Source organism: Microbacterium sp. SD291, assembly GCF_017355365.1.
Classification (GTDB): Bacteria; Actinomycetota; Actinomycetes; order Actinomycetales; family Microbacteriaceae; genus Microbacterium.
The window spans coordinates 1-54573 of the sequence record NZ_JADIJR010000019.1; the positions used below are offsets into that span (position 1 = coordinate 1).

At 69.5% G+C, this 54573-nt stretch carries 59 protein-coding genes and 1 pseudogene (1 of these 60 only partly in view); 33 read left to right on the plus strand and 27 right to left on the minus strand.

Annotated features, from left to right (window positions below; all coding sequences use genetic code 11):
• Positions 1-345 precede the first annotated feature (345 nt).
• The 7 genes from IPV10_RS11355 (at position 346) to IPV10_RS11385 (ending at position 6079) form a co-directional block, all read left to right on the plus strand.
• On the plus strand, positions 346-1788 hold the full coding sequence (locus IPV10_RS11355; protein WP_207483904.1) for an NAD(P)/FAD-dependent oxidoreductase: 1443 nt from the start codon (positions 346-348) through the stop codon (positions 1786-1788).
• Positions 1789-1949: 161 nt separating this feature from the next.
• Positions 1950-2252 (plus strand): DUF427 domain-containing protein, encoded by a 303-nt coding sequence (locus IPV10_RS11360; RefSeq protein WP_207483906.1) that lies wholly within the window; start codon positions 1950-1952, stop codon positions 2250-2252.
• A 43-nt stretch (positions 2253-2295) separates the two neighbouring features.
• Positions 2296-3192 carry an ABC transporter ATP-binding protein gene (locus IPV10_RS11365; protein ID WP_242684903.1) on the plus strand — a complete coding sequence of 299 codons (897 nt, stop codon included), beginning with the start codon at positions 2296-2298 and terminating at the stop codon, positions 3190-3192.
• A complete protein-coding gene (locus tag IPV10_RS11370; RefSeq protein WP_207483908.1) occupies positions 3189-3869 on the plus strand; it encodes an ABC transporter permease in 681 nt (226 codons plus the stop codon). Before IPV10_RS11365 ends, IPV10_RS11370 begins: the two co-directional genes overlap by 4 nt.
• The gene (locus IPV10_RS11375) at positions 3866-4594 is read left to right on the plus strand and encodes an ABC transporter permease (RefSeq protein WP_207483910.1); all 729 of its coding nucleotides are present in this window, start codon (positions 3866-3868) and stop codon (positions 4592-4594) included. Before IPV10_RS11370 ends, IPV10_RS11375 begins: the two co-directional genes overlap by 4 nt.
• A gap of 105 nt (positions 4595-4699) precedes the next feature.
• Positions 4700-5617: an ABC transporter substrate-binding protein gene (locus IPV10_RS11380; protein WP_207483912.1), complete on the plus strand. Its 918-nt coding sequence runs from the start codon at positions 4700-4702 to the stop codon at positions 5615-5617.
• A gap of 162 nt (positions 5618-5779) precedes the next feature.
• A complete protein-coding gene (locus IPV10_RS11385) occupies positions 5780-6079 on the plus strand; it encodes a chorismate mutase (protein ID WP_207483914.1) in 300 nt (99 codons plus the stop codon).
• A 17-nt stretch (positions 6080-6096) separates the two neighbouring features.
• Here IPV10_RS11385 and IPV10_RS11390 read toward each other — a convergent pair whose 3' ends face one another.
• From IPV10_RS11390 to IPV10_RS11415, 6 genes and pseudogenes are all read right to left on the minus strand, one after another.
• Entirely contained in the window at positions 6097-6879 is a 783-nt protein-coding gene (locus IPV10_RS11390) for a hypothetical protein (protein ID WP_207483916.1), read from the minus strand.
• A gap of 107 nt (positions 6880-6986) precedes the next feature.
• On the minus strand, positions 6987-7901 hold the full coding sequence (locus IPV10_RS11395; RefSeq protein WP_207483918.1) for a carbohydrate ABC transporter permease: 915 nt from the start codon (positions 7899-7901) through the stop codon (positions 6987-6989).
• A complete protein-coding gene (locus tag IPV10_RS11400) occupies positions 7898-8917 on the minus strand; it encodes a sugar ABC transporter permease (protein WP_307861114.1) in 1020 nt (339 codons plus the stop codon). The genes IPV10_RS11395 and IPV10_RS11400 overlap by 4 nt, the downstream gene beginning before the upstream one ends.
• Entirely contained in the window at positions 8914-10332 is a 1419-nt protein-coding gene (gene ngcE, locus IPV10_RS11405; RefSeq protein ID WP_207483920.1) for an N-acetylglucosamine/diacetylchitobiose ABC transporter substrate-binding protein, read from the minus strand. Before ngcE ends, IPV10_RS11400 begins: the two co-directional genes overlap by 4 nt.
• Positions 10333-10640: 308 nt before the next feature.
• Positions 10641-11000 (minus strand): annotated as a pseudogene (locus IPV10_RS17050) (SIS domain-containing protein); the annotation flags it as partial.
• On the minus strand, positions 10997-11695 hold the full coding sequence (locus IPV10_RS11415) for a MurR/RpiR family transcriptional regulator (protein WP_207483922.1): 699 nt from the start codon (positions 11693-11695) through the stop codon (positions 10997-10999). The pseudogene IPV10_RS17050 and the gene IPV10_RS11415, both read right to left, overlap by 4 nt.
• Positions 11696-11906: 211 nt before the next feature.
• Between IPV10_RS11415 and IPV10_RS11420 the strand changes: the two genes are divergently transcribed.
• Positions 11907-12686 carry a DeoR/GlpR family DNA-binding transcription regulator gene (locus tag IPV10_RS11420; RefSeq protein WP_207483924.1) on the plus strand — a complete coding sequence of 260 codons (780 nt, stop codon included), beginning with the start codon at positions 11907-11909 and terminating at the stop codon, positions 12684-12686.
• Between the two features lie 9 nt (positions 12687-12695).
• Here IPV10_RS11420 and IPV10_RS11425 read toward each other — a convergent pair whose 3' ends face one another.
• From IPV10_RS11425 to IPV10_RS11450, 6 genes are all read right to left on the minus strand, one after another.
• Entirely contained in the window at positions 12696-13496 is an 801-nt protein-coding gene (locus IPV10_RS11425; RefSeq protein ID WP_207483926.1) for a MerR family transcriptional regulator, read from the minus strand.
• A 63-nt stretch (positions 13497-13559) separates the two neighbouring features.
• The gene (locus tag IPV10_RS11430) at positions 13560-14246 is read right to left on the minus strand and encodes a hypothetical protein (RefSeq protein WP_207483928.1); all 687 of its coding nucleotides are present in this window, start codon (positions 14244-14246) and stop codon (positions 13560-13562) included.
• Positions 14246-15148, minus strand: a complete 903-nt coding sequence (locus IPV10_RS11435) for an ABC transporter ATP-binding protein (RefSeq protein WP_207483930.1) — start codon at positions 15146-15148, stop codon at positions 14246-14248. Before IPV10_RS11435 ends, IPV10_RS11430 begins: the two co-directional genes overlap by 1 nt.
• Positions 15145-15531 carry a GntR family transcriptional regulator gene (locus tag IPV10_RS11440; RefSeq protein WP_207483932.1) on the minus strand — a complete coding sequence of 129 codons (387 nt, stop codon included), beginning with the start codon at positions 15529-15531 and terminating at the stop codon, positions 15145-15147. Before IPV10_RS11440 ends, IPV10_RS11435 begins: the two co-directional genes overlap by 4 nt.
• Before the next feature lie 147 nt (positions 15532-15678).
• Entirely contained in the window at positions 15679-16299 is a 621-nt protein-coding gene (locus IPV10_RS11445; protein WP_207483934.1) for a bifunctional 4-hydroxy-2-oxoglutarate aldolase/2-dehydro-3-deoxy-phosphogluconate aldolase, read from the minus strand.
• On the minus strand, positions 16296-17231 hold the full coding sequence (locus IPV10_RS11450; RefSeq protein ID WP_207483936.1) for a sugar kinase: 936 nt from the start codon (positions 17229-17231) through the stop codon (positions 16296-16298). The genes IPV10_RS11445 and IPV10_RS11450 overlap by 4 nt, the downstream gene beginning before the upstream one ends.
• Before the next feature lie 106 nt (positions 17232-17337).
• Here IPV10_RS11450 and IPV10_RS11455 point away from each other — a divergent pair, with 106 nt between their 5' ends.
• The 8 genes from IPV10_RS11455 (at position 17338) to IPV10_RS11490 (ending at position 26284) form a co-directional block, all read left to right on the plus strand.
• Positions 17338-18621, plus strand: a complete 1284-nt coding sequence (locus tag IPV10_RS11455) for an alanine racemase (protein ID WP_207483938.1) — start codon at positions 17338-17340, stop codon at positions 18619-18621.
• Between the two features lie 9 nt (positions 18622-18630).
• The gene (locus IPV10_RS11460; RefSeq protein WP_207483940.1) at positions 18631-19362 is read left to right on the plus strand and encodes an IclR family transcriptional regulator; all 732 of its coding nucleotides are present in this window, start codon (positions 18631-18633) and stop codon (positions 19360-19362) included.
• A 26-nt stretch (positions 19363-19388) separates the two neighbouring features.
• Entirely contained in the window at positions 19389-20588 is a 1200-nt protein-coding gene (locus IPV10_RS11465; RefSeq protein WP_207483942.1) for a class I SAM-dependent methyltransferase, read from the plus strand.
• 301 nt (positions 20589-20889) lie between these two features.
• Positions 20890-22212, plus strand: coding sequence for a glycine betaine/L-proline ABC transporter ATP-binding protein (locus tag IPV10_RS11470; RefSeq protein WP_207483944.1), 1323 nt, complete (start codon positions 20890-20892; stop codon positions 22210-22212).
• Positions 22212-23168, plus strand: coding sequence for a proline/glycine betaine ABC transporter permease (locus IPV10_RS11475; protein WP_207483946.1), 957 nt, complete (start codon positions 22212-22214; stop codon positions 23166-23168). Before IPV10_RS11470 ends, IPV10_RS11475 begins: the two co-directional genes overlap by 1 nt.
• 64 nt (positions 23169-23232) lie before the next feature.
• Positions 23233-24153 carry a glycine betaine ABC transporter substrate-binding protein gene (locus tag IPV10_RS11480; protein ID WP_207483948.1) on the plus strand — a complete coding sequence of 307 codons (921 nt, stop codon included), beginning with the start codon at positions 23233-23235 and terminating at the stop codon, positions 24151-24153.
• Positions 24154-24248: 95 nt separating this feature from the next.
• Entirely contained in the window at positions 24249-24632 is a 384-nt protein-coding gene (locus tag IPV10_RS11485; RefSeq protein WP_207483950.1) for a RidA family protein, read from the plus strand.
• Between the two features lie 140 nt (positions 24633-24772).
• Positions 24773-26284, plus strand: a complete 1512-nt coding sequence (locus IPV10_RS11490; RefSeq protein ID WP_207483952.1) for a lipase maturation factor family protein — start codon at positions 24773-24775, stop codon at positions 26282-26284.
• A gap of 118 nt (positions 26285-26402) precedes the next feature.
• On the opposite strand, the gene IPV10_RS11495 is transcribed toward IPV10_RS11490, so the two are convergent.
• Genes IPV10_RS11495 through IPV10_RS11510 form a run of 4 tightly spaced genes read right to left on the minus strand, consistent with a single transcriptional unit; the run spans position 26403 to position 28724 of the window.
• Positions 26403-27170, minus strand: a complete 768-nt coding sequence (locus tag IPV10_RS11495; protein WP_207483954.1) for an ABC transporter permease — start codon at positions 27168-27170, stop codon at positions 26403-26405.
• On the minus strand, positions 27167-28015 hold the full coding sequence (locus IPV10_RS11500) for an ABC transporter ATP-binding protein (protein ID WP_207483956.1): 849 nt from the start codon (positions 28013-28015) through the stop codon (positions 27167-27169). Before IPV10_RS11500 ends, IPV10_RS11495 begins: the two co-directional genes overlap by 4 nt.
• Positions 28012-28383 carry a DUF1048 domain-containing protein gene (locus IPV10_RS11505; protein WP_207483958.1) on the minus strand — a complete coding sequence of 124 codons (372 nt, stop codon included), beginning with the start codon at positions 28381-28383 and terminating at the stop codon, positions 28012-28014. Before IPV10_RS11505 ends, IPV10_RS11500 begins: the two co-directional genes overlap by 4 nt.
• Before the next feature lie 2 nt (positions 28384-28385).
• Positions 28386-28724 carry a PadR family transcriptional regulator gene (locus IPV10_RS11510; protein WP_207483960.1) on the minus strand — a complete coding sequence of 113 codons (339 nt, stop codon included), beginning with the start codon at positions 28722-28724 and terminating at the stop codon, positions 28386-28388.
• Between the two features lie 151 nt (positions 28725-28875).
• On the opposite strand from IPV10_RS11510, the gene IPV10_RS11515 reads away from it, so the two are divergent.
• The 3 genes from IPV10_RS11515 to IPV10_RS11525 all read left to right on the plus strand — a co-directional run bounded on the left by IPV10_RS11515 (position 28876) and on the right by IPV10_RS11525 (position 30692).
• Positions 28876-29283 (plus strand): DUF6153 family protein, encoded by a 408-nt coding sequence (locus IPV10_RS11515; protein ID WP_207483962.1) that lies wholly within the window; start codon positions 28876-28878, stop codon positions 29281-29283.
• Between the two features lie 66 nt (positions 29284-29349).
• Positions 29350-29949, plus strand: coding sequence for a DUF305 domain-containing protein (locus IPV10_RS11520; RefSeq protein ID WP_207483964.1), 600 nt, complete (start codon positions 29350-29352; stop codon positions 29947-29949).
• A 170-nt stretch (positions 29950-30119) separates the two neighbouring features.
• On the plus strand, positions 30120-30692 hold the full coding sequence (locus tag IPV10_RS11525) for a dihydrofolate reductase family protein (protein ID WP_207483966.1): 573 nt from the start codon (positions 30120-30122) through the stop codon (positions 30690-30692).
• On the opposite strand, the gene IPV10_RS11530 is transcribed toward IPV10_RS11525, so the two are convergent.
• Entirely contained in the window at positions 30689-31609 is a 921-nt protein-coding gene (locus tag IPV10_RS11530; protein WP_207483968.1) for a Gfo/Idh/MocA family protein, read from the minus strand. The two genes, IPV10_RS11525 and IPV10_RS11530, sit on opposite strands and share 4 nt — an antisense overlap.
• A 29-nt stretch (positions 31610-31638) precedes the next feature.
• The gene (locus IPV10_RS11535; RefSeq protein ID WP_207483970.1) at positions 31639-32640 is read right to left on the minus strand and encodes a magnesium and cobalt transport protein CorA; all 1002 of its coding nucleotides are present in this window, start codon (positions 32638-32640) and stop codon (positions 31639-31641) included.
• 292 nt (positions 32641-32932) lie between these two features.
• On the opposite strand from IPV10_RS11535, the gene IPV10_RS11540 reads away from it, so the two are divergent.
• Positions 32933-33412 carry a hotdog fold domain-containing protein gene (locus tag IPV10_RS11540; RefSeq protein ID WP_207483972.1) on the plus strand — a complete coding sequence of 160 codons (480 nt, stop codon included), beginning with the start codon at positions 32933-32935 and terminating at the stop codon, positions 33410-33412.
• Positions 33413-33434: 22 nt separating this feature from the next.
• Here the strand turns inward: IPV10_RS11540 and IPV10_RS11545 are convergent, their stop codons facing one another.
• Positions 33435-34172: a hypothetical protein gene (locus tag IPV10_RS11545; protein WP_207483974.1), complete on the minus strand. Its 738-nt coding sequence runs from the start codon at positions 34170-34172 to the stop codon at positions 33435-33437.
• A 37-nt stretch (positions 34173-34209) separates the two neighbouring features.
• Positions 34210-35448 carry a D-mannonate dehydratase ManD gene (manD, locus tag IPV10_RS11550; RefSeq protein WP_207483976.1) on the minus strand — a complete coding sequence of 413 codons (1239 nt, stop codon included), beginning with the start codon at positions 35446-35448 and terminating at the stop codon, positions 34210-34212.
• A gap of 113 nt (positions 35449-35561) precedes the next feature.
• Between manD and IPV10_RS11555 the strand changes: the two genes are divergently transcribed.
• The 7 genes from IPV10_RS11555 (at position 35562) to IPV10_RS11585 (ending at position 42060) form a co-directional block, all read left to right on the plus strand.
• Complete coding sequence (locus IPV10_RS11555) at positions 35562-36281, plus strand: GntR family transcriptional regulator (RefSeq protein ID WP_207483978.1); 720 nt, start codon at positions 35562-35564, stop codon at positions 36279-36281.
• 234 nt (positions 36282-36515) lie between these two features.
• A complete protein-coding gene (locus IPV10_RS11560; RefSeq protein WP_242684905.1) occupies positions 36516-37259 on the plus strand; it encodes a TetR/AcrR family transcriptional regulator in 744 nt (247 codons plus the stop codon).
• A 97-nt stretch (positions 37260-37356) separates the two neighbouring features.
• Positions 37357-38406, plus strand: a complete 1050-nt coding sequence (gene gnd / locus IPV10_RS11565; protein WP_207483980.1) for a phosphogluconate dehydrogenase (NAD(+)-dependent, decarboxylating) — start codon at positions 37357-37359, stop codon at positions 38404-38406.
• 108 nt (positions 38407-38514) lie between these two features.
• A complete protein-coding gene (locus IPV10_RS11570) occupies positions 38515-39063 on the plus strand; it encodes a hypothetical protein (RefSeq protein ID WP_207483982.1) in 549 nt (182 codons plus the stop codon).
• A 150-nt stretch (positions 39064-39213) separates the two neighbouring features.
• Positions 39214-39891: a response regulator transcription factor gene (locus IPV10_RS11575; protein ID WP_207483984.1), complete on the plus strand. Its 678-nt coding sequence runs from the start codon at positions 39214-39216 to the stop codon at positions 39889-39891.
• 1 nt (position 39892) lies between these two features.
• Positions 39893-41203: a cell wall metabolism sensor histidine kinase WalK gene (locus IPV10_RS11580; RefSeq protein WP_207483986.1), complete on the plus strand. Its 1311-nt coding sequence runs from the start codon at positions 39893-39895 to the stop codon at positions 41201-41203.
• 56 nt (positions 41204-41259) lie between these two features.
• Positions 41260-42060: a hypothetical protein gene (locus tag IPV10_RS11585; RefSeq protein WP_207483988.1), complete on the plus strand. Its 801-nt coding sequence runs from the start codon at positions 41260-41262 to the stop codon at positions 42058-42060.
• Between the two features lie 112 nt (positions 42061-42172).
• Here IPV10_RS11585 and IPV10_RS11590 read toward each other — a convergent pair whose 3' ends face one another.
• Both IPV10_RS11590 and IPV10_RS11595 read right to left on the minus strand, forming a co-directional pair.
• Positions 42173-42523: a TraR/DksA C4-type zinc finger protein gene (locus IPV10_RS11590; RefSeq protein ID WP_207483991.1), complete on the minus strand. Its 351-nt coding sequence runs from the start codon at positions 42521-42523 to the stop codon at positions 42173-42175.
• Between the two features lie 75 nt (positions 42524-42598).
• Positions 42599-43324 (minus strand): DUF2786 domain-containing protein, encoded by a 726-nt coding sequence (locus tag IPV10_RS11595; protein WP_207483993.1) that lies wholly within the window; start codon positions 43322-43324, stop codon positions 42599-42601.
• Positions 43325-43572: 248 nt separating this feature from the next.
• Here IPV10_RS11595 and phnD point away from each other — a divergent pair, with 248 nt between their 5' ends.
• The 5 genes from phnD to IPV10_RS11620 are packed head-to-tail and all read left to right on the plus strand — an operon-like array spanning position 43573 to position 47692.
• Entirely contained in the window at positions 43573-44475 is a 903-nt protein-coding gene (gene phnD, locus IPV10_RS11600) for a phosphate/phosphite/phosphonate ABC transporter substrate-binding protein (protein ID WP_207483995.1), read from the plus strand.
• On the plus strand, positions 44472-45455 hold the full coding sequence (gene phnC / locus IPV10_RS11605; RefSeq protein ID WP_307861115.1) for a phosphonate ABC transporter ATP-binding protein: 984 nt from the start codon (positions 44472-44474) through the stop codon (positions 45453-45455). Before phnD ends, phnC begins: the two co-directional genes overlap by 4 nt.
• Positions 45439-46275, plus strand: coding sequence for a phosphonate ABC transporter, permease protein PhnE (phnE, locus tag IPV10_RS11610; RefSeq protein ID WP_207483997.1), 837 nt, complete (start codon positions 45439-45441; stop codon positions 46273-46275). The genes phnC and phnE overlap by 17 nt, the downstream gene beginning before the upstream one ends.
• Complete coding sequence (locus IPV10_RS11615; protein WP_207483999.1) at positions 46272-47039, plus strand: tyrosine-protein phosphatase; 768 nt, start codon at positions 46272-46274, stop codon at positions 47037-47039. Before phnE ends, IPV10_RS11615 begins: the two co-directional genes overlap by 4 nt.
• A 5-nt stretch (positions 47040-47044) precedes the next feature.
• Positions 47045-47692, plus strand: coding sequence for a TetR/AcrR family transcriptional regulator (locus IPV10_RS11620; protein WP_207484035.1), 648 nt, complete (start codon positions 47045-47047; stop codon positions 47690-47692).
• Positions 47693-47803: 111 nt separating this feature from the next.
• Here the strand turns inward: IPV10_RS11620 and IPV10_RS11625 are convergent, their stop codons facing one another.
• The 5 genes from IPV10_RS11625 to IPV10_RS11645 form a co-directional block, all read right to left on the minus strand.
• Positions 47804-48127, minus strand: coding sequence for a cupin domain-containing protein (locus IPV10_RS11625; RefSeq protein ID WP_207484001.1), 324 nt, complete (start codon positions 48125-48127; stop codon positions 47804-47806).
• A gap of 229 nt (positions 48128-48356) precedes the next feature.
• Complete coding sequence (locus tag IPV10_RS11630; protein ID WP_207484003.1) at positions 48357-50588, minus strand: esterase-like activity of phytase family protein; 2232 nt, start codon at positions 50586-50588, stop codon at positions 48357-48359.
• A gap of 221 nt (positions 50589-50809) precedes the next feature.
• On the minus strand, positions 50810-50947 hold the full coding sequence (locus tag IPV10_RS11635; protein WP_207484005.1) for a hypothetical protein: 138 nt from the start codon (positions 50945-50947) through the stop codon (positions 50810-50812).
• Positions 50947-53277 (minus strand): phosphoribosylformylglycinamidine synthase subunit PurL, encoded by a 2331-nt coding sequence (gene purL, locus IPV10_RS11640; protein WP_207484007.1) that lies wholly within the window; start codon positions 53275-53277, stop codon positions 50947-50949. Before purL ends, IPV10_RS11635 begins: the two co-directional genes overlap by 1 nt.
• Before the next feature lie 40 nt (positions 53278-53317).
• Positions 53318-54028: a class I SAM-dependent methyltransferase gene (locus IPV10_RS11645; protein WP_207484009.1), complete on the minus strand. Its 711-nt coding sequence runs from the start codon at positions 54026-54028 to the stop codon at positions 53318-53320.
• 333 nt (positions 54029-54361) lie between these two features.
• Between IPV10_RS11645 and IPV10_RS11650 the strand changes: the two genes are divergently transcribed.
• Positions 54362-54573, plus strand: the 5' portion of a protein-coding gene (locus IPV10_RS11650) for a carbohydrate binding domain-containing protein (protein WP_207484011.1). Its footprint extends 1876 nt past the window's final position; only the first 212 of its 2088 coding nucleotides appear in the window; its start codon is at positions 54362-54364; its stop codon lies off the right edge, out of view.

The following is a 54573-nucleotide window of genomic DNA, read 5'->3' on the forward strand; positions in this document are numbered from 1 at the left end:
CCGGGACCAGCCCGAGAGGGCCGTTTCCGACCCGGAATCAGCCGGATCTCCGGAGTTGTGAACAGTCCGACCGGAGCAACCGGTCGTGACCGACCCGCGGGTCTCCGGCCGCCCGCCGTCATGACTCCGGAGAAATCCACCGGAACCCGCCCCGAAGGACCGGTTCCGACCCCGAGCGAGGGCGAACCTGAGGAGTCATGAACAGAGAGACCGGAACAACCGACCCGTGACCCGACGTTGCCTTCAGCAGGAGCCGGCCTTCAGCAGAGGCCGGTCTTCGGCAAGACTGGCGAGACTGGCAGGGATGGCAGGACCGGCAGGACTGGTGGCGACGGAGAGGGCGGCATGAACACGACTGCGGATGAGGCCGGAACCGGCGAATACGATCTGATCGTCCTGGGCGGAGGGCCGGTGGGGGAGAACGTCGCCGACCGCGCCGTGCAGGGCGGGCTCACCGCGATCATCGTGGAGAGCGAGCTCGTCGGCGGCGAGTGCTCGTACTGGGCGTGCATGCCCTCGAAGGCGCTGCTCCGCTCGGCGCAGGCGCTGCGGGCGGCGCAGCATGTCGCAGGATCCGCGCAGGCCGTCACCGGCACGCTCGACGTCGCTGCCGTGTTCGCGCGCCGCGACTCGTTCACGAGCAACTGGTCCGACGACGGTCAGGTCCGCTGGCTCGAGTCCGCCGGCATCGACCTGGCCCGCGGCCACGGCCGGCTCACCGGCGAACGCGAGGTGACGGTGACGGATGCCGACGGCGCCACCCGCGTGCTCCGCGCCCGCCACGCGGTCGCGATCAGCACCGGATCGGATGCCGTCATCCCGCCCATCGACGGACTCCGCGCGGCGTCGCCCTGGACGAGCCGCGAGGCCACCAGCGCCCAGGAGCTGCCCGACTCGCTCGCGGTGATCGGCGGCGGCGTCGTCGCGGTCGAGATGGCCACCGCCTACGCCGCGCTCGGGTCGACGGTCACGCTCATCGCCCGCAGCGGCCTGCTCGGCAACATGGAGCCCTTCGCGGGCGAGCGGGTGGCCGCGGGGCTGAAGGAACTCGGGGTCGATGTCCGCACCGGTATCGGGACGACGGCCGTCCGGCGCGACGGCAGCGTGACGATCACCCTCTCGGACGCCTCCGAGGTCGTGGCATCCGAGGTGCTGGTCGCGACCGGCCGCTCCCCGCGCAGCCACGACATCGGGCTCGAGGTCGCAGGTCTCGAACCCGGCAGCTGGATCGAGACCGACGACACGCTGCGGGTGCCCGGGTCCGACTGGCTGTACGCGGTCGGCGACGTGAACGGGCGCGCGCTGCTCACCCATCAGGGCAAGTATCAGGCCCGCGCCGCCGGCGACGTGATCGCGGATCGTGCGCGCGGCCGCGACGTGCACGACGAGCCCTGGGGCCGGCATGCCGCCACCGCCGACCACGCCGCCGTTCCGCAGGTGACCTTCTCGTTCCCCGAGGTGGCGTCGGTCGGGCTCACCGAGAGCGCGGCGCGCGAGGCGGGGCACACGGTCGCCGTCGTCGACTACGACCTCGGCCGGGTCGCCGGGGCGAGCCTGTACGAAGACGGCTTCGAGGGGCAGGCGCGACTCGTGATCGACGCTGATCGCGACGTGCTGCTGGGCGCGACCTTCGTCGGCCCCGAGGTCGCCGAACTCGTGCAGACGGCGACGGTCGCCGTCGTCGGCGAGGTCCCGATCGCGCGGCTCTGGCACGCGGTCCCGGCGTACCCGACTGTCAGCGAGGTCTGGCTGAGACTGCTGGAGGCGTACGGCCGCGAATCGGCGTGAGGCGAGGGGACCATGACGCGCAGCATCCGCATCCCATCCGTTCGCCCGGCCGCTCCGAACAGGAGACGGATGCCGGGCGCATCGCGACTCGGCGCGCCGGTCCCGGCCCCGATGTCGCCGACGTCTTATACGCTCGAAACCACATCCGAGGAGGCAGGACCATGAAGGCTGTACTCGCAGGAACCGTCATCGCCGAGGCCGACGAGAGCGATCTCATCCGCATCGAGGGGAACTGGTACTTCCCGCCGGCATCCGTGACCCCCGGCACACTCGTCGACAGCCCCACGCCGTACACGTGCCCGTGGAAGGGCGTGTGCCAGTACTACTCCGTGCAGGCCGGGGGCGATCTGCACGTGGATCAGGCGTGGTCGTACCCCGACCCGTACCGCTCGGCCTTCGACCGCGTCGGCAAGGACTTCTCCGGCTACGTCGCGTTCGCGCCGGGGGTCGAAGTCGGTCCCTGACCGCGCCGTCACACTCATCGATCGACCGACTGGAGACCAGCCCATGATCGAGTTCCGCAATGTCACCAAGCGCTTTCCCGGCGGCGCGCTCGCCGTCGACGACTTCAGCCTGGTGCTGCCGTCGCGCAAGACGACCGTCTTCGTCGGATCATCCGGATGCGGCAAGACCACGCTGCTGCGGATGATCAATCGCATGGTCGAGCCCACGTCCGGCGACGTCGAGATCGACGGCGAGAGTGTGATGGCCGGCGACCCGGTGGTCCTTCGCCGCCGCATCGGCTACGTGATGCAGAACTCCGGCCTGATGCCGCACTTCACGGTGATCGACAACGTCGCCACTGTGCTGCGCCTGAACGGCGTGAAGCGCCCGGCCGCGCACGAGCGCGCCCGCGAGCTGCTCGACACCGTCGGGCTCGACCGCGGGCTCGCCGACCGCTACCCCAGTCAGCTCTCCGGCGGCCAGCAGCAGCGCGTGGGTGTCGCCCGCGGCCTCGCCGCCGACCCGAACATCCTGCTGATGGACGAGCCGTTCGGCGCGGTCGACCCCATCGTCAGGGCCGACCTGCAGCAGGAGACCATCCGGCTGCAGCGCGAGCTCGACAAGACCGTGGTCTTCGTCACCCACGACATCGACGAGGCGTTCCTGCTGGGCGACCAGGTCGTGATCCTCGACAAGGGTGCCCGCATCGTGCAGGTGGGAAGCCCGAGCGAGATCATCGAGAACCCGGCGGATGACTTCGTCTCGGCGTTCATCGGCGCAGATCGCGGCCGACGGGCCCTGCATCTCAAGCAGACTCCGCGCGGGATAGTCGTGGTCGACGCGTCCGGCCGCACGCAGGGCGCGATCGTGGGGGATGCCGGGGATGCCGCGGATGGCGCGGAGATCTCCGAGTCGGCGGGGAGCGTCGAAGGGGCCGGACCGAGGCGAGGCCTGACGTGAGCTGGGTCGTCGACAATCTCGGGCTCATCCTCGAGCTGACCGCCGCGCATCTGCGGCAGAGCGTGGTGCCGATCGTGCTCGGGTTCCTGCTGTCGCTGCCGCTCGGCTGGCTGGCCTGGCGGTACCGCCTGGTACGAGGCCCGATCATCGCGCTCACCGGCCTGCTGTACACGATCCCCTCTCTTGCGCTGCTGATCCTGCTGCCGGCGGTGCTCGGCTACTCGGCCATCAGCGAGCCGAACCTCGTGATCGCCCTCACCATCTACGCGGTCGCGATCCTCGTGCGCGCGGTCGCCGACGGGCTCGACTCCGTCGACGACGGCGTGCGGCAGGCGGCGACCGCCACCGGGTTCGGTGCGCTCAGGCGCTTCTTCGCCGTCGAGTTCCCGCTCGCGGGACCAGTGGTCCTCGCGGGGCTCCGGGTCACGGCTGTGAGCACGATCTCGCTCGCCACGGTCGGCATCCTGATCGGTGTCCGCAATCTCGGCTATCTGTTCACCGATGGACTGCAGCGCCGCATCATCGCCGAGGTGTTCGCCGGTGTCGTATCCGTGGTCGTGATCGCACTCCTCGTCGATCTGCTCCTCCTGCTCGCCGGCCGGGCACTGATGCCCTGGACGAGGGCGACCACCGTCACGGCGGCGAAGCGCACCGCGCTGGTGAGGGCTGCCGCATGAACCTCTTCGCCGAGGCGCTCGCCTGGCTGCTGTCCCCCGAGCGGTGGCAGGGCACGTACGCGCTGCCCGTGCTCTTCGGGCAGCACCTTGTCTACACCGTGATCTCCGTGCTGATCGCCGCGGCGATCGCACTGCCGGCCGGCTGGCTGATCGGCCACACCGGCCGCGGGCGCGAGATCGCCGTCGCGGTGTCTGGCGCCGCCCGCGCGATCCCGTCGTTCGGGCTGATGGTGCTGCTCGTACTGCTGCTCGGGGTGCTCCGCATCCCTGAGGCAGCGGTGGTCACGTTCGTTCTGCTCGCGATCCCGTCGCTGCTCGCGGGGGCCTACACCGGACTCGAGGCGATCGACCGGCGGACGCTGGACGCCGCGAGGGCGATGGGGATGACGGAGTGGCAGGTCTTCTGGAAGGTCGAGGTGCCGCTCGGCCTCCCGCTCCTCGTCGGCGGCCTGCGGGCGGCGCTGCTGCAGGTCATCGCGACAGTGACGATCGCGGCGTACGTGAATCTCGGCGGTCTCGGCTGGCCGATCATCCAGGGCATCCCGCTGCGCAAGTTCGACCAGGTGCTCGGCGGCGCCATCCTCGTCGCCGTCCTCGCGCTGATCGTCGATCTGCTCCTCGCACTGGCGCAGCACGCGGCCGTCCCCGCCGGCGTACGCACCCCCGCACGCCAGGGCCGCCGCGCCCGCACCGCGGCGCTGGACGCCGCACCTGCGACCGCCTGACGCGCGATTCCGAGCCCCAGCGGCCCCACAAGACCAGAACCCACAGACCAGAACCCACGACCCCAGACCAAACGAACCTCAGAATCCCAGAGAAGAGGAAGTCACATGTTCACAGCACGAAAGTCGCGACTCGCCCTCGCGGGAGGCATCGCCCTCGCCGCATCCCTCGTCCTCGGCGGCTGCGCGAGCAGCAACCCGCTCGACGCCCCGTCGGAGGAGGCGGGCGACGGCGCAGGCGACACCATCGTGATCGGCTCCCAGGCCTATTACTCGAACGAGATCATCGCCGAGATCTACGCCCAGGCGCTGGAGAACGCCGGCTTCACGGTCGAGAAGCAGTTCAGCATCGGCCAGCGCGACGCCTACATGCCGGACGTCGAGTCAGGCGCGATCGACCTCTTCCCGGAGTACACCGGCAACCTGCTCGAATACCTCGATGCGGATGCCACGGCCACGAGCCCCGACGACGTGTACGCGGCTCTGCAGGAGGCGCTGCCTGAGGGCCTCACCGCGCTCGACTACTCCGAGGCATCCGACCAGGACACCTACACGGTGCTGAAGAGCTATGCCGAGGAGCACGGGCTGACCACGATCGCCGATCTCTCGAAGGCCCCGGCGCCGGTCACGATCGGCGCGGCGCCGGAGTTCGAGCAGCGCCCGTACGGACCGGCAGCGGCCAAGGAGGTCTACGGCGTCGACCTGGCGTTCTCGGCCACCGGCCCGACGACCCTCGACTCGCTGCTCGCCGGTGAGATCCAGGTCGCCGACATCTACTCGGCCGACCCGGCGTTCCAGACCGAGGAGATCGTGGCGCTCGAGGACCCGGAGAACATCATCCTCGCCTCGAACGTCGTGCCGATCGCCTCGAGCGACATCGCGGGCGACATCGCCGACGTCATCAACGAGGTCAGCGCCAAGCTCACCGCCGAGGCGCTTGTCGCCATGAACGTGCAGAGCACGGTCGACGAGGAGTCCGCGGCCGACATCGCCAAGGCGTGGCTGGAGGAGAACGGGCTCCTCTGAGCCGGTTCACTCACACTCGGCCGAGACCCCACCCTGTCGCCGAGACCCCACCCTGCCGACGCGAGCAGAGGGGCGTGTCGGCGACAGGAGGGGGTCTCGGCAGGGGGACGCACGCGGCGTCATGCGGGGGCCCGAACGGAGAGGCTTCCGTAGAGTAGGGGCATGACAGACGCTGCGGACCCGAAGGCCGAACTCCTCCGTCTGCGCGGCAGCATCGACAACATCGACGCCGCGCTCATCTTCCTGCTCGCGGAGCGCTTCCGGGCCACGCAGCAGGTCGGCCAGCTCAAGGCGGAGCATGAGATGCCGGCATCCGATCCCGGCCGTGAGGAGCAGCAGGTCGCACGCCTGCGGGCCCTTGCCGAGCAGGCGCATCTCGACCCCGAGTTCGCCGAGAAGTGGTTCAACTTCGTCGTGGCCGAGGTCATCCGTCACCACACCGAGGCGGCCGAGGGGCGCTGAGTCACCAGAACCCGGTCTCAGCCTCCGTACTCGGCTTCGATCATGGGGAGTGTCTCGTTCGCCGCGCAGACATCGGAGATCCTGCGGTTCGTCGGGTCGGTGCTCCTGAGGAGATCCCCGGCGATGCGATCGGGGCTGCGGAGTGCGGGCACGAGCTCCTCGAACGACTCAGCGAGCGGAGACTCCGAGGCGGCGGCGAGGGCTTCGAGCTCGTCGGATGCGGCGTCGACGCGCTTGTTCCACTCGGCCTCGTCGATGTCCGCGTAGTCGGAGAAGCCGGCGTCCGCGTTGAGGATCGCGCTGTAGACGGGGCCGAACGCCTTGCAGTCCTCGTCGATCGCAGGGTCGGGGGTGAACGCGGCGGTGGAGTAACTGGGGGTGGCCTTCCAGGTGATGCCCTCGCCGACGAGCACGCCCAGCCGGTCGTCTGACCTCGCGTAGAAGGAGAACAGGAACGTCGTCGTTCCCGCACAGGTGCCGCGTCGTGTCGTGCGTCCCTGAGACGTCTCGTTGCCGAGTTCGAGAAGGTACTCGGAGCTGCCGGTGCATTCGAAATCCAGGCTGAGCGAGCGGAAGTCCCCCTCCGGGACGGCGAGCGCGACGCCCGTCGGGAAGCCGGAGCCGGTTCCGTCGAGGGGCGGTCCATCCTGCGTGAGCACGATCTCAGTCGTGACCTCGGGCGTCGACGTCGGACTCGGAGACTCTTCGCTCGCTGGCGGCGACGCAGTGCATCCGCACAGTGCGAGCACGACGACGCCGATCACGGCGCCGATGCGGAATGGACGTGCAGATGCTGCCATGGATCCCCCTCGATCATGAGATGTCTATCACGAGATCGACGCGACGACGACGAAGGGCACGGATGCCGCGGCATCCGTGCCCTTCGTTCTTCCGCGGGTGCTGGCGACTACTTCGAGGTGCCCTGCGACACCGATCCCTGCAACTGGCGCTGGAAGAAGATGTACACCAGCAGCACCGGCACGATCGTGATGATCACGGCGGCGAACAGCGCGCCCTGATCGACCTCGTACCCGGCCGCCGAGGCGAACGCGGCCATTCCCTGCGACAGCACGTACTGCTCGGCGTTCGGGTTCAACGCGACGGGCAGCAGGAACTGGTTCCACAGGCCGAGGAAGTTCAGGATGCCGACCGCGGCCAGGCCCGGCCGGGCCATCGGCAGCATCACCTGGAAGAAGGTGCGCCATTCGCTCGCGCCGTCGACGTAGGCGGCTTCCTGGATCTCGTACGGCAGCGACTTGAAGAACGAGTACAGGAAGAACACCGTGAACGGCAGGGCGAACGCCACGTACGTGACGATCAGCCCCGGCAGGGTGCCGAGCAGGCCGATCCCCTGCAGGATGAAGAACAGCGGCACGATCGCGAGGAACACCGGGAAGGTGAGCCCGGCGAGCATCAGGTAGTAGATCACCCGGCTGCCCGGCACCGAGAAGCGCGCGAGCACGTAGGCGCACATGGCGCCGAGCAGCATCACCAGGAACAGCGAGACGCCCACCACGATGATCGTGTTCAGGAACATCTGACCGAAGTTGTGCTTCGTCCAGGCGTTGATGTAGTTCGTGAAGTCCCACGACGACGGCAGGGTGAACGGCGAGCTGAAGATCTCGGCGGTGGACTTGAACGAGCTGAACAGCGTCCACAGCAGCGGCAGGATCACGACGATCGACCAGATCGCCAGCACCACGTGCGAGATGGTGGCGACGACCTTGTCACCGCCCGTCGACCGGATCTTGCGGATCTGCCGGGTGTCGGTGCGGGCGCGCTTCGGATCGATGGAGATCAGCGTCTGCGTCTTGTCGCTCATGAGTGTCCTCCGTCGTCCTTGCCGCCGGTGAACCTGTTCACGAGGAACACCACCGCGGCGAACAGCAGAGTGATCACGGCGAGCACGACGCCCATGGCGCTGGCCAGCCCGAACTGGCTCTTCTCGAAAGCGGTGCGGTACAGGTACTGCGACATCACCAGAGTGGTGTTGCCGGGGCCGCCCGTGGCGTTCAGCGCCGCCATGTAGACGAACGCGTCGAGCGCGAGGATGCCGATGTAGATGTAGGCGGTCTGCACGTTGTCGCGGATCAGCGGGAGCGTGATCGAGATAGTGGTGCGGAACCGGCCGGCGCCGTCGATGCGCGCGGCCTCGTAGGTCTCCGCCGGGATGCCCTTGATCGCGGCGATGAAGAGCACCATGTAGAAGCCGACCATGCCCCACACGATCACGAAGATCGAGGCGCCCATCGCGGTGCGCTCGTCGCCGAGCCACGCGAAGCCGGCCACGTCGAGGCCGAGAGCATCGAGGAGGCCGTTCAGCAGGCCCTCGGGGGAGTAGATCAGCGCCCAGAGGATGCCGATCACGATCGCCGGGATCACGTACGGGAAGAACGACACGACCCGGTAGAAGCTCGATCCGGACAGACCCCGCACCTGCCCGCTGCTCGGGCCGCCCACGGTGATCATGCTCGCGAACACGAGCGCGATCGACAGCGTGATCAGAGGCACGAGGATCGCGAGCGTGATGTTGTTGCCGATGGCCTGGAGGAACGTCGAATCGGAGAACAGCCGGCCGAAGTTCTTGAGCCCGACGAAGTCCATCTCCGGTGTGAAGCCGGTCCAGTTCGTCATCGAGTAGTACACCGCCTGCACGAACGGCGAGATCACGAAGATCATGAAGATCGCCACCGGCAGGACGAGGAACACCAGCAGGAACGAGACGTAGTCGAAGGTCAGCGGGCGCTGCCCGAGACGGGGCGGCCTGCGCCGCCCCGTCGGGGTAGTGATGACACCGGCGGTGTTCGTCGCCGAGTCAAGACCTGGAACAGTTGTCACTTGATCTCGATCTTGTTGACGGAGTCGTCGTTGCGGACCTTGTCGGTCAGGTCCTGGAGCTGCTTCGTGATCGTCGCCACGTCCATCTTGCCGTCGAGGAACGAGTTCCAGATCGGCAGCTGGTCGCTGTTCATGCCGTACAGGTTGAACGACTTGATCGTGAAGACGTTGTCGCCGGCCGTCGCGAGGAGCGTGCCCTGCGACTGCAGAGCGGTCGATCCGAAGCCGTCCGCCGGAACCGTGTCCTTGACGATCGTCGGAGCGAGCTTCGCCTTCGCGAACGCCGTGGCCGACTCCTTCGAGAGCATGGTGCGCAGCAGCTCCTTGCCGCCGGCCGGGTTCTTCGCCTTGGACGGGACGACGAACGGCTCGCCGGCCTCCGCGCGCATGGTGCCTGCGGGCGTCGTCTGGCTGCCGTCGAGCGGAAGCTCGGCGATGCCCATCATCGCGAAGCCGTCGGCAGTCTGCGACTTCATCTCGTTCTCGATCCACGAGCCCGACGGGTAGAGCAGTGCTTCCTGCTTGCTGCTCCACTGGGCCTGAGCCTCCGTGAACTGCGTGCCCGAGCCGCCCGGCTTGACGTAGCCCGAGGCGATCAGGTCGTGGAAGATCGTCAGGATGTCCTGGATGACCGGGTGCGACCAGCATCCCTCTTCGAGGTTCTCGAGCGGCAGGCGCACGTCGTCGCCGCCCTGGATGACCGCGGAGTCGACCACCATCGTCTGGTAGTAGGTCGCGGCCTCCTTGCCCCAGAGGAACAGGAACTTGCCCTGCTCCTTCGCGGACTCGCCGAGGGCCTTGAGGTCCTGCCAGCTCGTCGGGAGGTCCCAGCCGTTCTGCTCGAACAGGCTCGAGGAGTACCAGATGCCGTATACGGTCATGACGTAGTTCAGCGCGACGAACTTGCCGTCGAACGTGCCGGGGGCCTCGACGCCGCCGAAGAGCGTGTCGCGGATCTTCTCGCCCTCGAGGTTCTCGGCGTCGAGCACCTCGGTGAGGTCCTCGAGCTGGTCGATGATCGTGTTCCAGCCGATCGAGTTCGCCCCGGAGTTGTCGATCAGGTCCGGCGGGTTGCCTCCGACGAAGCGCGGCTGCAGTTCGGTGGCGATCTTCGTCGAGGGTGAGACCTTGACGGTCACGCCCTCCAGGCCCTTGCTCTTCTCCATGAGCTTGGCGGAGTTCTCGACGTAGTCGACGCCGTAGCCGCCGTTGAAGATGACCGCGTCGACCTTCGTGTTGGCGGCGACGCCGAACGGGTTGTCCGCCGTGACCTCGCCCTTCGGGCCGGCGCTGCCTCCACCGCCGCCAGGTGCAGCGCAGGACGCGAGGGACATGCCGAACGGCAGCAGCAGCGCCGTCGCGGCCGCGCCGCGCAGCAGGTTGCGGCGGCTGATGGACGTGTCGTTGAGTTCCATCTTCGTACCTTTCGTAGTGGTGTTTCGGGTTGTCGGGCCGACTCCTCGCGGAGCCGGCCTGGGTGATCAGGGATCCGGTGCGACGCGCTCAGCCTCCCCGCCTGATGCGGCCGCGGTAGTGGTCCTCCAGGACGGAGTTGTGCTCGTCGCCGCCCGGAATGTTGGCAGAGATGTACATGGGGGGCGTCTCTCCCCGATCGGCGATCGTGCGCGCCACGCCGAGCGTGAGCAGCTGGGCGATGTACGCCGCGGTGCCCGCGTTCCTTCGCCCAGAGCGCCGTGCCCACGATCGAGCCGTTCACGCCCGAGTTCGAGGCGATCATGAAGATGTCGTCCGTGCTCACGGTGACCGTCGCCATGAGCTCGTCGACCATCCACGGTTCGCGCTCCAGCGAGCCGCTGAGCACCTCGACGTCGCGGTCGCCGTGCAGCACGAGGTCGCGGAGCGCGAAGCGGTTGGTCGGGATGAGCCCGCCGGCGCGGCCGGAGATCTCCATCGCGAAGGCCTCGGAGTGCCCCGTGCCGAAGGCGTGGATCACGCCGCCCGCGTCGAGGGCTGCAACCAGCATCCCGATCGCGGTGTCGAGCGAGCCGGACTCGGCGTCCGCGGTGAGGCGGGCAAGACGGTCGTGCGTCTCGCGGAAGAGATCAGAGGGTGTCGCGCTCATGCGCTGACCTCCTGTGCGTCGGAGGGATGCGGCGTGCGGGGCCGGCGGTGCGCTGATACCGCCATCGCGGTGGCGGCGAGGCGCGTCGCCGCCCGATCGAACATCTGCTGCGCGATGAGCAGGTAGAGCAGGTCGATCACGAACAGCTGCGCATGCTTCACCGACATGTCGTCGGGGCGCAGGTAGCCGACCGGTGCCGCGGTGGTGATCGAGAGGTCGGCGACATCCGCGATCCAGCTCTCGCCGTCGTGCGTGATCGCCACGGTGAGCGCGCCGACGGCGCCGGCCTGCGAGAGCATCTGCACGGTCTCATCGGTCTGCCCGGTGCTGGAGACCCCGATCGCCACGGATGCCTCATCCTGCAGGACGGCGCTCGCGAGGCCGTCGTGCACGTCGGACCACGCGTGCGAGCTGATGCCGATGCGGTGCAGCCGGCGCTGGAACTCGTCGGCGATCCCCGCACTGCCGCCGAGGCCGTAGATGTCCACGTGACTGCTCGTGGCGATCGCGCGCGCGGCCTGTCCGACGGCGTCGAGGTCGATCCCGTCCTTCGTGGTCTCGAGTCCCCGGACGTGCACGTCGAGCAGGGTGCGCAGCACCTTCTCGGGCGAATCGGTCGGCGCGAACTCGGCGCCGATGTCCGTCAGCCAGGTCCGGTCGGCGCCGCCGCGACCCAGTTCGGTCGCGATCGCCACTCGTGGCCCGTCACAGGATGGTGTGTGGTCGCGCGGGCGTGGTCCGTGGCCGCGCGGGCGTGCTCGCCTGTAGCAGGTCGCAGAATCGCGGCGATGTCGCAGGGATCTCGCCGTTTCCTGCGACACGAGGGGGAATCTGCGACGCGGTGCGGACGGGCAGGCACATCGCGCGGAGGGACAGGGACGTGGCGCGGGCGGGCAGGATGGACACATGAAGCGCGCCGCCCGCCTGAACGCGATACTCGACCTGCTCGCCGCGAGCGGAGAGGTGACGGTGGACGACCTCGTCGAGCGGTTCGGCGCGTCCGCCGCGACCACCCGGCGCGACCTCGACTCGCTTGCCGAGCAGCGGCTCCTCACGCGCACGCACGGCGGCGCGGTCGCGCAGGCCGTCGCCTACGAGCTGCCCATCCGCTACAAGAGCCACCTCCGCACGCACGAGAAGGAGAGCATCGCCCAGGCGGCTGCGGCCCTCGTGACACCGCGGATGGTCGTCGGGCTCTCCGGCGGCACCACCACCACGGCCCTGGCCGCAGCACTCGCCGCGAGGGACGACCTCGCCTCGGGCGGCGGCATCACGGTCGTCACGAACGCCGTGAACATCGCCGCGCAGCTCGCCACCCGCCCCGACATCAAGGTCGTGGTCACCGGCGGCGTGATCCACTCGCGCAGTTACGAGCTGGTCGGCCCGTTCGTCGAGCAGCTGCTGCGCGGAGTGAGCCTGGACATCGCGTTCATCGGCGTCAACGGGATGGATGCCGAATCCGGCGCGACCACGCAGGACGAGCGCGAGGCGGCCGTCAACCGGATCATGGCCGAACGGGCCCGCCGTGCCGTGGTCGTGACCGACTCGAGCAAGCTCGGCGTGCGCGCCTTCGCGGCGGTGGGCGGTGCCGAGCTGTTCCCGACGGTGCTCACGGATGCGGGGGCGGATGCCGCGGTCGTCGAGGCGCTGCGCGGCGCAGGCTACGACGTGGTCTTCGCCGGCTGAGCCAGGGCGTCAGGCTCGGGTGACGGGCTGCTGCAGCTCCGTGACCCAGTCGGACTGGTCGTCGGAGACGGCCCGCACGTACAGCTCGCGGCAGGGGCCGTCCGGCACGTAGCCGCGGGCGAGGATCTCGGCGTGCACGGCATCCCAGCTCTCCCTGATGCCGTCCATCGCACCGAGGTGCACGCCGCAGATCGCCACGTCGACGGCCGGGAGGTCGACGAGCTCGAATCCGGACGCGCGCTCCCCGCCGTACGCGTATCCGGCGGTGATCTCCATCTCGTCGTCGAGCTGACGGTACTGCGCGATCGGCGTCGCGAGGGCGCCGCACTCGTCGCCCAGCGCGGATTCGATCTGCTCGAACAGGGGCCCGACCGACGTGCCGACTTCGGCAGGCGGGACGGATGCCGTGCACGCGGCGAGCCGCACGGCGGGGAGGGGCTTCTCGATGATCTCGATGGTCGACATGCGGTTCTGGCTCTCTATGAGGTGGAGCCGCCGTTCCACGTCGATGAGACGAGCGGTGGCGATCCGGTGATCCTCTTCGACCTCGGCCCGGCGCGCGCGCAGCAGCGCGGCGATCCGGCCGGCGTCGATCCCCTGCTCGAGGATCAGCGCGATGTCGTCGAGGCCGAAGCCGAGCTGCCGCAGCGCGACGATCCGGTGCAGCCTCTCCAGCTGCGACGGATCGTACGAGCGGTAGCCGCTGGACTCGTCCACGTGGGCGGGCACGAGCAGGCCGGCGGTGTCCCAATGCCGCAGCATCCGATGGGTCACCTGGCCGATCTGCGCGAAGGCTCCGATGGACAACATGTCTCCGTTATCCCGCCTTCCACTGTGTCAGGGTCAAGTCTCGCGGATGCCGCGGTTCGCCCACTACGGCTTCGCCCTCCGGAAGGCGAGGAACGACAGCGCCATCAGCACCGCGACCACGACGAGCCCCCACAGCGCGAGCCCGAGTGCGCCGAGGCCGCCGATCCCGGCATTCACCTGGCCCCACATCTCGAGCCGGGTCACGAGGTAGACGAGGCCGATCAGCACCAGCCCGAGCATCACACCCACGACCGTCAGGACAACGCCGCCCCAGATCTTGAAGATCGTGGCGCCGGTGAATCCGATCACGAAGAAGAACAGGGCGAGTGTGAAGAACACGACGAAGGCGCCGAACGGGCCGGCCTCCCACGCCCACGGCTGATGGAACATCCAGCCGTTGACCCCATAGCCCGCGGTGGCGAGCTCGACGCCCCCGCCGATCAGGAAGAGCAGCCCCATGAAGGTGCTCCCGAGCACAGCCGTGAGCATGGTCCCGAGGAAGAACTCGCGTCTGGTGATGCTCATCGCCTGCGAGAACGGGAACGTGAGCGTCATCGCCGAGATGCCGATGGCGAAGAAGTACCACAGCGGCGCCTGTGCGCCTCCGCCGTACTTCGGCTCGTCGACCGGGATCAGGATGTAGATGAGGATCGACATCACGGTCGCCGCGGCGAGGATGATCAGCGGGATCCAGATGAAGGTGCCGCGGTTGATCAGCTGCAGGCGGATGACGTTGAGTATGCGTCGCATCAGACGACCTCCTCTTTCAGTGCGGGCTTCGCGCCCGTGTTCTGCGTGAGCCGGACGATGAGCTGCTGCAGCGAGACCGGCGCGAGTTCGAGGCCGGATGCCGCCACCTCCGCCCGCTCCGCCGGCGACAGCACGCCGAGCACGGTGACAGAGGCCACGCGTCCGAGCGTCTCGCGGTGCAGGACCTCGCGTCCGCCCACCCACTCCTCGACCCTGGCGGCCTCGCCGACGACGGTGACGGCGCGGTCGCGCACGGCATCCGTGTCGTCGTCCAGGATGATCCGGCCGTTGTCGATCACGATGACCTTCTCGATGAGGTTGGAGACCTCGTCGATCAGGTGCGACGACAGGATCACCGTGCGCGGATGCTCGGCGTAGTCCTGCACGAGCCGGTCGTAGAAGATCTGCCTGGCGACCGCGTCGAGGCCGAGGTACGGCTCGTCGAAGAAGGTGATCTCGGCGCGCGATGCCAGGCCGATGATCACGCCCACGGCGGAGAGCTGACCGCGGGAGAGCTTCTTGATCTTCTGCTTCGTCGGCAACTGGAACTCCTCGACGAGCTCGTCTGCGAGGCGCTGATCCCAGTTCGGGAAGAACAGGCTCGCCGCCTTGAACGCATGCACGGGGTGCGCGTCGTCGGGGTACTTCTGGCTCTCGCGGACGAAGCAGATCCGGCTCAGCACCTGCGCGTTCTCGTATGGATGCTCGCCGAACACCCGCACCGACCCTGAGGTCTCGAAGTTCTGCGCGGTGAGGATCGACATGAGAGTCGTCTTGCCTGCGCCGTTGCGCCCGAGCAGGCCGTAGATCGCGCCGCCCTCGATGCTCAGCGACACGTCGTCGAGGGCGCGCTTGTCCTTGTAGCGCTTGGTGAGGTTGTGCACCTCGATGACAGCGGTCATGCGGGGTTCCCTTCTGTGCGTTCTGTCTGCGCGGCGCGCTCGGCGAGCAGCGCTGCGAGGTCGGCGGGGGTGAGTCCCAGCGTGCGGGCCTCGGCGAGGAGCGGTTCGATGAAGCGGTCGGCGAACGCCGAGCGGCGCTCGCCGAGAAGCAGGTCCTTGGCGCCGGTCGCGACGAACATGCCGATGCCGCGGCGCTTGTACAGCACTCCCTTGTCGGTGAGCATGGCGACTCCCTTCGCTGCGGTGGCGGGGTTGATCCGGTAGAAGCCGGCGAGCTCGTTCGTCGAAGGGGCCTGCGTCTCCTCGGCGAGTGAGCCGTCGAGGATGGAGTCCTCGATCTGCTCGGCGATCTGGAGGAAGAGCGGTCTGCCGTCGTCGATCACAGGTCCTCCGTTGCGGTCACTTGGTTAATTACTTGACTAAGTAACCACAGAACCACGGCCGCGTCAAGGGTGTGCAGAAGAGCCGCCCTCCGACGGATCGGAGGGCGGCTCTGGATGCCGGAGCGGAGCGTCAGCGCGCGATGTCGGTCACGCCCGGTCGGCAGGTCCGAGGAGCTCGGCCAGAAGGGGGAGCTGCGCCGGGTCCTCCAGTGCGGAGCCGACGGCGACGACGCTGGCGCCCGCGCGGAGATAGTCCCCGGCGTTCTGGGCGTTCATGCCGCCGGTGGTGACGAAGCGCGCCTGCGGGAACGGGCCGTGCATGGCACCCAGCCACTGCGGGCCGAGCACCGACGCGGGGAACGCCTTCAGCCAGGTCAGCCCGGCCTTCATGGCCAGTTGCACCTCGCTCGGGGTCGCGACGCCGGGGATGCTGAGCAGCCCCGCGTCGTGCGAGGCGCGGACGACCTCGAGGTCCAGTCCAGGGCTCACGGTGAACACGGCGCCCGCATCCGCCGCCTGGGCGACGTGCTGGGCGGAGAGCACCGTGCCGGCGCCGACGATCCTGCCGCGCTCACGACCGGCGGCCGCGACCACGCGCAGCGCCTCGAGGTCCTCGTCGGTCTGGATGGGAAGCTCCACGACCTCGATGCCGAGATCCCACGCGGTGATCGACACTGCGAGGCTGCGCTCGGCACCCATGCCGCGCAGGATCGCCATCAGCCGTGATCCGCCGAAGAGCTCCTCGAAACCGGAGTTGTCCATCGTCATCCCTTTCCTGTCGTCAGCCGCGGTGATCCCGCGGTGGTGTTCGCGCGGACCACGTCTTCGGTGGACTGCAGCACGAGGTGCGCTCTCCCGTGCCCGCCGCGGAGTCGCTCCGCCGAGGGTTCTCCGGCGAGGAGACCGGCGAGATAGCCCGCCGCGAACGCGTCTCCGGTGCCGACCGCCTCGACCACCTCGGTCGGGATCGCCGGCTCGAACACGGCGCCGTCCGCTGAGAACTCGGTGGCACCGACGTCGCCGTCCTTGACGACGAGGCGGGCGGGCGCGGGGATCAGTGCGCGGACGGCGTCCGGGGTCTGCGTGCCCCACAGCGTCTCCGCCTCGTCGAGACCCACGAAGACGATGTCCGAGCGGCGTGCGAGGTCGAGCAGCGCGGCGGACGCGGCGTCGGATGACGGCCACAGCGCCTTGCGGTGGTTCACGTCGAAGCTGAGCGTGGCCGGGCTCGCGGCGACCCGGTCGATGATCGCGTCGATCATCGCAGCGCACTCGGGGGAGAGGGCGGGGGTGATGCCGGAGATGTGCACGATCGACGCACGCTCGAGGGGCACGCCGGAGATGCTCGCCGCCGTCATCCGCGATGCCGCGGATCCGGCGCGGTAGTAGTACACGCCGTGGCCCGGGTCCTTGAAGTACACGCCGGTCGGGGCATCCGCGTCGAAGCGCACCCACCGGGTGTCGACGCCGAGCGCGTGGATCGCGCGATCCACGCGGTGCCCGAGGACGTCATCGCCGAGCGCGCTGACCCAGGCTGTGCGCAGGCCGAGGGCGGCGACGTGGGCCGCGACGTTGGACTCGGCGCCGCCGATGCTCAGCCGCACGTCCTCCGCGTCGGCGAGCGGTGTCGCGTCGTGCGGGGCGATCAGCACCATCGTCTCGCCGATGGCGATCACGGCGGGTGCGGTGGCGGTGTCCATGCTGGCATGATGACGAGCGCAGACAGCATCCGCAACGCGTGTTGCAGTATATGCACACGCGTGGATCGCGGGGTACGTTCGACGCAGACGAGGATCTGGAGGAGACATGGCACAGTCACTGATGCTGGACGCACTCGGCGCCGAGCGCCTCACCGCCCGCGACAAGGGCATCCCCGAGCGCGCGATCGGCCTCACTGTCGACGAGTTCCTCGCCACCGGCCCTCGGCTCTCCGAGTTCTGGACGCCGCTGATCGTCCTCGACGACGCCGCGATGCGCGAGAACCTGGCCGTGATGGCGGAGTGGACGAGCTCGCGCGGGCTCAGCCTGATGCCCCACGGCAAGACGACCATGGCGCCTGCTCTGTGGCAGCGGCAGCTGGACGCCGGATGCCCCGGCATCACGCTCGCGACCATGGGGCAGGTCCGCACGGCCCGCACCTTCGGTCTCGCCGAGGTCATGCTCGCGAACGCAGTGGTCGACGCCCGCTCGCTGCGCTGGCTCGCCGCCGAGCTCGCCGACCCGGAGTTCGGGTTCGTCTGCTGGGCCGACTCCGCCGACACCGTCGAGCGGATGCAGACTGCCCTCCGCGACACCGGCGTGCCCCGCCGCGTCGACGTGTGCGTCGAACTCGGCGCCCCCGGCGGCCGCACCGGCGCGCGTACCGCGGAGGAGGCGATCGAGATCGCCCGGCTGATCGCGGCATCCGACGTCCTGCGCCTCGCCGGTGTCGCCGGCTACGAGGGCGCCCTCGGTCATGACCGCTCGCCCGCCGCGCTCGCCGCGGTGAGGGGCTATCTCGAGCAGCAGCTCGTGGTGCACGAAGCCCTCGCCGAGCTCTACGACGACGAGGGCGACGTGTTCGTGACCGCCGGCGGCAGCGCGTACTTCGACCTCGTCGCCGAGGTGTACGCCGACGCCGTGCTCCGGGACGAGCGCACCAGGTGGACGCTGCGCTCCGGGGCGTACATCGTGCACGACGACGGCTTCTACCGCGGCATCTCCCCGCTCGACGTGAACTTCGAGGGGGACCACACCGTCCTGCGCGCGGCCATGCACGGCCACGCCCGCGTCGTCTCGCACCCCGAGCCCGGCCTGGTGCTGCTCGACGGCGGCAAGCGCGACTTCCCCTTCGACGAGGGACTGCCCGAGCCGCAGGGCGTCGCGGCCGACCTCGGCGGGACGCTCGCCCCGCTTCCCGGCGCCACGGTGTCGGCGATGAACGACCAGCACGCGTTCCTCCGGCCGGCAGAGGCCGAGGTGCACATGGGCGACGTCGTGCGTCTCGGGCTCTCGCACCCGTGCACGGCCTTCGACAAGTGGCACTTCCTGCCGGTCGTCGCCTCACGGGACGACGATCGGGTCGTCGAGCTCGTCCGGACGTTCTTCTAGGCCGCCGCGATGTCTCAGAGCGTGCGCAGAGCGGCCCTCATCCTCGATTCGATCGCGGCGCGGCCGAAGAGCGTGGCCGACCTCGCCGTCGAGTTCGGGCTGCACCGCTCGACCATGTTCCGCGAGATGCAGACGCTCGAGGACGTCGGGTACGCGCGCCGGCGGGCCGACGGCAGCTACGTGCTCGCCTTCCATCTCGTCTCGCTCGCGCAGATCGCCCTGGAGAACCTCGACCTGAGGCAGGCGGCATCCGCGCACGTCCGCGAGCTGCACGAGGTCGTCGGCAACACCCTGCACGTGGCCGCCCTGATCGACGACACCATCGTCTACGTCGACAAGGTCGAAGACCAGGGTGGCATGCGGATGTACTCGCGCATCGGGTCGCGCGTGCTCCCGAACTGCACTGGCGTCGGGAAGGCGATCCTCGCCGAGCTCGACGAGCATCGGCGGGACGCGGTGCTCGCGGGCGCCGACTGGAAGGCGCACACCACCCGGACGATCACCACGAGGGGCTCGCTGGATGTCGAACTCGACGCCATCTCGGCCCGCGGGTGGGCGGCGGACGACGCCGAGTTCGAGGACTTCGTGAACTGCGTCGCGGTGCCGATCCGCAGCCCCGTCGGCGTGCTCGGGGCGCTCTCCCTCACGGCGATCCGGATGGTCCACGGCGTCGACGAGCTCGCCCACCGGATCCCGCTGCTCCAGCGCACGGCGGCGCGCATCGCGCGGGACATCGGCTGAGTCCGGCGGGCGCGTAAGTTGGGGTGGTGCCCGAGTTCCCCTATGCGCGTCTCCGCCGCCGCCCCGATGTCGAGGCCGCCGACCTCCAGGCCCACGACGCCACGGATCTGCTGCTCGTCGAGCGGGGTCTCGCGCTCGCCGCGGAGCACGGCATCGCCGGCGCGGAGACCGCGGTCATCGGAGACGAGTACGGCGCGATCACGCTCGCGCTGACGGATGCCGGGCTCGTCGGCATCCGCGTTCATCAGGACCTCGCGACGGGGCGCCGCGCGCTGGCGCTCAATGCGCAAGACCTCGGCCTGGCCGGCTTCTCGTCGCACGAGCTCGACCCTGCTCTACTGTCCGGTGCACGGCTCGTGCTGCTGCAGCTGCCGAAGGCGCTCGCCGAGCTCGAGGAGATCGCGGATGCCGTGGCACGCTGGGCGGCGCCGGATGCCGTGCTCGTCGCCGGCGGCCGCGTGAAGCACATGACCCTCGCGCAGAACGAGGTGCTCGGCCGCAGCTTCGCCAGGGTGCAGGCGCAGCGGGCGGAGCGGAAGTCGCGGCTCATCGTCGCGACCGAGCCGCTTCCGATGCCCGCAGACCCGCCGTATCCGGTGACGGCGCGGCACGGCGGGCTCACGCTCGTCGCGCACGGCGGGGCGTTCGCCGGCGCACGCCTCGACATCGGCACCCGCGTGCTGCTCGAGGTGCTCGCCGACCGCGCGCCACAACTCCGGAGATCCGTCGCCGATTCCGCCGGATCTGCCCGGAACGGGGCCGAGCCGGGCCGTTCTTCCGGAGTTGTGAACGGCACGGTCATCGACCTCGGCTGCGGCACCGGCGCTCTCGCCGTCTCCTACGCGCTCGCCCACCCCGATGCCCGCGTGATCGCGACCGACCGCTCGGCCGCCGCCGCGGCATCCGCCCGGGAGACGGTCGCCGCGAACGGGGTGGCGGGGCAGGTCACCGTGATGCACGACGACGCGGGTTCCGAGCTGCCGGATGCGAGCGCCGATGTCGTGCTGCTGAACCCGCCGTTCCACCTCGGCAGCAGCGTGCACACCGGAGCCGCGACCCGGCTGTTCGAGGCGGCGGCGCGGCTGCTCCGCCCGGGCGCAGAGCTCTGGACCGTGTACAACTCGTCGCTCGGATACCGGGCCGAGCTGACCAGGATCGTCGGCGCCACCGAGCAGGTCCACCGCACCCCGAAGTTCACGGTGACGCGCAGCATCCGCCGTGGCTGAAACCCGCCAATCCCCCGGTCAGGCGCCGAAACCGAACGCCCTTCGGGATAACGGATTTGCCCCTGATCGGCCATTTCGTTACGTTGGTTGATGGGCCTGACGGCCCAAGACCAGTCCGCGGACACGTCCTTCTTTCGATGAGCTGAGCTGCGAAGAGGCGTGCACGTACGGTCGATGTTCTTGCGGCGGATCCGAAATCCGCCGCCCGCGCCGCCACAGCACGCTCTCGAAACGGCCTCGTGAACATCACCCGGGCGTAACCGAAGCGGGCTCGCCCACAAAGGCGAGCCGCGGGGGAAACGTGTCCGAAATCGCACTTGAAGCGCGCCATCTGTACAAGGTGTTCGGGAGGAATCCGAACCAGGCCGTCCGCCGGCTGAAGGCAGGCGAGAGCCGCACCGACGTGACCGAAGCCGGAACCGCCGCCGTCATCGACGCGGGGTTCACCGTCAACCGGGGCGAGATCTTCGTCATCATGGGGCTGTCCGGCTCCGGCAAGTCCACCATCATCCGCATGCTCAACGGCCTCCACGAGGCGACCGACGGCTCCGTGATCATCGCGGGCGACCAGATCACCGGCATCCCCGCGTCGCGTCTGCGGGAGATCCGCCGCGACCGCATCTCGATGGTGTTCCAGCACTTCGCGCTGCTGCCGCACCGCACGGTCGCCGCGAACGTCGCCTACCCGCTCGAGCTCAAGGGCACGCCGAAGGCCGAGCGCCTGGCGAAGGCCGAGGAGATCCTGTCTCTCGTCGGGCTCGACGGGCAGGGCGACAAGCTCCCGTCCGAGCTCTCCGGCGGCATGCAGCAGCGCGTCGGCATCGCCCGTGCGCTCGCCGCCGACACCGACATCCTGCTGATGGACGAGGCGTTCAGCGCCCTCGACCCGCTGATCCGCCGCGAGATGCAGGAGCAGCTGCTCGAGCTGCAGCAGAAGCTGCAGAAGACGATCGTGTTCATCACGCACGACCTCAACGAGGCGATGTTCCTCGGCGACCGCATCGCGGTGATGCGCGACGGCCGCATCGTGCAGATCGGCACCCCGGAGGACATCCTCACCGACCCCGCGAACGACTACGTGGAGCAGTTCGTGCAGGACGTCGACCGCGCCCGCGTGCTCACCGCCGCGAACGTGATGGAGCGCCCCCGCCCGGTGGTCGCCGACACCGCCGGTCCCCGCACGGCGCTGCGCCAGATGCGCGACGCGTACATGTCGGCCACCTATGTCGTCGGCCGCGACCGGCAGCTGGTCGGCATCGTCACCGACCGGGATGCCGTGAAGCTGGTGCGCAAGGGCGAGACGACGCTCGCGTCGATCCTGAAGCCCGTGCCGCAGGCCGTGAACGAGGACGAGGTGCTGATGAACCTGTTCATCCCGTCGGTCGAGTCGCCGGTGCCGCTCGCGGTGACGGATGCCGCGGGGCGCCTGGTCGGCGTGATCCCCCGGGTCACGCTGCTCGCAGCGCTCGGCCCCGGCCCCGGTGCGACCGGCGAGCTCACGCTGCCGCTCCTGCCGATGCCGCAGGCCGAGATCGACGCGGTGCTCGACGACGGCTGGACCGCAGATCCGGTGGCGGTCGCAGGCACCCCGGTCGCAGAGGCGACCCCCGAGGAGGTGCGCTGATGGATGGCTTCCGCATCCCGCTCGGCACCTGGGTCGAGGGTGGCGTCGCCTGGGTCAAGGACAACCTGGAGGGACTGCTCGACGTCATCTCCCTCATCGTCAGCGTGCTGGTCGAGGGACTCACCCGGCTGCTGCTGACGCCGCACTTCGCGGTCGTGATCGTGATCGCCGCCGCGATCGCCTGGCTCGTGCGGTCGTGGCAGCTCGCCGCTGGGACAGTCGTCTCACTCGGCCTGATCGTCGCGATGGGCCTCTGGGTCCCCGCGATGCAGACGCTCGCGCTGGTGCTCGTCGCCGCGGTCATCGCCCTGCTCATCGCGATCCCGCTCGGGATCTGGTCGGCGGGCAACACCACGGTGCGGGCGGTCCTGAAGCCGGTGCTCGACTTCATGCAGACCATGCCGGCCTTCGTGTACCTGATCCCCGCGATCGTGTTCTTCAGCATCGGCGTGGTCCCCGGCCTCGTCGCCACGGTGATCTTCTCGCTGCCGCCCGGCGTGCGACTGACCGAACTCGGCATCCGCGGAGTCGACTCCGAGACCGTCGAGGCAGGACACGCGTTCGGCGCGAAGCCGGGGCAGATCCTGCGCGGCATCCAGCTTCCGCTCGCGATGCCGACCATCATGGCCGGCGTCAACCAGGTCATCATGCTCGCGCTGTCGATGGCGGTCATCGCCGGGATGGCGGGCGCGGACGGCCTCGGCAAGATGGTGGTCGAGGCGATCTCGACCGTGAACATCGCCAAGGGCGTCGAGGCGGGGCTCGGCGTCGTGCTGATCGCGGTCTTCCTCGATCGCGTCACTGCTGCCCTCGGCGCGCCGGGCCAGAACCGGTCGTCGCTCATCGGGATGCTGTCACGCCGGCGCTCCGAACAGCGCAGGGCGTCTCTCGCCGCGGATGCCGAAGCGACGGCCGAGCCGGCCGCACCGGCCGACCGCGAGCTGATCCGCGCCTGAACCGCGCCTGAACGCCCAGTACGCAACGCAGAACACACACATACGGAACTCAGGAGATACGAACATGAAGAAGAACATCGCGACCATCGTGGCCATCGGAGCCGCGGCATCCCTCACTCTCGCCGGCTGCAGCGGCGACGGAATGGGCGGAACCGGCGGAACCGGCGGCGGCAGCGGCGCCAGCGGTGCCGGAGACAAGGGCACCATCACGCTCGGGTTCCTGCCGTCGTGGACCGACGGCCTGAGCACCGCCTACCTGCTCGAGGACCAGCTCGAGAAGCTCGGCTACGACGTCGAGATGAAGACGCTCACCGAGGCGGGCCCGCTGTACACCGGTCTCGCCCAGGGCGACGTCGACATCTACCCGTCGGCCTGGCCCGAGCTCACGCACGCCGAGTACATGGAGACCTACGGCGAGGACATCGAGGATCTCGGCGCGTACTACGACAACGCCAAGCTCACGATCGCCGTGCCCGAGTACAGCGAGCTCGACTCGATCGATGACCTCGCAGGTGCCGGAGCGACCTTCGACGGCAAGATCATCGGCATCGAGCCCGGTGCGGGCCTGACCTCGCAGACGCAGAAGATGATGCCCGAGTACGGGCTCGAGGGCGAGTACGAGCTGGTCACCTCGTCGACCGCGGCCATGCTCACCGAGCTGAAGGCGGCGACCGAGAAGCAGGAGGACATCGTCGTGACGCTGTGGCGTCCGTTCTGGGCCAACGACGCGTTCCCGCTGAAGGATCTCGAAGACCCGAAGGGCGCGATGGGCGAGGCCGAGGGCCTGCACTTCCTGGGCACCAAGGGCTTCGCGGAGGAGTACCCCGAGGCCGCGGCGCTGATCGAGCAGATCAAGCTGGACGACGAGCAGTACGGCGCGCTCGAGGACCTGGTCGTCAACGAGTACGGCGAGGGCAAGGAAGCGGATGCCGTGGACGCCTGGCTCGAGGAGCACGGCGACCAGTTCGACTGGGTCGTCAGCTGAGATCACCGCGCCTCGCCGATCGTCTTTGGCCATGATGGAGTGGGTCGAGATCGACTGACTGTTCGTCGCTGTCGTCAGCAGAAGGGAAAGAGAGCATGCCGAAGACCGGTTTCCACGCGGAGGGCGCACCCTCACCCGCAGGCCCGTACAGCCACGGGGTCGTCGCGAACGGATTCCTGTACACGGCCGGTTTCGGACCGCAGGATGCCGCGAACGGCAACGCGATCTCGGATGACGTCGCGGAGCAGACCCGTCAGGTGCTCCGCAACATCCAGAAGGTGCTCGCGGTTCACGGGCTCACGATGGATGACGTCGTGAAGTCGACCGTGCACCTGCAGGACCTCGCCGACTTCGAGGAGTTCAACAGGGCCTACGAGGAGTTCTTCACCGCGCCGTATCCCGTGCGCACGACCGTGGGCTCGCAGCTGGCGAGCATCCTGGTGGAGATCGACGTGGTCGCCGCCCTCCCGCAGGCCTGACCCGAGCAGCGCTCCGCAACGGCCCGCGAGACTTCACGAATGTCACGTTTTCCCCGGGGGAACGAGACATTCGTGAAGTCTCGCGGGCTGGGGGCGCAAGCCCCATGCGGCGTCGAAGCCCACCGGCGTAGCCTGTGGCCGTGGACGGGTTCGCCGCAGTCGACTTCGGGTTCGCCCGCGAGGCCCTGCAGAGGGGCATCGCGGCGCTCTACCTCGTCGCGTTCGTCTCGACGCTGAACCAGTTCCGACCGCTGCTCGGCGAGCGGGGTCTCCTTCCCGCGCCCGCGCTGCTCGACTGGGTCGCCGCCCGCGACAGCAGGAAGCGGATGCTCAATCCGACGCTGTTCCGCCGCTTCCGCTACACCGACCGTCGTCTGGTCGTGCTGTGCGGGGCGGGCATCGCGATCGCGGCCGCTCTCGTCGCCGGCATCCCGCAGCTCGCCCCTCCCTGGGTGCCGATGCTCTGCTTCCTCGCGCTCTGGGGCGGCTACCTGTCGGTCGTCAGCATCGGGCAGACGTTCTACTCGTTCGGGTGGGAGATGCTGCTGATCGAGTGCGGCTTCCTCGCCGCGTTCCTCGGCTCGAACGACCAGCCGCCGTCCACGGTCGTGATCGTGCTGTTCTGGTGGCTGCTGTTCCGGCTCGAGTTCGGTGCCGGGATGATCAAGATCCGCGGCGGACGTGAATGGCGCGACCTCACCGCGCTCACGTACCACCACGAGACGCAGCCGATGCCGGGGCCGCTCAGCCGTCAGGCGCATCTGCTGCCGCGGTGGTTCCACAAGGGCGAGGTGCTCGGCAATCACTTCGCGCAGCTGGTCGTGCCGATCTTCCTGTTCGCGCCCCTTTTGAGCGGGGTCCCTGAGCCTGTCGAAGGGTGGGTGCCAGGTCCCGTGCCGCAGATCATCGGCGCGGTGGCTGCCTGCGTCGTGATCGCGACGCAGGCGTGGCTCGTGCTCACCGGCAACTTCGCCTGGCTGAACTGGGCGACGATCGTGATCGGGTTCTCCGCGATCGGGCTCCCCGGGGTCGGCGCTCAGGCCGGCACAGCCTGGGCCCCTGAGCCTGTCGAAGGGTGGCCCTGGGTGATCGACGGCATCCCGCTGTACTGGTTCGCGATCACGTGCGCCGTCGGCATCCTGTACGTCATCGTGAGCCCGCCGGCCCTGCGCAACCTGTTCGCACGCAGGCAGCTGATGAACGCGAGCTTCAACCGGTGGCAGCTGGCGAACGCGTACGGCGCGTTCGGCACGGTGACGAAGGAGCGCGTCGAGATCGTGGTCGAGGGTGCGGCCGACGAGGAGGGCTCGAACTGGCGGGAGTACGAGTTCAAGGGCAAGCCGGGCGACGTGCGGCGCATCCCGCGGCAGTTCGCGCCGTACCATCTGCGGCTGGACTGGCTGATGTGGTTCCTGCCGCTCGGCCGGTCGCTGGACGACTGGTTCACGGCGTTCCTGATCCGGCTGCTCGAGGCGGATGCTCCGACCCTCGCGCTGCTGCGCGTCGACCCGTTCGACGGCGAGCGTCCGCGCTGGGTGCGCGCGGTGACCTATCGCTACCGCTTCGCCACGCGGGCCGAGCGGCGCGACCACGGCGTCCGCTGGGTGCGCACGCGCAAGCGGGTGATCATGGGGCCCGTCGGGCTCAGGTGAGCAGGCGCGAGGCTCGCCCCCGAAGGGTTGTTCTTCTCCCGCACCGGCCGCCGAGCGCGGCGAAACGCCCCGGCCGGGGATGAACCCCGGTCGGAGCGTTCCGGCTCGCTTGACTCGATCAACTGATCTTCTTGCGGTACGAGACCATCGCCAGCACGTAGGCGACGATGAGGATGCCGACGCACCAGGCGAGCGCGACCCAGATGTCGTTTCCGACCGGCTGCTCGGCGAACAGCGCCTGGATCGTGTCGACGATCGAGGTGACCGGCTGGTTCTCGGCGAACCAGCGCACCGGCCCCGGCATCGTGTCGGTCGGCACGAAGGCCGAGCTGATGAACGGCAGGAAGATGAGCGGGTACGAGAACGCGCTCGCGCCGTCCACGGTCTTCGCGCTGAGGCCGGCGATGATCGCGAGCCAGGTGAGGGCCAGGGTGAACAGCAGCAGGATGCCGATGACACCGAACCACGCCGCGACGCTCGCTCCGGTGCGGAATCCCATCAGGAACCCGACGGCGAAGATGATCGCCAGCGTGATGACGTTCGCGACGAGCGACGTCAGCACGTGCGCCCACAGGACACTCGATCGGGCGATCGGCATCGAGTGGAACCGCTCGAAGATGCCGGACTGCATGTCCGTGAAGAGTCGGAACGCCGTGTAGGCGATACCCGACGCGATCGCGATCAGCAGGATGCCGGGGAGCAGGTAGTTCACGTAGTTGTCCGTGCCTGTGCTCTGCTGGAGAGCCCCGCCGAAGACGTACACGAACAGCAGCATCAGGGCGATCGGGGTGACCGCGGTGGTGATGATGGTGTCCGCGCTGCGGAAGATGTGCCGCATGGAGCGGCCCGTGAGGGTCGCCGTATCGGCGACGAAGTGCGTGCTCATGCTGCGACGTCCTTTCGCTGGGTCCCTGAGCTTGTCGAAGGGTCTGAGCTTGTCGAAGGGTCTGAGCTTGTCGAAGGGTCTGAGCCCGTCGAAGCACTCGGGCCGATGAGGGTGAGGAAGATCTCCTCGAGGGTGGGCTGCTTCTCCACGTACTCGACCTTCGCCGCCGGCAGCAGCCGCTTGAGGTCGGCGAGAGTGCCGTTGGCGATGATGCGGCCCTCGTGCAGGATCGCGATGCGGTCGGCGAGCTGCTCGGCCTCATCGAGGTACTGCGTGGTGAGCAGCACGGTGGTGCCGGTGTTCGCGAGCTCCTTCACAACGTCCCAGACCTCGATGCGCGCCTCGGGATCCAAGCCCGTGGTCGGCTCGTCGAGGTAGATGACCTCTGGACGCCCGACCAGGCTCATCGCGATGTCGAGCCGGCGACGCATGCCGCCGGAGTAGGTGCCGGCCTTGCGGCTGCCGGCATCCGTCAGCCGGAACTTCGCCAGCAGGTCGTCGGCGATCTTCCCGGCGTCGGGGAGGTGGCGGAGCTTCGCCACCAGCACGATGTTCTCGCGGCCGGTCAGCACCTCGTCGACGGCGGCGAACTGCCCGGTGAGGCTGATGGACCGGCGCACCGCGAGCGGCTCGGACGCCACGTCGGCGCCCTGCACGGTGGCGATGCCGGCATCCGCCTTCAGCAGTGTGGAGAGGATGCGGACCACGGTGGTCTTGCCGGCGCCGTTCGAGCCGAGGAGGGCGAAGATCGACCCCTTCTGCACCTCGAAGTCGACGCCGCGCAGCACGTGCAGGTCCTTGTAGGACTTCTGCAGGCCCTGCACCTTGATGGCGGGGGTGGTCATGATCGGCTCTCCTTCTTCTTCGCGTCGTCGACGGCCTTGATCAGGCGCGCCCGCTCCTTGTCGATCCACTGCGTGCCGCCATACGCCTGGGCGTACGTCTCGGCGAACTCGACCGCGTCGTCGCCGACGATGTCGCTGACCGGGGTGCCGTCGATCGCGGCGCGCTCCCACAGGTCGGCGAGGTCGAGGAACATCTGCACGAGCGTGTCGCCGTCGGTGACGCCGCCGTAGTACATGGAGTAGCGGTGCTGGGCGTTCGCGACCGAGCGGTAGGGCTCAGGGAGGGCGTCGATGCGCGCCTTCGCCTGCTTGTACTGCTTCTTCTGCTTGAGCGATCCGGTGAGCGCTTCGATCCACTTCGCGGCCATTGTCAGTTCTCCTTGTTCTCGGTCTTGCTCAGCTGTTCGATGCGACCTGCGATGAATCGCCAGGTCTTCCAGAACTCCTCGAGTTCTGCGGTGCCCTGCGCGTTGAGCGCATACACCTTGCGGGGCGGTCCCTTCTCGCTCGGGACCTTCTCGACATCGACGAGGCTCTTCTGCTCGATGCGCACCAGCAGTGCGTACACGGTGCCCTCGGCGATGTCGGTGAACCCGTGGTCGCGCAGTCGCGCGGTGATGTCGTATCCGTACGCCGGCTGCTCGGCGAGGAGAGCGAGAACGACGCCCTCCAGAGTGCCCTTGAGCATCTCGGTCATCTGCTTGCCCATCAGGTCCTCCTCTCGTTGTGGTTGCTGTGGTCGGTACTCAGTGATGCTGACTACCACTACAAAGTAACACTGAGTACCGGTACTTAGCAACACCGAATAGCAAGATTCCTCCGGGAAGTTCGCTCATACCCCAGTGGGGTACCCTGTGGGCATGGCGGGTCGGCGAACGGATCAGCGAGCGGTACGCAGGCTCGTGCTGCTCGTCGTGCTCACTGCACCGCTGATCCTCGGTCTGCTGGGCATGCACGCCCTGAGCGGGCACCTCTCGGGTCACGGCGTCCCAGGTCACGGCGTCGAGCATCACGATGCGGCCGCCGTGACGATGACGATCGCCGAACCGTTGGCCGCAGCGGCGGACGAATCCGTCGCGGCCGCGCCCGACGCGGCAGGAATGGCGTGCGTTCTCGCCCTGCTCGGCGGCATCCTCCTTCTGCTGGTGCCTGGGAGATGGCGGATGCGGATGCCGTCGCCGCGGGCCGACGCCGCCCGGATCGCTGCGGCAGCCCTCCCGGCGCCGCGCGCACCCTCACTTCACGTCCTCTGCATCAGTCGCACCTGAATCGCGGGTTCACCACACCCGCGCGCCGCGACCGCGGCTGCGTCCGACGACTGAAAGCAGACAGAGATGAAGAATCGAATCACGGCTGCGGCCGTTCTCCTCCTCGCCGGCTCCCTCGCGCTCGCAGGCTGCGCGCCGGCAGAGTCAGGCGATCACTCGACCATGCCCGGCATGGATCACTCGGCATCCGACGCCCCCGACTCGGCCGGGGCGAACGACGCCGACGCGATGTTCGCCTCGATGATGATCGTCCACCACGAGCAGGCCGTCGAGATGTCCGACCGGGTGCTCGGCAAAGACGGTGTCGACCCGCGGGTCGTCGATCTCGCCGAGCGGATCAAGGCCGCGCAGGCGCCCGAGATCGAGAAGATGCAGGGCTGGCTCTCGGACTGGGGAGTCTCCGCCGAATCGGGAGCGCCGATGGAGCACGGCGAGGGGATGATGACGGAAGACGACATGGCTGCGCTCGACGCGGCATCCGGCGCCGAGGCCTCGAGGCTGTTCCTCGAGCAGATGATCGTGCATCATGAGGGCGCGATCGAGATGGCCGAGACGCAGATCGCCGAGGGTGAGAGCGCGGATGCCGTCGCTCTCGCCGAGGACATCGTCGCCGCTCAGGGCGCCGAGATCGCCGAGATGCGGGAGATCCTCGCGACCCTCTCGTAGCCGACGCGGTCCACAACTCCTCAGGAACGCGCCCTGTTCCCCGGTTCAGGGCGCGTTCCGCCGATCCGGATGGCAGATCTGAGGAGTTGTGGGCCGATGTCGATTCCGCCGGCTCCCGTTCGACGTCATGATGAGAGGGTCGAATCACGACCTCGGACAGGAGCATCGAAATGACTCGCGAACTGGTCTACACCGGATTCATCACCGCCGACGGCATCGTCGACTCTCCCGGAGGGCCCGAGGAGGGCCACCCGAGCGGCGGATGGGTGTTCCGCACCCCGTTCGACGCCGACTCATACTCCCTGAAGGGCGAGGAGCTCTCCGACACCACGGCGCTGCTGTTCGGGCGCCGCAGCTACGAGGCGTTCGCCCCGGTCTGGCGCGGGTCGGAGGATCACGCCGCCTACCAGGACCTGCCCAAGTACGTCGTGTCGACCACGCTCGCCGAAGAGGATCTGCTCGACGGCTGGGGCGAGACGCGCATCCTCCGCTCGACCGACGAGGTCGCGGCGCTGCGCGGCGGTGACGGCGGCGGGATCTTCATCCACGGCAGCGCGGAGCTCGCCCGTCGTCTCGGCGAGGCCGATCTCATCGACCGGTACAACCTGCTGATCTTCCCGGTGATGCTGGGCTCGGGCAAGACGATCTTCCCGGAGGGGCAGCGCGATCAGCAGCTCACGCTGCGCGAGTCGGCCGCGTACGCCAACGGCGTCGTGAAGGTCGTCTACGACGTGAGCCGCTAGCCGGCGCCGACCCTGGCCGGCGCGCCTGCGGCGAGTGAAGCGAGGGCCGCGTCGACCAGGGCGACGGCCGCCACCCCGTCCTCGGGGAGCACCCGCGCCGGGCCGCCCGAGGCGAGTGCTTCGGCGAAGTCGACCAGCTGCGCCAGATAGGGGTCGGCCGGTGCGGACACCGGTGCCGAGGTGTCTGCGCGGAGAATGGCGCGGGTGCCGGTGATCTCGGCGGCGGAGCGGAACGGGGTGCCAGGCGCCAGCCATCCGGCGCTGACCCGGCTGACTGCCCCGCTCGCATGAGTGAGCACGACCTCGGCGGTCAGTGGCGGGGTGGCGCCCGCATCCTGCCTGGCGGACACCTCCACGACGGGGCCGGCCAGCCACCTCGCCTGATCCAGGTCGTGGATCATCAGGTCGCGGATCAGGCCGCCGCCGGCATCCGCTTCGTAGAACCATCCCGCGGCCGGGGCCGCCACCGTCCGCTGGAACTTCAGCTCGACGAGGTCGCCGACGGTGCCGGCGTCCGCCTGATCCTTCATGCGCGCGTAGTCGCCGAAGTACCGCACGACGTGGGCGGGGAAGAGGCGGACGCCGGCTGCCGCGGCGGCCTCGGCGATGCCGGCGGCCTCGGCAGCCGTCATCGCCAGGGGCTTCTCGCACACGACGTGCCGCCCCCGGGTGATCGCGGCGCGCGCGATGCCGGCGTGCGTGGCCGTCGGACTGAGGATGTCGACGAGATCCACGCGGTCGAGGAGGCCGTCGAGGTCGTCGATCACCTCGAGCCCGTGGGCCGCGGCGAGCTCGGCCGCCCCGCCGCGCCGGAGCAGCAGCACCTCGGCCCCGAGCGTCAGCCAGGCCTTCACGTGCGGCGGCGCGATGCCGCCCGCGCCGACGATGCCCACTCGGATCCGCTCACTGTGCCCCATCGGGCGAGCCTACGGCCGGATGGGCCGCGCTACAGCCACCGCTTGTACTTGAACACCCCGTACAGGCCGATCGCGAAGGCCGCCATCGCGCCGATCGCGAGCGGATAGCCGTAGGCCCAGCTCAGTTCGGGCATCACGTCGAAGTTCATGCCGTACACGGTGCCGACCAGGGTCGGCGCGAAGATGATGGCCGCCCAGGAGGAGATCTTCTTGATCTCGTCGTTCTGCGCGAGCCCTGCCTCCGACTGACGGCGCGCGACCAGTGCCGACTGCACGGTGAGCGCGTTCTCCAGGATCGCCCGGAACGAGTCCACCCGCTCGTTGACCCGGATGACGTGATCGAGCACGTCGCGCAGCGACCGCTGCAGCTCCTCGTCGATGCGGTACTTGTCCGACCCTCGGCGCAGCCACTCCAGCATCCCGCTGAGCGGGTGCACCGCCCGCTGGAAGTCGATCACCTCGCGCGACAGCTGGTAGATGCGGCGGGAGAGCGCGTCGTCGTCGCTGTCGCCGAACAGCTGGTCCTCGATCTCGTCGATGTCGTTCTCGAGGCCGGCGACGATCGGCTCGTACTCGTCGACCACCTCGTCGAGGATCGCGTAGAGCACGGCCTCGGGGCCCATCGCGAGCAGGTCGGGGTTCGCCTCCATGCGCCGGCGGACGGCGGCGAGGTTCGGCGACTCGGCGTGCCGGATCGTCACGACGAAGTCGGGTCCGACGAACAGGTGCAGCTCGCCGAACTCGATGGACTCCTGCTCGTCGCGGTAGCGGGCGGGGCGCAGCACCGCGAAGAGCGTGTCGCCGTAGCGCTCCACCTTCGAGCGCTGGTGCCCGGAGAGCGCGTCCTCCACGGCGAGCGGATGCAGGTCGAACTCGCGGGCGACGGAGTGCACCTCCTGCGGGCTCGGCCGGTACAGGCCGATCCAGGCGATGCCGCCGAGTGCGCCGAGCGTGCGCGACGTGTCGTCGAGGCCCCGGAGGGTCTCCACGCGACGCCCGTGGACGTACACGCCGTTGTCGATGAGGGCCATGATGCGGCTCCGTTCTCGCAGGGCACGCGGCAGGGTCAGCCGGGTGCGCAGAATCGTCGGGGTGCGGAGGACGCCACCGTCGGCTGCGGAGAAGGACGTGCGATCGCGGAGCGGATGCTCAGCGCGCGAGCGCAGGGAGTCGCGACGCAGCGAGGGCGGCGCTGTGACTATCGTCGGACATCGCCATCACCGCCTTTCGGACTCCAGGGGGCCTTTGGCCCGAATCGACAGCTTACTCCTGCTCGTCGGCGGTCACCTGCCAGGATGCCGGGAGGCCCCGACAAGGAGAACGATGACGACCTCGCCCATCAAGAAGGCATACTCGGCGCTGCACGCGCGTCCGCTCGGAAAGCGGATCTTCAGCACGATCGTGAGCCTGAAGGCGCCTTACTTCCGGACCATCCGGCCCGCGATCGTCTCGCTCGAGCCGGGCCGTGGAGAGGCCCGCATGCGCGACCGGTGGGGTGTGCACAATCACATCGGCACGGTCCACGCGATCGCGTGCTGCAACCTCGCCGAACTCGTCGCCGGCACCACGATCGACTACTCGCTTCCGGAGTCGCACCGGTGGATCCCCAAGGGGATGAACGTCGGGTACCTGCAGAAGGCCAAGGGCACGCTCACCGCGGTCGGCACGATCGAGGGGCTCGACACGCTGAGCGTCGGTGAGGCACGGGACGTCGTGGTCTCGGTCGACGTCACCGACCCGCACGGCACGGTGGTCGTGCACGCCGACATCACGATGTGGGTGACGCCGCGGCGAGAGGCCTGACGGTCTCGAAACCGACGAACCCCTAGGACTCTTCGGGCCGGCGGGCCGGCTCGGGTGCCGAGATCTCCCGTGCGACCTGCTTCTCGAGGACCTGCACGGCGTCGTCAGAGAGCAGGATGAGCCCGTCGAGCTCCTCGCGCACGCGCTTGTACGCGACGTTGCGCTCGGCCTGGGTGGCCGAGTCGTCGATCGCGACCTTGAGCAGCTGCTGCGCCCGGTCGAGGCGCTTGCGCTCGGCGTCGGTGAAGCTCGAGTCGCGCAGGCGTCGCGCATCCTTCTCGGCGATCTCGAACGCCACGGCGTAGGCGCCGACAGCGTCGAGGTACTCCGACACCTGGCGCTCGGACACCTTGGCCTCCGCGGAGGCGGGGCGCAGAGCATCCGCCGTCCTCTTCGCCCGCAGAAACGCGGCGGTGAGTGGCTGCCGCCCGTCGCTCATGGCGGGGAAGGCGATCAGCTTGGCGACGTCGAGCTCGTAGTCGAGCCACCGGGCCGTGATCTCGTCGTGCTCGGCGAACAGGCGGGTGAGCAGGTCGTTCGGCGCGACGGATGCCGTGGTGTCGATGATCGCGGGACCTCGGCGCCTGCCCTGCGTGAGCGCGCGCGCCTCGATCTCGGCGGTCTTGAGCTCGGCCTTCATCCGGAGGGTCTCCAGGCGGCGCTCGTGACGGCGGCGGGCACCGCGCTCCCACGCCTTGGCCGCGCCGCCGGCCATGCCCATCAGTGGGAAAAGGACCCACCAGTAGTTCCACCACTCCATGATGGAGCCAGCCTACTTCGCGCGGCGGCGTCCGTGACTACCAGTCGTGCACCGTCCCGTCGGCGAGGCGGTTGTAGGGGAGGTAGGCCTGCTCGTACGGGTACTTCCCCGCCTCGTCGACGTCGAGCTCGATGCCGAGGCCCGGTTCGTCGCCGGGATGCAGGAGCCCGTCCTTCCAGGTGAAGCTCTGCCGGAACACCTGGTTCGTGCGGGTGCCGTGCTGCATGTATTCCTGGATGCCGAAGTTGTGGATCGCGAGTCCCAGGTGCATCGCCGCGGCCATGCCGACGGGCGAGATGTCGGTCGGCCCGTGCATGCCCGACTTGATCTGGTACATCGCCGCGTAGTCGAGCGTCTTCTTCAGCGGGCTGATGCCGCCCATGTGCGTGACGGCACCGCGCACGTAGTCGATGAGCTGATCGCGGATGATGTCCTTGAAGTCCCACACGGTGTTGAAGATCTCGCCGATCGCGAGCGGCGTGGTGGTGTGCTGGCGCACCAGCCGCAGCGCCTCCTGGTTCTCGGCCGGGGTGCAGTCCTCGAGCCAGAAGAGGTCGTAGGGCTCGAGATCCTTGCCCAGGCGCGCGGCCTGGATCGGCGTCATACGGTGGTGGCCGTCGTGCAGCAGCGGGATGTCCGGTCCGAACTCGTTCCGGACCGCCTCGAACACCCCGGGGAGGTGGTTGAGGTACGCGCGGGTGTCCCAGTCCTCCTGCACCGGGGTCGCACCGCGGCGGGCGGGCTCGTGGTCGTAGCGGGCCTCGCCGCCACCGGCATCCGCTGCCTGGGAGGCGATGCCGTAGATCGCCTTGAGGCCCGGCACGCCGGTCTGGATCCGGATGGCCCTGTAGCCCTGCTCGAGGTGCGCGCGCACCGAGTCGAACAGCTCGGGCAGCTCCTTGCCCGAGGCATGGCCGTAGGCGAGGAGGCCGGTGCGGGACGCGCCGCCGAGCAGCTGGTAGGCGGGCATGCCGGCCTTCTTGCCCTTGATGTCCCACAGCGCCATGTCGACCGCGGCCACCGCGGCCATCGTGACCGGGCCGCGTCGCCAGTAGGCGCTGCGGTAGAGGAACTGCCAGGTGTCTTCGATGCGGTCCTCGTCGGCGCCGATGAGCAGCGGCACCACGTGCTCGGCGAGGTAGGCGACGACGGCGAGCTCGCGGCCGTTGAGGGTCGCGTCGCCGAGGCCGGTGACGCCGTCGGCGGTCGTGATCTTCAGCGTCACGAAGTTGCGGTCGGGGCTGGTGACGATCACCTCGGCCTTGTCGATGGACATCGTCGCTCCTCGGGTTCGGCGCGGCAGCACTGCGCACGCAACTTGTATGGCACTTGTGTGCTGATTGCTATGCAACCACTGCCATACAAGATTCGTCAAGCTATCGTGACGGTATGCCTGACGCCGAGCCCGCCGCCCGCCCGTCGGCGCGCGTGCTCGCCTACGGTCGCATCCGCGACGACATCATCGCCGGACGCTTCGCCCCTGGCGCGCTGCTGTCGGAGAACGAGCTCGCTGCGGCGCTGGGGCTCAGCCGGCAGCCGGTTCGCGAGGCGCTGCTGCTCATCGCGCAGGAGGGGCTCGTGGAGGTCCGCCCGCAGAGCGGCACCTACGTCACGCGCATCGATCCCGACCGGGTGCGCGAGGCGCAGTTCATCCGGGAGGCCATCGAGCTGGCTTCGCTCGCGGCATGCTCCGCGCCCTCGGACGAGGAGGAGCGGATGCTGCGCGACCTCGTCGCGCGCCAGCGCGCGGCATCCGACCGCGACGAGTTCTACCCGCTCGACGAGGAGTTCCATCGTGCGCTGCTGGGCCTTGCCGGCCACTCGAACGCCTGGGCCGCGGTGAGCGCGGCGAAGGGCCACCTCGACCGGGCGCGCTATGTCGGCATGAGCGCGACGCGCGGCGTGCAGGACTACGTCGACGACCACGAGCGGGTGGTCGACGCGCTCGCCGCAGGAGACGCGGATGCCGCGGCCGAGGCGCTGCGTGGGCACCTCAGGTTCGTGTTCGCCGACCTCGAGGCGGTGCGGGCACAGCATCCCGAGCTCTTCGACGGCACGGAGGCGGCGCAGTCCAGGCCTGCCCGCACCGGTCGCCCCTCGCGCCGCTGACGCGGCTGCCGCCCGTCCGGCCGTTGAGCGAGCGAAGCCGGACGAGACGCGGCGCGGTGCCGCATCGAGCCGCCCGCGTCCGCCCCCGCGGGTCGACCGCGCTTGCTCCAGTGGTCGTTGAGCGAGCGAAGCGAGACGAAACGCGTCGCCGCATCGAGCCGCCCACGTCCGCCCCCGCGGGTCCTCCACTGGTCGTTGAGCGAGCGAAGCGAGACGAAACGCGGTGAGAGGCGCATGACCTCGACGCCGACAGACCGGATCGGAACCCGGTGGATGCGCGGCATCCGCTCTCCTCCGCGCCCGCGGATCGTCGATCACGTAGACTCCACACAGCCATGTCGTGCCGCGGAGCTGCGCACGGATGACGAGAGTTCTGTGGAGGGCTTGATGGGCCGTGGCGCGTATGCCAAGGGAGTGGCGAAGCGCGAGGAGATCCTCGAGGTCGCCCTCGAGGTCGTCGCCGAGCTGGGATGCCGCAACTCGTCGAACCGTGAGATCGCGCAGCGGGTCGGGCTGAGCCAGGCGGGGCTCATGCATTACTTCGGCTCACGCGAGGACCTGTACATGGCCGTGCTCCGTGCGCGCGACGAGCGTGACACGGCGGACTACTGGCAGCCGGGGTCGGACTTCCAGGGCTTCCTCGACGTGATCGAGCACAACACGAATGTGCCGGGACTCGTCCAGCTCTACGTCGAGTTCTCGGCGGAGGCGAGCATCGGCAGGCACCCCGCGCACGAGTTCTTCCTCGAGCGGTACGAGTGGGCGCGCCGCCTTCTGGCGCAGTCGGTGCGGACGGCGCAGGAGCGCGGCGAGTTCGGCCCGAACGTCGACGCCGAGCTGGTTGCCGACATCGTCGTCGCGGCGGCCGATGGGCTGCAGCAGCAGTGGCTGCTCGACCGCTCGATCGACATGGTCGCCCGCCTGAAAGCGGTCTCGGGCGGCTTCGCCGCGCTGTCGCACCTCGACCCGGCCGACTGACCGACCGCAGGCGGCCCCGTTGAGGCATCGCCCGCAGCATGCCAGGATGAGCCTCGTCCGGCTCGCGCGGAGCCGTTCGTCGAGGCGAGGAGCAGACATGCAGCTGGCGATGGTGGGACTCGGCAGGATGGGCGGCAACATCGTGCGCCGTCTGATGAGGGCGGGGCACGACTGCGTGGTGTACGACGTGAATGCGGATGCCGTCGCCGGGCTCGTGACCGAGGGGGCGACCGGCGCCGCCAGCTATGCGGAGCTCGCGGCCAAACTGCAGACCCCGCGCGTGATCTGGCTCATGGTTCCGGCATCCATCACCGGCAGCGTCGTCGACGCCGTGGCCGAGGTGCTCGAACCGGGCGACATCCTGATCGACGGCGGCAACTCGAACTACCGCGACGACGTCCGAAGGGCGGCGGCGCTGCGCGAACGCGGCATCCAGTTCGTCGACATCGGAACCAGCGGCGGCGTCTTCGGACTCGAGCGCGGCTACTGCCTCATGGTCGGCGGCGCGGATGACGCGGTGAACCACATCGAGCCGCTGCTGCGCACCATCGCGCCCGGTGCCGGCGAGATCGAGCGCACCCCGGGCCGCGCGGGCGAGCTCGCGCCCGAGGAGCAGGGCTTCCTGCACTGCGGCCCCTCCGGCGCGGGTCACTTCGTCAAGATGGTGCACAACGGCATCGAGTACGGCATCATGGCGGCGCTCGCCGAAGGCCTGAACCTGCTCGAGAACGCGGATGCCGGGGTGCGCGAGGCTGAGCACTCGGCCGAGATCGCGCCGCTCGAGGAGCCGGAGTTCTACCAGTTCCCGATCGACACCGCGAAGGTCACCGAGCTGTGGCGGCGCGGGTCGGTGGTGTCGTCCTGGCTGCTCGACCTCACGGCGGCCGCATTGCACGAGAACCCCCGGCTCGACGGCCTCGCCGGCCGCGTCTCCGACTCCGGCGAAGGCCGCTGGACCGTCAAGGCCGCTGTCGACGTCGGTGTGCCGGTGCCGGTGCTCGCGGCAGCGCTGTTCGAGCGATTCGCGTCGCGCGACGAGGACCAGTTCGCCAATCAGGTGCTCTCGGCGATGCGCCTGCAGTTCGGCGGGCATCAGGAACGGCCGGCCGGCGACGTGCTCGAGGCGGGCGGCCGCAAGGCGGACTGACGCCGGTCGGCTTTCGCTCCGGTCGCACTTCGACACAGTGCTCGCGTGGCGGATCGTGCCGAAGTGCGACCGGAACCGGCGGCCAACGCGCCCTGCTAACGTCGGGGGGTGATCCCCGGTGCCGCGCTGAAGTTCGTCCTCTTCGCGGCCGCGCTGATCCTGGTGGTGGTCCTGGTGCGGCGGGCGTTCATGCGGCCGAACCGGGCGACCGGCGGCCCCGGCCGCCCTGACCGCCTCCGGATGCCGAAGCTCGTGGTGATCATCGCCTGGGCGCTGCTCGGCGTGGGATTGCTCATGTCGCTGCTCGCGTTCGGGAGCGGCAGCATGCGCGACCCCGTTCCGTTCCGCATCGCCTCGGTCATCCTGGTCGCCCTCGGGCTGCTCGTCCTGCTCGTCTACGGCAACTGGTACCTCGCGCCGGGTAAGGACGAAATCGTGTTCAGGACCTTCTTCGGCGCAGTCAGGGTGATCCGGTACGACGACATCGCCGGCTATCGGATGATCGGCCGGGGCGGGCGGCGGATGCTGTTCGTGAAGGCGTCCTCAGGAACGAGACTCACCGTCGATCTGACGAGGCACGACGTGCCGGAGCTACTCGCGCACGTCGAGTTCCATCAGGCGAACGGGCGCTGGCCGGCCGCCGGCGAGTTGCGCTGACTGCGGCTCGCTGACCGCGGCTGCGCTGGTCAGCGCGGCCGCGCTGACCGGACCTCGCTGACCGGAGTTCGCCGTCGGCGGCCGGGAGCAACCGGGATCCGCTGGCGGGTCTTCAGCCGCGCTTCAGGCCCGGCGCGGCAGTCTGGGAGGATGCGAATACTCCTCGTCGACGACGAAGTCCGCCTCGCCGACGGCATCCGCCGCGGGCTCGAGGCCGAGGGCATGGTCGTCGACGTCGGACACGACGGCCGGACCGGCCTCGAGCTCGCCCGCGACAACGACTACGACGCGATCGTGCTGGACGTGATGATGCCCGGCATGAGCGGGTATCGCGTGTGCCAGGCGCTGCGCGCCGAGGGCGACTGGACGCCCGTCCTGTTCCTCACCGCGAAGGACGGCGAGTGGGATGAGGTCGAGGGGCTCGACACCGGCGGCGACGACTGGATGACGAAGCCCTTCTCGTATCCGGTGCTGGTGGCGCGGCTCAGGGCGCTGGTGCGCCGGGGCGGGCGCGAGCGCCCTGCCGTGCTCGAAGCCGGCGACCTGAGGCTCGATCCCGCCGCCAGGCGGGTCTTCCGGGGTGACGCCGAGATCTCGCTGACTGCGAGGGAGCTCGCCGTTCTCGACTTCCTGATGCGCCGACGCGGCGAGGTCGTGACCAAGCGCGAGGTGATCTCGAACGTCTGGGGCGACGATTTCGACGGCGACGTGAACATCGTCGAGGTGTACATCGGGCACCTGCGGGCGAAGGTCGACCGGCCGTTCGCGCGTGAGGCGATCGAGACCGTGCGCGGCGCCGGCTACCGGCTCGCGGGGAACGGCGGCTGAGATGCACCTCTTCCGCTCGGTCAGGGCGCGGGTGACGCTAGGCGCGCTGCTCGTCGTCGGCATCGCACTGGGTGCGGGCGCCGTCGGCACGGTGGTGATCCTCGGGCAGCTGCTGACCCAGGGCGTCGCGGCGGCCGTGGAGCAGGACCTCGAGACGATCGGCGAGCAGCTCGAGGACCGGCCGGTGGACGTCGGCGACCTCGACGGTGAGGTCCTCGTGCGGCTGCAGGGCGGCGGGCGCCGCGACGGCGAAGGGCCGCGCTTCAACGACGAGGATGCCGCGACTCTCCCGGTCGTGCCGGAGGACTCGGTCGTGCGGCTGATGATCGACGACGAACCGTATCTTGCGGCATCCGAGGAGACCGATGTCGGCATGCTCACGGTGGCCCGCTCGATCGAGAACGTGGATGACGCGACTGCGACGGCATCCCTGGTCCTCGCGGTGGCCGTGCCGCTGCTGCTGATCGTGATCGGGATCGTCGTCTGGGTCGTCGCGACCCGCGCACTCGCGCCGGTGGAGCGGATGCGCCGGCAGGTCGACGGCATCGACGGCACCGCGCTCGATCGCAGGGTCGACGCGGGGCGCGACGACGAGCTCGGCGCGCTCGCGGCGACCATGAACAGGATGCTCGAGCGGATCGAGGAGGCGCAGAAGACGCAGCGCCGGTTCGTGAGCGACGCCTCGCACGAGCTGCGCTCGCCGCTGGCGACGATCAGGCAGCACGCCGAGGTCGCGGTCACGCACCCGGCGTCGACGTCGGTGCAGGACCTCGGCGGGGTCGTGCTCGACGAGGGCAGACGCATGCAGGACCTCGTGGAAGGGCTGCTGCTGCTCGCGAGGCTCGACGAGCACGGCGGTCACGGGCAGGTGCGGGGTCCCGTCGACATGGACGATCTCGCGCTCGCCGAGGGCAGGCGGCTGCGCGGGATGGGCGTCGTCGTCGACGGGCACGGCATCGGCGCCGGGCGCGTGATCGGAAGCGAGGTGCTGCTCGCGCGTGCGCTGCGGAACCTCGTCGACAACGCCGTGCGTCATGCGTCGACCACGGTGACGCTGCGGGTGGTCACGGAACGTGCGTGGGTGCGCATCGAGGTGGAGGACGACGGCGACGGCGTGCCGGAGGAGCGGCGCGAGCAGATCTTCGAGCGCTTCGCCCGGCTCGACGAAGCACGTGCGCGCGACGAGGGCGGCAGCGGCCTGGGGCTCGCGATCGTGCGGGAGATCGCGCGGGCTCACGGCGGAGACGTGACGGTGTCCGCGGGCCGCGAGGGCGGCGCGAGGTTCACGCTCGCCCTGCCCGCGGGTTCCTGAAGAGGGCTTCAGGAAGCTTCAGTCGGCGTTCAACACCCACTGGGCAGAGTGGAGATATGAACAGCGAGCAGAACACCCCACAGCCCGATCCCGCAGCCGAGACACAGCGGTTCGACACGGTGGCGGAGGCCGATCCCGCGGCCGCGCCGGAGCAGCCGGCCATGGGGCGGCGACGCCGGAACATCCTGATCGGCGCGGCGGCCGCCGTCGCGCTCGTCGCCGTCGGCGGCGGTGCGTATGCGGTCGGTGCGGCCGTCGCGGATGATGACGACGACCGGCCTTCGATCTCCGAGGGGAGCGGACCGGGAGCCGACGGGCACGGTGACCGGGACGACCGTGATGACCGCGGTGACGACCGTGACGACGATTCTCGCGGAGGCGACCGCGACGACGATCGTGACGACCGCGGAGACGGCGTGAACGGCGGCGGCACGGCTGCCGGTGCGCCAGCGACGGATGCTGCGGCGCTGCGCGAGGCCGCGGAGGCGGCGATCGCCGCCGCGGACGGCACAGGTGCGAGCAAGATCGATGTCGAGCACGGCGGCTACGAGGTCGAGGTGCTTCTCGCCGACGGCGAGGAGATCGACGTGTTCGTCGCAGCCGACGGCACCGCGACCCCGGAAGCCGCGCAGGACGACGATCGATCGTCCGATCCGGCGCTGGACCTCAAAGAGCTGGATGCGATCATCGACGCCGCACTCGCGGCATCCGAGTCCGAGGGGGCGGTCGACTCGGTCGCGAGCAGCGACGACGACGGGGTCGCCTACGAGGTGAGCATCCGTCTCAGCGACGGGCGGGATGCCGACATCGAACTCGCCGCCGACCTCTCCCTCGTCCACGCCGACATCGACGACTGATCCGCGTGCCCGGTTTCGAGGCGCTCTACGACCGGGGCTGATCCTCTCCCGGTCGTAGAGCGAGGGAGCGCCAGCGACTGAGACGAAGCGCTTCATGATTCCACGGGGTGACTCAGCGCCCGAGCTTCTCCGCGCACGCGACGCAGTGCATCGCGAACGGACGCACCTCGAGTCGGGCTGCGGGGATCGGCAGGCCGCACGCCGCGCAGATGCCGTAGGCGCCGGCATCCAGCCTCGCGATCGCTTCGTCGACCTGACGGAGTTCGGATGCCGCGGCCTCGGCGATGCCCGCAAGGCGCGACCACTCCGACGACAGGGTGACTCCCTCGGGGTCGTGCTCGTCGTCGTCGTTCGAGCCCTCGCGGTCGTGCGCGAGCTCGTCGAGCGCGGCCGCAGTCGCCGCGACCCGCGCCGACGCCTCGGCGTGCAGCTGCGCGAGGATCGAGCGGGAGTCGGCGGTCATGCCGACACTGTACGCGCGCTCCCCGACAGCAGCACCGACGCCAGCACCGTGACAGACACCGACACCGAGGCGGTGTCAGCGCGTGACACCCCTCCCCGGACTGACCGCCCGCTCCCCGGTGTTCGCCTCACGACCCGACCGGTGACCGACCGCGAACGACCTGGCGTCCGCGCCCTGGCGCCGCCGCGACTTCCCGCGGGAGAGGGCTTCGGCGGCGGCATCCACTCGATCGCGTCGCGATGCCAGTACGACATCCGTTCCGGGGCCGGCCTCCTCCACGAGGACGCGCCGGCTCTCGCGGATGCGAGTTGCGGCGCCGACTCCGAACCCGCGGACGAAGCCGCTGCGCGCGCGGCGCCTGTCGTTCTCAAGAGACAAGCCGTACAGGCCGCGCTCCGTCGCCCACCAGGCTCGCATCGCGACCATCGCCTGCACCTGCAGGCTCGCGGTGAGGATCTTCGCCTGGCGGACATCGGAGGCGAAGCCGACGAAGTACAGGAGCGCTCCGACTCCCGGCTGCTCCGAATACATCGGCCGGATGGTGCCGAGCGCCAGCGCGACTCCTGCCCCGAGCTCGCGGACGTCGCGCGCATACGCCCCGGTGAACAGCATCCGCTCCTGGACGATCTCCTCCTGCTGCTGCCCGAGCCGCTCACGTCGCGCGTCCAGGCGCGCCTGCTCTATGCCGTACTTCACCATCAGCCGCTCGGCGTGCTCTGTGAGCGCTTCCGCCTCCTCGGGCGTCGTGCTCTCCGCCTTGGCGAGCAGCTTGGCGATCAGGTCGAGTTTCGCTTCGGTCATGGTCTCCTCCTCGATGGGTTCACTCGCATCATTCGCGGGGCCACCCCCATCGGGATCCGCCGATCCGACAGATGGGGACAACCCGGAGGAGGACGGATGCTGTGCAGGAGGTCCGACGGCCCCTGACACCATCCGTTCACGCAGCGTTCCATTCGGAGTACGACGGTCTCGTAATTGCCCGACACCTTCGCGAGTTGGAATACCGGTGTTCTCGAAATATCGGGGACATCACCTCCCGAAAGGTCATCATGCGTCGCCTCACCCTGCCCGCCGTCGGCCTCCTCAGCGTCACGGCTCTCGCCCTCACCGGCTGCCAGAGCCCCAGCGCGGAGGCCGCCCCGGCCGACCCCAACGCTCCCATCACGATCGCCACCCTTCCCGTCGGCGAGGACCCCACAGCCGAGAACCCGATCGAGGTGTTCGCGGAACTCCTCGAAGAGGCCACCGGCCGCAAGGTCGAGGTCACCGACGTGCCCGACTACCTCAGCGTCGTCGAGGCCATCCGCGCGGACCACGTCGACATCGGCATCATGAGCGGCTTCCCGTCGGCTCTCGCCGTGAACACCGGTGAGGTCGACCCGCTCGTCGCGTTCAGCGGCGACGACAAGCCCGTCTCGACCTGCGTCGTGCTGGACGACTCGCCCATCCAGACCCTCGAGGACTTCAAGGGCAAGACCGTCGCGTTCGCCGACCAGGCGTCGAGCTCCGGCTACTTCATGCCGGTGTACATGCTGCACGAGGCGGGCCTCGAGCGGGATCAGGACTACGAGGCGATCTTCGCGGGTGGTCACGAGGGCAGCTTCGCCGCACTCGAGCAGGGTCAGGTGGATGCCGCGTGCACGGCGATCATGCTCACCGAGCTCGGCGAGCCGATGTTCCCGTTCGCCGACGGCGAGTGGCGCGCGATCGGCGAGAGCCCGGCGATGGCGGTGCAGGGCACCGTGCTCGGCCGCCAGTCCCTCGACGACGAGACCCGCAAGCTGATCGTGAAGGGCATCGCCGAGGTCTTCGCGCCCGAGAACGCCGAGCGCCTCGGCGCCATGGGCTCGTTCGCGGGTCTCGAGCAGATCGTCGCGCCGGATGCCGAGCTGTACGCCTCCTTCGCAGAGATCGCCGAGGTCGCGGGCGTCGAACTCCAGGACCTCAAGTGACGACGCTCAAGACCCACGGGGCGGATGCCGCGGCATCCGCCCCCGCGGGCCCGGCCGCTGTCCTCGTGGAAAACGGAGACCGAACCGCGCCCACTCGGCGTGGCGCCTCGGGACACGCCGCCCCAGGCGCGGATGATCCCGGTTTTCCCACGGCATCCGCCGCCACCGCCGCCGCCACCCCCGAACCGCGCACCTCGACCGCCGAGCTGCGGCAGGCTCTCCCCTTGGTGACCGCCCGCGGTCTCGAGGTCGCCTACGACGACGCGAAGGTGCTCGACGGCGTCGACCTCGACCTGTTCCCGGGCGAGATGGTGGCGCTGCTGGGCGCCTCGGGATCCGGCAAGTCGACGCTGATGCGCAGCCTCACCGGGTTCGCGCCGATCTCGTCGGGCTCGGTGCGGGTCGCCGGGCACGACGTCATCAACCTGCACCGCGGCCAACTGCGCACGCTGCGCTCCGACGTCGGGCAGGTGTTCCAGCAGTTCAACCTGATCCCGCGGCTGAGCGTGATGACCAACGTGCTCACCGGCGCCCTGCACAGCGCCGGCCCGATCAACCTCGTCGGCGGATTCTCCCGGGAGCACCGCCGCCGCGCACTCGAGCTCCTCGACCGCGTCGGCATCGCGCACAAGGCGACATCCCCCGCACGCTCGCTCTCCGGCGGACAGCAGCAGCGCGTCGCGATAGCGCGCGCCCTGATGCAACAGCCCAAGGTGATCCTCGCCGACGAGCCGGTCGCGTCGCTCGACCCGAAGCTCGCCGACTCCGTGCTGGAGCTGCTGCGCGAGATCGCCACCGAAGACGGCATCCCGGTGCTGGTCAGCCTGCACGTACTGCCCTTGGCTCTCGCGCACAGCGACCGCATCGTCGGGCTCCGGCACGGCGAGGTCGTCGTGGCCGGCGCCACCTCCCAGCTGGATGCCGCCGCGCTGCAGAACCTGTACGACGATGAGGAGCACGGCGATGACGCTCACGAGTGAACCCCGCACGTCCGCACGGCCGGCGCTGAGCGTCGCCGACCGCAGCCGTCTCGAGAGCGCGTTCCGCGTGCCGCGCACCCGCTTCCTGCTCGGCCTCCCCGTCGCCGCGCTGCTGCTGATCTGGTCGTTCAACGGGGCGGGTTTCGACTTCGTCAAGCTCGGCGAGGGCACCGTGAACATGGGCGAGTTCCTCTCCCGCCTCTTCCCGCCCGACTTCTCGAAGATCGGGACGATCGCAGCCCTCCTGCTGGAGACGTTCCAGATGGCGGTCGTCGGCACGGTGCTCGGCGCCGTGCTCTCGCTGCTCGTCGCGTTCGGGGCGTCGTCGAACATCGCGCCGCGGTGGCTGTACTACCCTACGCGCTGGGTGATGAACGTCATCCGCTCGGTGCCGGATCTCGTCTTCGCGCTGATGTTCGTCTCGGCCGTCGGGCTCGGCCCGTTCGCCGGCATCCTCGCGATGACCCTCGGCTCGATCGGCTCGATCGGCAAGATCTTCGCGGAGGCCATGGAGCAGGTCGAGCGGGGCCCGGTCGTCGCGATGGAGGCGGTCGGCGCCTCGAAGCGGCAGGTCATCCAGTACGGCATCCTGCCGCAGGCCGCGCCCCTGCTCACGTCGTACACGCTGCTGCTGTTCGAGGGGAACGTCCGCGGTGCGACCATCCTCGGTCTCGTCGGCGCGGGCGGCATCGGCCTCGAGCTCACCACGGCCATGCGCATGTACGACTACGGGCACCTCAGCGCCATCATCATCTGCATCATCGTGCTCGTCACGGCGATCGACCAGGGCAGCGCCCTCATCCGAAGGAGAATCACATGACGATCATCGACACGGACCTCGTGCTCAGCGCGCCGGTGAACCTGCGCGACCTCGGCGGCATCGCGATCGACGGAGGTGTGCTGCGCGATGGGCTCGCCATCCGCACCGATGACCTCGCCTACGTGCCGGCGGAGATCGCCGAGCAGCTCGTCGCCGAGGGGCTCACCGCGATCATCGACCTGCGCTCGCCGCTGGAGGTCGCGGTGACCGGGCGCGGCCCGCTCGGCGAGCATCCGGTCAGTTACCACCACCTGCCGCTCATCGCCGACGTGGGTCGTTCGATGGAGGACGACGGCCCCGCGCTCAGCCACGAGGGGATGGGGCGGATGTACCTGCGGATGGTCGAGGTCGCCGCGCCCCAGCTGGTCACCGCGCTCAACGTGATCGCGTATACGCCGGGCGCCGCCGCGTTCCACTGCGCGGCCGGGCGCGACCGCACCGGCGTGCTCGCCGCGATGCTGCTGCTCGCCCTGGGCGCTGCCGACGAGGACATCGTCGCCGACTACGCGCGTACCGGCGACAACATGGTGTCGATCATGCAGCGCACGGCGCCGGTGATGGGCGCGATGTGGAAGGCACTCGGCTTCGACGCGTCGGTGCACGAGAAGAGCTCCTCGCTGCTGGAGGGCGAGATGGACGTCTCGATGCGGATGCTGCTGGACACGCTCCGTGAGCGGCACGGCGATCCGCTGTCGCCGCTGCGCGCGGCCGGCCTGTCCGGCGACACCATCGCCCGGCTGCGTTCGCGGGCGGTCGCCGCGTGACGGCGATGGTGGCGGAGGCCGAGGTGACCGTCGGCGCTGGTTCGGATGCCGGGGCTGCGGTTCGCCGTCGCCCCGGTCGTCCGCGCGACGAGGAGATCGACGGGCAGATCCTCCAGGCGACGCTCTCGATCATCGACGCCGGCGAGGACGTCACGGTCGGCCGGGTCGTCGACCGCAGCGGGGTCAGCCGGGCGGCGCTGTACCGGCGCTGGCCGTCGCTGACGACCCTGATCGCGGCGGCCCTCGACGTCGGGCGCATGGTGCCACCGGAGTACCCCGACGACCAGGACCTGCGCGAGGCGCTGCTCGAGGGGATGGGACTCGGCGATGACGGCGTCGCCCCGTCGGCGCCGGGGTTCTCGGAGGAGCGGTTCCGTCAGCGCATCCGTCTCGTCATGGCTGACCGCGCCCTGCAGAAGGCGTACTGGACCTCGCACGTCTCGCGCCGCCGGGTGCCGTTGATCAACGCGCTGCGCCGCGGGATCGAGCGGGGCGAGCTGCGCGCCGATCTCGATGCGGATGCCTGCTTCGACGCGATCGCGGGAGCGGCGTACTACCAGATCGTGGTGCGTGGGGAGCGGCTTTCCGACCCCGGCGTCGCCGAGCGGCTGAGCGCGGCGATCGACGTGATCTGGCGCGGGATGGTGGCGTGAGGCCTCACGCGCCGAGACTCTCCGTGCGCTTCGTCGACTCAGAATCACATCCGTCGGCTCAGAACGGCTGGTTCGGCCGGCAATCGGCATTCCGAGCCGACAGAGTGGGCGTCAGGCGAGCCACTCCGTGATGAAGCGGTCGTTCGCGTGCACGTGCGTGGCCTCATAGGTGCCGCCGTCGAGCACTTCGAACCGGTGCTGCACGAGGGCGGGCACGACGAGGATCTGCCCGCCGGCCCCCACGACCTGCTCGTCGCCGACGGTGAACAGCGCGCGGCCGCGGTGGATCACGAAAGTCTCGACGTACGGATGCCGGTGCAGGCGCGGCCCGGTCCCCGGCGTCGAGGCGAACTCGCGGATGATGCTCACCGGGGAGCCGATCAGGTATCCCTCGATGTTCTCGTCGAGACCGACGTCGATGGGCTGGATGGTCATGGTGCCTCCTCCGTTCCCCGCCGAGGGTACGCCCCGGATCCCGACAGCCACACCCCGTCACGCCGTCCCCTCTTCGCTCCCGTCGCGAAAAAGCTCACCATTTCGTCGATTTGGCGGGCCGCTTTGCGACGGGAGCGGGTATCGAGCGGGGATTCGCGGGGGCGTAGAGACAGAAGTGCCCGGCATCCGGAAAGGATGCCGGGCACTCGAGTGAGCAGCGGATGCGGGACTAGCCGACCGTCGCCGCGATGTCGGGCTGGTCGCTGAAGATGCCGTCCATGCCGGCGTTCAGGAACACCTCGATCTCGCCGGCGAGGTCGCCCGGCGCGATCGGGTCGGCCGAGGAGCGGAACTCGACGGGCAGGTACTGGTTCTCGAGGCGGAACGTCCAGCCGTGCACGTCGAGACCGGCGGCGTGAGCATCCGCGATCACCGGCGACGGCGAGGCGAGCCGGCCGTCGGCCGTGCGCGGGATCAGCACCGACTTCTCGGCGCCGATGCCGTCGGCGTAGCCGGCGATCTCGGCGAGACCGGCGGGCTTCACGAGGTCGGCGTACGTGCGGGTGTCGCCCGCCAGCGTGAAGTCGTACGGGCGGCCCGATGAGCTGATCAGCTGCGCCAGGTGCACCTCGGTGAGGCCGCTCAGCTCGACGAGGTTCGAGACCTCGAAGCTCTGCACGATCACCGGAGCATCCGCCGAGTCGACGCCGTTCGCCTGGAGGGCTGTGACCAGCGGCTCCTCGAGCGAGAGGCCGATCGAGTCGAAGTACGACGGATGCTTGGTCTCGGGGTAGACGCCGATCTGGCGGCCGTCGCAGCTGACCGAGTGGCGGGCCAGGTCGATGACCTCGTCGAGGGTCGGGATGACGTACAGCCCGTCGAACGCGGTGTTCGCGGGGCGCGTCTGCGGCAGGCGCTCCTTGGCGCGCAGCGTCCGCAGCTCGGCGAAGGTGAAGTCCTCCGTGAACCAGCCGGTGACCTTGACGCCGTCGATGGTCTTCGTGGCCTTGCGGTCGGCGAACTCGGGGCGCGCCGAGACGTCGGTAGTTCCGCTGATCTCGTTCTCGTGGCGGGCGACGAGCACGCCGTCCTTCGTGGAGACCACGTCGGGCTCGATGTAGTCGGCGCACTGCACGATCGCCTGCTCGTAGGCGGCGAGGGTGTGCTCGGGGCGGTAGCCGCTCGCGCCGCGGTGGCCGATCACGGTGACCTGCTCGGGCTCGACCTTGGTGCGCTGCAGGTCGATGACGGCGAACTCGGTGTCATCGGGGGTTCCGGTGACGCGCGCGTCGTTGCCGGGGTAGTTGTTGTCGTTGCCGATGAGAAGGCGGCCGTCCTTCAGCTGCACGATGGTCTCGAACGACTGCACGGGCAGCGACCACACGGCTCCGCTGCCATAGCCGTTTCCGGCGCTGAGGCCGTCGGGGTTGGCGATGCGCAGGGCGTCGAGCACGAGCGTCTTCTCGACGTAGCCCTCGGCATCCGTCTTCTTCAGGTCGATCTCGTAGACGCGCTTCGTGACCGCCTGCTCGCCCTCGAAGTCGTCGCGCTCGACGAGGAGCAGCACGTCGTTCTTGACGGTGAAGGCGTCGCCGATGACGTTCGGCTCCTGGTCGGTCTGATAGTTCCAGGTGCGGCCCGTGTAGGCGCCCGTCCTGGTGTCGAACTCGAGGATCTCGCGGCGGCGGAGATCGGAGTCGTCGGCATAGGAGCCCTCGACGATCGGGTAGAGGTAGCGACCGTTCACGGATGCCGCCAGCGCCTCGAAGCCGCGGCTCGCCCGCACCCGCGGGGTCTCGCCCGGCTGCAGGTACGGGTTCTGCGGAGACTTCGCACCGTCGAGGGAGAACGGCTTCTCAAGCAGCGTGCCCTCGGCGTCGAAATGCAGCAGGAAGGGGCCGAACTCCTCGCCGACCCAGAACGAGCCGTCCTTCGCGCGGACGACCGACTCGATGTCGAAGTCGGCGCCGGTGAGCAAGCGCTCGTCGGTGCCGTCGTTCACGATCGGGAAGTCGAGGATGCCGTTGCGGTCGTTGTACGAGATGAAGCGCTCGATCGCGATGTCGCCTGACCCGCCCTGGGCGGTCTGCCAGTCGGGACGTACCAGGTAGCTGCGCAGCAGGAAGTCGGCGGAGTTGCCCTTCGCGCCGAAGCCGTTGTCGGGCTGCGCCCAGAACGTGCCGTCGCCGTTCTCGATCATCGCGGAGAAGCCGGGGATGACCTGGCCGTCCCACGGACCCTGCCGGCCGTTGTTCGGGCTGGCCTGGGCGCCGGATGCCGGGCCTTCGGCGAGGAAGTCGGCCGAGAGCTCGGCCCAGGCGACGAGCGTCGGCTCGAACGCGTGCATCTTCGAGGTCGGGGTGGTCTGGTTGCCGGCGGCCTGCGCCGGTGCGGCGAGCAGCAGCGTGGCTGCCGTCGCGACGACGGTGGCGGCCGCGAGAGCGCGGGGGAGTCTTCTCATATCGCGAGTCAAGCGGCGCGCGTTGGAATGCCCGTGACTCTCCGGCGGCCGGCGGATGACGGCGTGGTGAACGGATGCTGGACGCGAGATCGCGCGGGACCCCAGTCAGGTTCAGAGACGGGCGTTTCGTCTCGCTGCGCTCGCTCAACGACCGGTACCTCGCGGGTCGTTGAGCGAGGGAGCGTGCGACCGAGACGAAACGCGGTGAGGTGTGCGGAATCTCAGCCGAGGAGCAGCGTGAGCACCGTCGCGCCGCCACCGCCGAGGATCAGCGCGATGATGACCGTCCAGGCGACGACGCGGATGCGGCGGTTCCGACGTGCGTCGAGATCGCCGTAGTCCTCACTGGGCTCGGTCATCAGGCAACCGGCTCCGCGACCGTCGGGCCGAACGCGGCCGGCAGCGTCGCCTGCGAGCGCTCGCGCAGCTCGGCGACCGACACCGTGAACACGTCCTGCACCTCGAGCTGCGGCTCGCTGTCTGTCACGCCGATGCGCATCACCGGGTAGCCCCGGCCCTCGCACAGCCCGCGGAACTTCACGTCGTCCTCACGCGGAACCGTCACGATGACGCGGCCGGCCGACTCGGAGAACAGGGCGGATGCCGCATCCACCTCGTCGCGCTCGATGATCTCGTTCAGCCAGACGCGGGCACCGACGCCGAAGCGCATGACGCCCTCGGCGAGGGCCTGCCCGAGACCGCCGGTGGAGAGGTCGTGCGCCGAGGAGATCAGCCACTCGTCGCGAGCCGCCGAAAGCAGACCCGCGAGACGCTTCTCACCGGCCAGGTCGACCTTGGGCGGACGCCCGCCCAGGTGCTGGTGCACGACGTCGGCCCACGCCGAACCCGAGAGCTCGGTCGAGGTGGTGCCGAGCAGGTAGATGTTCTGGCCCTCGTCCTGCCACCCCGAGGGGATGCGGCGGGAGACGTCGTCGATGATGCCGAGCACGCCGACCAGCGGGGTCGGGTGGATCGGCACGTCGCCGGTCTGGTTGTAGAACGACACGTTGCCGCCGGTCACCGGGGTGCCGAGCTCGAAGCATCCGTCGGCGAGGCCGTCGACCGTCTGCCCGAACTGCCACATGACCTCGGGGTTCTCCGGCGATCCGAAGTTCAGGCAGTCGGTGATCGCGGTCGGCGTCGCGCCGGTGACGGCGACGTTGCGGTACGCCTCGGCGAGGGCCAGCTGCGCGCCCGCGTACGGGTCGAGCTGGCAGTAGCGGCCGTTGGCGTCGGTCGCGATCGCGAAGCCGAGACCCGATTCCTCGTCGACGCGGATCATGCCGGCGTCGTCGGGGAACGCGAGAGCGGTGTTGCCGAGCACGAAGTAGTCGTACTGGTTGGTGATCCAGCGGGTGTCGGCGAGGTTCGGGCTCGCCACCAGGTCGAGGAACTGGGTGCGCAGCTCGCCCGGGTCGTTAGAGCGCGGCAGGTTCTCCGCGGCATCCGCCTGCAACGCGTCGATCCACGTCGGGTACGCCACCGGGCGGTCGTAGACCGGGCCGTCGACCGCGACGGTCGAGGGGTCGACGTCGACGATGCGCTCGCCCTGCCAGTCGATGATGAGGCGGCCGTCTCCGGTGACCTCGCCGAGCACGGAAGTCTCGACGTCCCACTTCTTGACGACCTCGAGGAATGCGTCGAGCTTCTCGGGCGCGACGATCGCCATCATGCGCTCCTGCGACTCCGACATGAGGATCTCCTCGGCCGTGAGCGACGGGTCGCGCAGCAGCACGTTGTCGAGGGAGACCTTCATGCCGCTGTTGCCGTTGGCCGCGAGCTCGCTGGTCGCGCAGGAGATGCCGGCGGCGCCGAGGTCCTGGATGGCCTCGACGAGCTCGCCCTTGTACAGCTCGAGGCAGCACTCGATGAGCACCTTCTCGGCGAACGGGTCGCCGACCTGCACCGCGGGGCGCTTGGTCGGGCCGGTGCTGTCGAACGAGTCGGAGGCCAAGATGCTGGCGCCGCCGATGCCGTCGCCGCCGGTGCGGGCGCCGAAGAGCACGACCTTGTTGCCGACGCCGGTGGCGTTGGCGAGCTTGAGGTCCTCGTGACGGAGCACGCCGACCGCGAGCGCGTTCACCAGCGGGTTGGCCTGGTAGACGGAGTCGAAGACCGTCTCGCCGCCGATGTTCGGAAGGCCCAGGCAGTTGCCGTAGAAGCTGATGCCGCTGGTCACGCCGTGCACGACGCGGGCGGTGTCGGGGTGGTCGATCGCGCCGAAGCGGAGGGCGTCCATGACCGCGACCGGGCGGGCGCCCATCGAGATGATGTCGCGGACGATGCCGCCGACGCCGGTGGCCGCGCCCTGGAACGGCTCGATGAAGGAGGGGTGGTTGTGCGACTCGGCCTTGAAGGTGACGGCCCAGCCCTCGCCGACGTCGATGACGCCCGCGTTCTGGCCCATGCCCACCATCAGGCGCTCCTTCATCTCGTCGGAGACCTTCTGGCCGAAGCGGCGCAGGTAGTTCTTCGACGACTTGTACGAGCAGTGCTCGCTCCACATGACGGAGTACATGGCCAGCTCGCCGGAGGTCGGGCGGCGGCCCAGGATCTCCTTGATGCGGGCGTACTCGTCGTCCTTGAGGCCGAGCGCCGCGTAGGGCTGCTCCTTCTCCGGAGTCGCAGTCGCGTTCTCGACGGAGTCGGGGACGTGCGTGTGGGCGGTGGCTTCGGGGGCGTTGGTCACGCGCACTCCTAAGGAAGGGGCCGAGCGGGGCGGTTCCAGTCTACCGGCGGATGCCGCGGGTCGATTCTTCAGTGTCCTGTTGCGCCCGAGCGCCCCGCGACCTCAGGCGGCCGCGGTCACCACGTGCGCCTGGATCCGGCCGCGGACCTCGCCGTCCCCGTGCCGCTGCGGCGATCGCCGCAGCCGCGCGGTGAGTCGCCTCGTCCAGTGCTCCGGCATCCCGCGTCTCGATCTCGGTCCGGAGCACGGTGCCCCGGCAGTACGCGGTCGCGGCGGCCAGGGCCGACGGTGCAACGCTCTGCGCGGTCACCGTCTCGATCGTGATGCTGCCGAAGCCGGCATCCGTCAGGTCCTGCCGGATGAGCGCGACGTCGTGGTACCCGTGCGGCGTGCGGGGGAGGAACCGCGGCGCGTTCTCGGGGAACATGGCGCCGAGGGCATCCGTGATCACGGCGGCGAAGTCGTTCCTGTCGATCGCGTCCCAGACGTTGAACAGGAACGTGCCGCCGGGCGCGAGCACGCGCCGCGCCTCGCTGAACGCACGCACCCGGTCGGGGAAGAACATCGCCCCGAACTGGCAGAGCACGACGTCGAAGCTCGCGTCGTCGAAGGGGAGGTCGGTGGCGTCCGCCACCTGCCATCGCACCCGCGGATCGCGCAGAGCGGATGCCGCGAAGTCGAGCATCGGCTGATTCAGATCGGTCGCGACGTAGGTGACATCCGCCGGAAGCTGCGGCCACAGCATCCGCATCCTGACTCCTTCTGAGCCGAGGGTACGCCTGCGCGAGGCCGGGGAGAAGGGGGGGTGGATGCGGAGTTCGCGTTCGCCGGATGTCTCCTTTCGGCTCCTCCGTCATGCCGGCGTCGATCTGGGATGCCCGCGCGGCTCGAGACGGGCTACTCCCACATTCTGGAAACGCTTGCGGCTGTGAGACTAAGCAGGAATACCGCAAGAGCATCCCATTCTGTAAACGCTTGCATTAACACGTGCGTCGGCGCTACCGTCATCGAGATGCACGCTGACGTGCTCTCGATCGCACGGCGAGGATGCCGGGCGGGCGATCCCGACGGAAGGAGAATCTCGATGTTCCCGAACGTTCTGCACCGCACCCGATCCCGCGAGCGATCACGCTCGAAGGGGCGGTTCGCCCTCCTGCTGCTGGCGGCTGTGCTCGCGATCCCGGCCTTCGCGGTCACCGCCCCGCCCGCACCCGCCGAGGCCGCGGCCCCGGGCCCGAAGGACGCCACCGCGGTGATGTTCGCGTACACCTGGAACGCGATCGCCCGTGAGTGCAC

Bases quoted from the DNA above. Each gene is read 5' to 3' on its own strand.
- IPV10_RS11355 (WP_207483904.1), top strand. From the start codon at position 346: ATGAACACGACTGCGGATGAGGCCGGAACCGGCGAATACGATCTGATC.
- IPV10_RS11360 (WP_207483906.1), top strand. From the start codon at position 1,950: ATGAAGGCTGTACTCGCAGGAACCGTCATCGCCGAGGCCGACGAGAGC.
- IPV10_RS11365 (WP_242684903.1), top strand. From the start codon at position 2,296: ATGATCGAGTTCCGCAATGTCACCAAGCGCTTTCCCGGCGGCGCGCTC.
- IPV10_RS11375 (WP_207483910.1), top strand. From the start codon at position 3,866: ATGAACCTCTTCGCCGAGGCGCTCGCCTGGCTGCTGTCCCCCGAGCGG.
- IPV10_RS11380 (WP_207483912.1), top strand. From the start codon at position 4,700: ATGTTCACAGCACGAAAGTCGCGACTCGCCCTCGCGGGAGGCATCGCC.
- IPV10_RS11385 (WP_207483914.1), top strand. From the start codon at position 5,780: ATGACAGACGCTGCGGACCCGAAGGCCGAACTCCTCCGTCTGCGCGGC.
- IPV10_RS11390 (WP_207483916.1), bottom strand. From the start codon at position 6,879: ATGGCAGCATCTGCACGTCCATTCCGCATCGGCGCCGTGATCGGCGTC.
- IPV10_RS11395 (WP_207483918.1), bottom strand. From the start codon at position 7,901: ATGAGCGACAAGACGCAGACGCTGATCTCCATCGATCCGAAGCGCGCC.
- ngcE (WP_207483920.1), bottom strand. From the start codon at position 10,332: ATGGAACTCAACGACACGTCCATCAGCCGCCGCAACCTGCTGCGCGGC.
- IPV10_RS11420 (WP_207483924.1), top strand. From the start codon at position 11,907: ATGAAGCGCGCCGCCCGCCTGAACGCGATACTCGACCTGCTCGCCGCG.
- IPV10_RS11425 (WP_207483926.1), bottom strand. From the start codon at position 13,496: ATGTTGTCCATCGGAGCCTTCGCGCAGATCGGCCAGGTGACCCATCGG.
- IPV10_RS11430 (WP_207483928.1), bottom strand. From the start codon at position 14,246: ATGCGACGCATACTCAACGTCATCCGCCTGCAGCTGATCAACCGCGGC.
- IPV10_RS11435 (WP_207483930.1), bottom strand. From the start codon at position 15,148: ATGACCGCTGTCATCGAGGTGCACAACCTCACCAAGCGCTACAAGGAC.
- IPV10_RS11445 (WP_207483934.1), bottom strand. From the start codon at position 16,299: ATGACGATGGACAACTCCGGTTTCGAGGAGCTCTTCGGCGGATCACGG.
- IPV10_RS11450 (WP_207483936.1), bottom strand. From the start codon at position 17,231: ATGGACACCGCCACCGCACCCGCCGTGATCGCCATCGGCGAGACGATG.
- IPV10_RS11455 (WP_207483938.1), top strand. From the start codon at position 17,338: ATGGCACAGTCACTGATGCTGGACGCACTCGGCGCCGAGCGCCTCACC.
- IPV10_RS11460 (WP_207483940.1), top strand. From the start codon at position 18,631: ATGTCTCAGAGCGTGCGCAGAGCGGCCCTCATCCTCGATTCGATCGCG.
- IPV10_RS11475 (WP_207483946.1), top strand. From the start codon at position 22,212: ATGGATGGCTTCCGCATCCCGCTCGGCACCTGGGTCGAGGGTGGCGTC.
- IPV10_RS11480 (WP_207483948.1), top strand. From the start codon at position 23,233: ATGAAGAAGAACATCGCGACCATCGTGGCCATCGGAGCCGCGGCATCC.
- IPV10_RS11485 (WP_207483950.1), top strand. From the start codon at position 24,249: ATGCCGAAGACCGGTTTCCACGCGGAGGGCGCACCCTCACCCGCAGGC.
- IPV10_RS11495 (WP_207483954.1), bottom strand. From the start codon at position 27,170: ATGAGCACGCACTTCGTCGCCGATACGGCGACCCTCACGGGCCGCTCC.
- IPV10_RS11500 (WP_207483956.1), bottom strand. From the start codon at position 28,015: ATGACCACCCCCGCCATCAAGGTGCAGGGCCTGCAGAAGTCCTACAAG.
- IPV10_RS11505 (WP_207483958.1), bottom strand. From the start codon at position 28,383: ATGGCCGCGAAGTGGATCGAAGCGCTCACCGGATCGCTCAAGCAGAAG.
- IPV10_RS11510 (WP_207483960.1), bottom strand. From the start codon at position 28,724: ATGGGCAAGCAGATGACCGAGATGCTCAAGGGCACTCTGGAGGGCGTC.
- IPV10_RS11515 (WP_207483962.1), top strand. From the start codon at position 28,876: ATGGCGGGTCGGCGAACGGATCAGCGAGCGGTACGCAGGCTCGTGCTG.
- IPV10_RS11520 (WP_207483964.1), top strand. From the start codon at position 29,350: ATGAAGAATCGAATCACGGCTGCGGCCGTTCTCCTCCTCGCCGGCTCC.
- IPV10_RS11525 (WP_207483966.1), top strand. From the start codon at position 30,120: ATGACTCGCGAACTGGTCTACACCGGATTCATCACCGCCGACGGCATC.
- IPV10_RS11530 (WP_207483968.1), bottom strand. From the start codon at position 31,609: ATGGGGCACAGTGAGCGGATCCGAGTGGGCATCGTCGGCGCGGGCGGC.
- IPV10_RS11535 (WP_207483970.1), bottom strand. From the start codon at position 32,640: ATGGCCCTCATCGACAACGGCGTGTACGTCCACGGGCGTCGCGTGGAG.
- IPV10_RS11540 (WP_207483972.1), top strand. From the start codon at position 32,933: ATGACGACCTCGCCCATCAAGAAGGCATACTCGGCGCTGCACGCGCGT.
- IPV10_RS11545 (WP_207483974.1), bottom strand. From the start codon at position 34,172: ATGGAGTGGTGGAACTACTGGTGGGTCCTTTTCCCACTGATGGGCATG.
- manD (WP_207483976.1), bottom strand. From the start codon at position 35,448: ATGTCCATCGACAAGGCCGAGGTGATCGTCACCAGCCCCGACCGCAAC.
- IPV10_RS11555 (WP_207483978.1), top strand. From the start codon at position 35,562: ATGCCTGACGCCGAGCCCGCCGCCCGCCCGTCGGCGCGCGTGCTCGCC.
- IPV10_RS11560 (WP_242684905.1), top strand. From the start codon at position 36,516: ATGACCTCGACGCCGACAGACCGGATCGGAACCCGGTGGATGCGCGGC.
- gnd (WP_207483980.1), top strand. From the start codon at position 37,357: ATGCAGCTGGCGATGGTGGGACTCGGCAGGATGGGCGGCAACATCGTG.
- IPV10_RS11575 (WP_207483984.1), top strand. From the start codon at position 39,214: ATGCGAATACTCCTCGTCGACGACGAAGTCCGCCTCGCCGACGGCATC.
- IPV10_RS11580 (WP_207483986.1), top strand. From the start codon at position 39,893: ATGCACCTCTTCCGCTCGGTCAGGGCGCGGGTGACGCTAGGCGCGCTG.
- IPV10_RS11585 (WP_207483988.1), top strand. From the start codon at position 41,260: ATGAACAGCGAGCAGAACACCCCACAGCCCGATCCCGCAGCCGAGACA.
- IPV10_RS11590 (WP_207483991.1), bottom strand. From the start codon at position 42,523: ATGACCGCCGACTCCCGCTCGATCCTCGCGCAGCTGCACGCCGAGGCG.
- IPV10_RS11595 (WP_207483993.1), bottom strand. From the start codon at position 43,324: ATGACCGAAGCGAAACTCGACCTGATCGCCAAGCTGCTCGCCAAGGCG.
- phnD (WP_207483995.1), top strand. From the start codon at position 43,573: ATGCGTCGCCTCACCCTGCCCGCCGTCGGCCTCCTCAGCGTCACGGCT.
- phnE (WP_207483997.1), top strand. From the start codon at position 45,439: ATGACGCTCACGAGTGAACCCCGCACGTCCGCACGGCCGGCGCTGAGC.
- IPV10_RS11615 (WP_207483999.1), top strand. From the start codon at position 46,272: ATGACGATCATCGACACGGACCTCGTGCTCAGCGCGCCGGTGAACCTG.
- IPV10_RS11620 (WP_207484035.1), top strand. From the start codon at position 47,045: ATGGTGGCGGAGGCCGAGGTGACCGTCGGCGCTGGTTCGGATGCCGGG.
- IPV10_RS11625 (WP_207484001.1), bottom strand. From the start codon at position 48,127: ATGACCATCCAGCCCATCGACGTCGGTCTCGACGAGAACATCGAGGGA.
- IPV10_RS11630 (WP_207484003.1), bottom strand. From the start codon at position 50,588: ATGAGAAGACTCCCCCGCGCTCTCGCGGCCGCCACCGTCGTCGCGACG.
- IPV10_RS11635 (WP_207484005.1), bottom strand. From the start codon at position 50,947: ATGACCGAGCCCAGTGAGGACTACGGCGATCTCGACGCACGTCGGAAC.
- IPV10_RS11645 (WP_207484009.1), bottom strand. From the start codon at position 54,028: ATGCGGATGCTGTGGCCGCAGCTTCCGGCGGATGTCACCTACGTCGCG.